At 72.3% G+C, this 55522-nt stretch carries 52 protein-coding genes and 1 pseudogene; 25 read left to right on the forward strand and 28 right to left on the reverse strand.

What is annotated here, in order from left to right; translation table 11 throughout:
- Both ACIRQ7_RS34785 and ACIRQ7_RS34790 read right to left on the reverse strand, forming a co-directional pair.
- Positions 1–552: pseudogene (locus tag ACIRQ7_RS34785) on the reverse strand (hypothetical protein); the annotation flags it as partial.
- A gap of 282 nt (positions 553–834) precedes the next feature.
- Positions 835–1746 carry a LysR family transcriptional regulator gene (locus ACIRQ7_RS34790; RefSeq protein WP_404266533.1) on the reverse strand — a complete coding sequence of 304 codons (912 nt, stop codon included), beginning with the start codon at positions 1744–1746 and terminating at the stop codon, positions 835–837.
- A gap of 84 nt (positions 1747–1830) precedes the next feature.
- On the opposite strand from ACIRQ7_RS34790, the gene ACIRQ7_RS34795 reads away from it, so the two are divergent.
- Positions 1831–2820, forward strand: a complete 990-nt coding sequence (locus ACIRQ7_RS34795) for an EamA family transporter (RefSeq protein ID WP_404266534.1) — start codon at positions 1831–1833, stop codon at positions 2818–2820.
- A gap of 7 nt (positions 2821–2827) precedes the next feature.
- Here the strand turns inward: ACIRQ7_RS34795 and ACIRQ7_RS34800 are convergent, their stop codons facing one another.
- Positions 2828–4462 carry a CocE/NonD family hydrolase gene (locus ACIRQ7_RS34800; RefSeq protein ID WP_404266604.1) on the reverse strand — a complete coding sequence of 545 codons (1635 nt, stop codon included), beginning with the start codon at positions 4460–4462 and terminating at the stop codon, positions 2828–2830.
- A gap of 229 nt (positions 4463–4691) precedes the next feature.
- Between ACIRQ7_RS34800 and ACIRQ7_RS34805 the strand changes: the two genes are divergently transcribed.
- From ACIRQ7_RS34805 to ACIRQ7_RS34815, 3 genes are all read left to right on the forward strand, one after another.
- Entirely contained in the window at positions 4692–5408 is a 717-nt protein-coding gene (locus ACIRQ7_RS34805; RefSeq protein ID WP_404266535.1) for a TetR/AcrR family transcriptional regulator C-terminal domain-containing protein, read from the forward strand.
- Positions 5409–5514: 106 nt separating this feature from the next.
- A complete protein-coding gene (locus ACIRQ7_RS34810) occupies positions 5515–5817 on the forward strand; it encodes a DUF6479 family protein (RefSeq protein WP_404266536.1) in 303 nt (100 codons plus the stop codon).
- Between the two features lie 180 nt (positions 5818–5997).
- Entirely contained in the window at positions 5998–6273 is a 276-nt protein-coding gene (locus ACIRQ7_RS34815; RefSeq protein WP_404266537.1) for an isoamylase early set domain-containing protein, read from the forward strand.
- 203 nt (positions 6274–6476) lie between these two features.
- On the opposite strand, the gene ACIRQ7_RS34820 is transcribed toward ACIRQ7_RS34815, so the two are convergent.
- Positions 6477–6689: a hypothetical protein gene (locus ACIRQ7_RS34820; RefSeq protein ID WP_404266538.1), complete on the reverse strand. Its 213-nt coding sequence runs from the start codon at positions 6687–6689 to the stop codon at positions 6477–6479.
- Between the two features lie 173 nt (positions 6690–6862).
- Between ACIRQ7_RS34820 and ACIRQ7_RS34825 the strand changes: the two genes are divergently transcribed.
- The 4 genes from ACIRQ7_RS34825 (at position 6863) to ACIRQ7_RS34840 (ending at position 9779) form a co-directional block, all read left to right on the forward strand.
- Positions 6863–7282 (forward strand): PPOX class F420-dependent oxidoreductase, encoded by a 420-nt coding sequence (locus ACIRQ7_RS34825; protein ID WP_401475595.1) that lies wholly within the window; start codon positions 6863–6865, stop codon positions 7280–7282.
- A 765-nt stretch (positions 7283–8047) separates the two neighbouring features.
- Positions 8048–8686, forward strand: a complete 639-nt coding sequence (locus ACIRQ7_RS34830) for a DNA polymerase ligase N-terminal domain-containing protein (protein WP_404266539.1) — start codon at positions 8048–8050, stop codon at positions 8684–8686.
- Positions 8687–9058: 372 nt separating this feature from the next.
- Positions 9059–9238, forward strand: coding sequence for a hypothetical protein (locus tag ACIRQ7_RS34835; protein WP_401475589.1), 180 nt, complete (start codon positions 9059–9061; stop codon positions 9236–9238).
- A gap of 328 nt (positions 9239–9566) precedes the next feature.
- Positions 9567–9779: a hypothetical protein gene (locus tag ACIRQ7_RS34840; RefSeq protein ID WP_401475586.1), complete on the forward strand. Its 213-nt coding sequence runs from the start codon at positions 9567–9569 to the stop codon at positions 9777–9779.
- Positions 9780–9872: 93 nt separating this feature from the next.
- On the opposite strand, the gene ACIRQ7_RS34845 is transcribed toward ACIRQ7_RS34840, so the two are convergent.
- From ACIRQ7_RS34845 to ACIRQ7_RS34875, 7 genes are all read right to left on the reverse strand, one after another.
- Positions 9873–11171, reverse strand: a complete 1299-nt coding sequence (locus ACIRQ7_RS34845) for an MFS transporter (protein WP_404266540.1) — start codon at positions 11169–11171, stop codon at positions 9873–9875.
- Positions 11168–12280, reverse strand: a complete 1113-nt coding sequence (locus ACIRQ7_RS34850; protein ID WP_404266541.1) for a PLP-dependent cysteine synthase family protein — start codon at positions 12278–12280, stop codon at positions 11168–11170. The genes ACIRQ7_RS34845 and ACIRQ7_RS34850 overlap by 4 nt, the downstream gene beginning before the upstream one ends.
- A 108-nt stretch (positions 12281–12388) precedes the next feature.
- A complete protein-coding gene (locus ACIRQ7_RS34855; protein WP_404266542.1) occupies positions 12389–12904 on the reverse strand; it encodes a hypothetical protein in 516 nt (171 codons plus the stop codon).
- Positions 12905–13121: 217 nt separating this feature from the next.
- Positions 13122–13589 carry a hypothetical protein gene (locus ACIRQ7_RS34860; RefSeq protein ID WP_404266543.1) on the reverse strand — a complete coding sequence of 156 codons (468 nt, stop codon included), beginning with the start codon at positions 13587–13589 and terminating at the stop codon, positions 13122–13124.
- 289 nt (positions 13590–13878) lie between these two features.
- Complete coding sequence (locus ACIRQ7_RS34865; RefSeq protein ID WP_401475571.1) at positions 13879–14127, reverse strand: DUF397 domain-containing protein; 249 nt, start codon at positions 14125–14127, stop codon at positions 13879–13881.
- A 312-nt stretch (positions 14128–14439) separates the two neighbouring features.
- On the reverse strand, positions 14440–15342 hold the full coding sequence (locus ACIRQ7_RS34870) for a virginiamycin B lyase (RefSeq protein ID WP_404266544.1): 903 nt from the start codon (positions 15340–15342) through the stop codon (positions 14440–14442).
- A 179-nt stretch (positions 15343–15521) separates the two neighbouring features.
- Complete coding sequence (locus tag ACIRQ7_RS34875) at positions 15522–16241, reverse strand: DUF6333 family protein (protein WP_404266545.1); 720 nt, start codon at positions 16239–16241, stop codon at positions 15522–15524.
- Positions 16242–16617: 376 nt separating this feature from the next.
- Between ACIRQ7_RS34875 and argG the strand changes: the two genes are divergently transcribed.
- The 5 genes from argG (at position 16618) to ACIRQ7_RS34900 (ending at position 24441) form a co-directional block, all read left to right on the forward strand.
- Positions 16618–18063, forward strand: a complete 1446-nt coding sequence (gene argG, locus ACIRQ7_RS34880; RefSeq protein WP_404266546.1) for an argininosuccinate synthase — start codon at positions 16618–16620, stop codon at positions 18061–18063.
- Between the two features lie 371 nt (positions 18064–18434).
- Positions 18435–21038 carry a SpoIIE family protein phosphatase gene (locus tag ACIRQ7_RS34885; RefSeq protein WP_404266547.1) on the forward strand — a complete coding sequence of 868 codons (2604 nt, stop codon included), beginning with the start codon at positions 18435–18437 and terminating at the stop codon, positions 21036–21038.
- A gap of 1224 nt (positions 21039–22262) precedes the next feature.
- On the forward strand, positions 22263–23255 hold the full coding sequence (dhaK, locus tag ACIRQ7_RS34890; RefSeq protein WP_403674512.1) for a dihydroxyacetone kinase subunit DhaK: 993 nt from the start codon (positions 22263–22265) through the stop codon (positions 23253–23255).
- A 167-nt stretch (positions 23256–23422) separates the two neighbouring features.
- Positions 23423–24019: a dihydroxyacetone kinase subunit DhaL gene (gene dhaL, locus ACIRQ7_RS34895; protein ID WP_401475659.1), complete on the forward strand. Its 597-nt coding sequence runs from the start codon at positions 23423–23425 to the stop codon at positions 24017–24019.
- Positions 24016–24441, forward strand: a complete 426-nt coding sequence (locus ACIRQ7_RS34900) for a PTS-dependent dihydroxyacetone kinase phosphotransferase subunit DhaM (protein ID WP_404266548.1) — start codon at positions 24016–24018, stop codon at positions 24439–24441. The genes dhaL and ACIRQ7_RS34900 overlap by 4 nt, the downstream gene beginning before the upstream one ends.
- A 106-nt stretch (positions 24442–24547) precedes the next feature.
- Here ACIRQ7_RS34900 and ACIRQ7_RS34905 read toward each other — a convergent pair whose 3' ends face one another.
- Positions 24548–25369 (reverse strand): SAM-dependent methyltransferase, encoded by an 822-nt coding sequence (locus tag ACIRQ7_RS34905; RefSeq protein WP_404266549.1) that lies wholly within the window; start codon positions 25367–25369, stop codon positions 24548–24550.
- Between the two features lie 461 nt (positions 25370–25830).
- Between ACIRQ7_RS34905 and ACIRQ7_RS34910 the strand changes: the two genes are divergently transcribed.
- Both ACIRQ7_RS34910 and ACIRQ7_RS34915 read left to right on the forward strand, forming a co-directional pair.
- Positions 25831–26469: an RNA polymerase sigma factor gene (locus ACIRQ7_RS34910; RefSeq protein ID WP_404266550.1), complete on the forward strand. Its 639-nt coding sequence runs from the start codon at positions 25831–25833 to the stop codon at positions 26467–26469.
- A 2-nt stretch (positions 26470–26471) separates the two neighbouring features.
- Positions 26472–27230, forward strand: a complete 759-nt coding sequence (locus tag ACIRQ7_RS34915; protein ID WP_404266551.1) for a hypothetical protein — start codon at positions 26472–26474, stop codon at positions 27228–27230.
- A gap of 93 nt (positions 27231–27323) precedes the next feature.
- Here the strand turns inward: ACIRQ7_RS34915 and ACIRQ7_RS34920 are convergent, their stop codons facing one another.
- Complete coding sequence (locus ACIRQ7_RS34920; RefSeq protein ID WP_401475544.1) at positions 27324–27731, reverse strand: STAS domain-containing protein; 408 nt, start codon at positions 27729–27731, stop codon at positions 27324–27326.
- 362 nt (positions 27732–28093) lie between these two features.
- Here ACIRQ7_RS34920 and ACIRQ7_RS34925 point away from each other — a divergent pair, with 362 nt between their 5' ends.
- The 5 genes from ACIRQ7_RS34925 to ACIRQ7_RS34945 all read left to right on the forward strand — a co-directional run bounded on the left by ACIRQ7_RS34925 (position 28094) and on the right by ACIRQ7_RS34945 (position 33212).
- The gene (locus ACIRQ7_RS34925; RefSeq protein WP_401475541.1) at positions 28094–28855 is read left to right on the forward strand and encodes a DeoR/GlpR family DNA-binding transcription regulator; all 762 of its coding nucleotides are present in this window, start codon (positions 28094–28096) and stop codon (positions 28853–28855) included.
- A gap of 182 nt (positions 28856–29037) precedes the next feature.
- Positions 29038–30417: an ABC transporter substrate-binding protein gene (locus ACIRQ7_RS34930; RefSeq protein WP_404266552.1), complete on the forward strand. Its 1380-nt coding sequence runs from the start codon at positions 29038–29040 to the stop codon at positions 30415–30417.
- Positions 30398–31378 carry a carbohydrate ABC transporter permease gene (locus ACIRQ7_RS34935; RefSeq protein WP_404266553.1) on the forward strand — a complete coding sequence of 327 codons (981 nt, stop codon included), beginning with the start codon at positions 30398–30400 and terminating at the stop codon, positions 31376–31378. The genes ACIRQ7_RS34930 and ACIRQ7_RS34935 overlap by 20 nt, the downstream gene beginning before the upstream one ends.
- Entirely contained in the window at positions 31375–32223 is an 849-nt protein-coding gene (locus tag ACIRQ7_RS34940) for a carbohydrate ABC transporter permease (RefSeq protein WP_404266554.1), read from the forward strand. Before ACIRQ7_RS34935 ends, ACIRQ7_RS34940 begins: the two co-directional genes overlap by 4 nt.
- Positions 32220–33212: a zinc-dependent alcohol dehydrogenase family protein gene (locus ACIRQ7_RS34945; protein WP_404266555.1), complete on the forward strand. Its 993-nt coding sequence runs from the start codon at positions 32220–32222 to the stop codon at positions 33210–33212. The genes ACIRQ7_RS34940 and ACIRQ7_RS34945 overlap by 4 nt, the downstream gene beginning before the upstream one ends.
- A gap of 36 nt (positions 33213–33248) precedes the next feature.
- On the opposite strand, the gene ACIRQ7_RS34950 is transcribed toward ACIRQ7_RS34945, so the two are convergent.
- Together ACIRQ7_RS34950 and ACIRQ7_RS34955 are read right to left on the reverse strand one after the other, a co-directional pair.
- The gene (locus ACIRQ7_RS34950; RefSeq protein WP_404266556.1) at positions 33249–33728 is read right to left on the reverse strand and encodes an NUDIX domain-containing protein; all 480 of its coding nucleotides are present in this window, start codon (positions 33726–33728) and stop codon (positions 33249–33251) included.
- 21 nt (positions 33729–33749) lie between these two features.
- Positions 33750–35318: an ATP-dependent DNA ligase gene (locus ACIRQ7_RS34955; RefSeq protein WP_404266557.1), complete on the reverse strand. Its 1569-nt coding sequence runs from the start codon at positions 35316–35318 to the stop codon at positions 33750–33752.
- Between the two features lie 265 nt (positions 35319–35583).
- Here ACIRQ7_RS34955 and ACIRQ7_RS34960 point away from each other — a divergent pair, with 265 nt between their 5' ends.
- Both ACIRQ7_RS34960 and ACIRQ7_RS34965 read left to right on the forward strand, forming a co-directional pair.
- Positions 35584–35787: a cold-shock protein gene (locus tag ACIRQ7_RS34960; RefSeq protein WP_037915390.1), complete on the forward strand. Its 204-nt coding sequence runs from the start codon at positions 35584–35586 to the stop codon at positions 35785–35787.
- A 360-nt stretch (positions 35788–36147) separates the two neighbouring features.
- Complete coding sequence (locus ACIRQ7_RS34965) at positions 36148–37716, forward strand: DEAD/DEAH box helicase (protein WP_404266558.1); 1569 nt, start codon at positions 36148–36150, stop codon at positions 37714–37716.
- 128 nt (positions 37717–37844) lie between these two features.
- Here ACIRQ7_RS34965 and ACIRQ7_RS34970 read toward each other — a convergent pair whose 3' ends face one another.
- Together ACIRQ7_RS34970 and ACIRQ7_RS34975 are read right to left on the reverse strand one after the other, a co-directional pair.
- Positions 37845–39530, reverse strand: coding sequence for an amidohydrolase (locus tag ACIRQ7_RS34970; RefSeq protein WP_404266559.1), 1686 nt, complete (start codon positions 39528–39530; stop codon positions 37845–37847).
- Between the two features lie 68 nt (positions 39531–39598).
- Positions 39599–41077 (reverse strand): purine-cytosine permease family protein, encoded by a 1479-nt coding sequence (locus ACIRQ7_RS34975; protein ID WP_404266560.1) that lies wholly within the window; start codon positions 41075–41077, stop codon positions 39599–39601.
- A gap of 156 nt (positions 41078–41233) precedes the next feature.
- Here ACIRQ7_RS34975 and ACIRQ7_RS34980 point away from each other — a divergent pair, with 156 nt between their 5' ends.
- Positions 41234–41845: a TetR family transcriptional regulator C-terminal domain-containing protein gene (locus ACIRQ7_RS34980; protein ID WP_404266561.1), complete on the forward strand. Its 612-nt coding sequence runs from the start codon at positions 41234–41236 to the stop codon at positions 41843–41845.
- 3 nt (positions 41846–41848) lie between these two features.
- On the opposite strand, the gene ACIRQ7_RS34985 is transcribed toward ACIRQ7_RS34980, so the two are convergent.
- The 5 genes from ACIRQ7_RS34985 to ACIRQ7_RS35005 form a co-directional block, all read right to left on the reverse strand.
- A complete protein-coding gene (locus tag ACIRQ7_RS34985; RefSeq protein ID WP_404266562.1) occupies positions 41849–42985 on the reverse strand; it encodes a hypothetical protein in 1137 nt (378 codons plus the stop codon).
- Between the two features lie 404 nt (positions 42986–43389).
- The gene (locus ACIRQ7_RS34990; protein WP_404266563.1) at positions 43390–43794 is read right to left on the reverse strand and encodes an STAS domain-containing protein; all 405 of its coding nucleotides are present in this window, start codon (positions 43792–43794) and stop codon (positions 43390–43392) included.
- A gap of 120 nt (positions 43795–43914) precedes the next feature.
- Positions 43915–44673: an IclR family transcriptional regulator gene (locus ACIRQ7_RS34995; RefSeq protein WP_404266564.1), complete on the reverse strand. Its 759-nt coding sequence runs from the start codon at positions 44671–44673 to the stop codon at positions 43915–43917.
- Between the two features lie 118 nt (positions 44674–44791).
- Entirely contained in the window at positions 44792–45961 is a 1170-nt protein-coding gene (locus ACIRQ7_RS35000) for an acyl-CoA dehydrogenase family protein (RefSeq protein WP_404266565.1), read from the reverse strand.
- A 39-nt stretch (positions 45962–46000) separates the two neighbouring features.
- Positions 46001–47185: a CaiB/BaiF CoA transferase family protein gene (locus ACIRQ7_RS35005; RefSeq protein WP_404266566.1), complete on the reverse strand. Its 1185-nt coding sequence runs from the start codon at positions 47183–47185 to the stop codon at positions 46001–46003.
- A 265-nt stretch (positions 47186–47450) separates the two neighbouring features.
- On the opposite strand from ACIRQ7_RS35005, the gene ACIRQ7_RS35010 reads away from it, so the two are divergent.
- On the forward strand, positions 47451–48896 hold the full coding sequence (locus ACIRQ7_RS35010) for an MFS transporter (RefSeq protein WP_404266567.1): 1446 nt from the start codon (positions 47451–47453) through the stop codon (positions 48894–48896).
- 152 nt (positions 48897–49048) lie between these two features.
- On the opposite strand, the gene ACIRQ7_RS35015 is transcribed toward ACIRQ7_RS35010, so the two are convergent.
- The 3 genes from ACIRQ7_RS35015 to ACIRQ7_RS35025 form a co-directional block, all read right to left on the reverse strand.
- Positions 49049–49255 carry a CsbD family protein gene (locus tag ACIRQ7_RS35015; protein WP_404266568.1) on the reverse strand — a complete coding sequence of 69 codons (207 nt, stop codon included), beginning with the start codon at positions 49253–49255 and terminating at the stop codon, positions 49049–49051.
- Positions 49256–49458: 203 nt separating this feature from the next.
- Positions 49459–51627 carry a helix-turn-helix domain-containing protein gene (locus tag ACIRQ7_RS35020; protein WP_404266569.1) on the reverse strand — a complete coding sequence of 723 codons (2169 nt, stop codon included), beginning with the start codon at positions 51625–51627 and terminating at the stop codon, positions 49459–49461.
- Between the two features lie 82 nt (positions 51628–51709).
- Complete coding sequence (locus tag ACIRQ7_RS35025; RefSeq protein ID WP_401475485.1) at positions 51710–52504, reverse strand: 3-hydroxybutyrate dehydrogenase; 795 nt, start codon at positions 52502–52504, stop codon at positions 51710–51712.
- Between the two features lie 254 nt (positions 52505–52758).
- Here ACIRQ7_RS35025 and ACIRQ7_RS35030 point away from each other — a divergent pair, with 254 nt between their 5' ends.
- Entirely contained in the window at positions 52759–53322 is a 564-nt protein-coding gene (locus tag ACIRQ7_RS35030) for a hypothetical protein (RefSeq protein WP_404266570.1), read from the forward strand.
- A gap of 7 nt (positions 53323–53329) precedes the next feature.
- On the opposite strand, the gene ACIRQ7_RS35035 is transcribed toward ACIRQ7_RS35030, so the two are convergent.
- The 3 genes from ACIRQ7_RS35035 to ACIRQ7_RS35045 all read right to left on the reverse strand — a co-directional run bounded on the left by ACIRQ7_RS35035 (position 53330) and on the right by ACIRQ7_RS35045 (position 55481).
- A complete protein-coding gene (locus ACIRQ7_RS35035; RefSeq protein WP_401475479.1) occupies positions 53330–53821 on the reverse strand; it encodes an NUDIX hydrolase in 492 nt (163 codons plus the stop codon).
- A gap of 100 nt (positions 53822–53921) precedes the next feature.
- Complete coding sequence (locus tag ACIRQ7_RS35040; RefSeq protein WP_401475476.1) at positions 53922–54539, reverse strand: hypothetical protein; 618 nt, start codon at positions 54537–54539, stop codon at positions 53922–53924.
- A 96-nt stretch (positions 54540–54635) separates the two neighbouring features.
- Positions 54636–55481: a glutamate racemase gene (locus ACIRQ7_RS35045; RefSeq protein ID WP_404266571.1), complete on the reverse strand. Its 846-nt coding sequence runs from the start codon at positions 55479–55481 to the stop codon at positions 54636–54638.
- Positions 55482–55522 lie beyond the last annotated feature (41 nt).

Consider the following 55522-nt stretch of genomic DNA (forward strand, 5'->3'; position numbering starts at 1 on the left):
GCCGATACCGCCCCAGTACGCGTCGGTGGTGATCGCGGTCAGCATCATGCCCACCGTGCTGGGCACCGCGAACCGCAACAGCCGCCGGCCCGTCTCCCGTGACAGGATCCGAGGCGGCGCATCCGACAGCCGCAACGCCGACGCATCGATGTTGCGCGTCACGAACGGCAGCGCCCGCGTCCTGCGCACCAGCACCGCCACCGCCTGGCACACGAAATGCGTGCCATAGAAGAGCAGCAAGGCGATCAGCAGCAATGCCTGGCCCGGGAGCAGGTCCAGGATCTCGGCGCGCAGCAGCCCGACCAACATCAGGATATCCCGCATGAACTGACGTGTCGTCACTTCTACGGTGACCTTCTCCGGTGAAGCGGAGGGACCGACGAGCAGACCGTGCCGGTACATATCGGTCCCCAGGCCCAGCACCGAGGCGGCGAACAGCAGCGGGAGGTGAGGAAGCAGCGCCGCGACGGCCTGGACGGCGAAGAGCGCCGGCATCACGAGGGACGCGAAGAGCTGCCTCGCCCGGTCAGGCGCTGTTCCGGTGACTGACACGCGGCGGACTCCAAGCGGGAGAGGTGAGGCTGGACGGACCCACGCGACGCCCGGGGCGGCAGGGACGTCCCGCGACGCCAACCGTTCAGGGCATCCTGAGTCAGCGCGATGATACTGACCTGGACTGTGGGCCGTCCCGCATCGTGCCTCAACTCCTTCCCGACCTCCACCGCGACCGAGCCTTCAGGGGTGCGCGCAGGGCAGAACTCCCGGTCGCCCGCCATCGCCTTCCGCACACGCGGCGGCCCTTCACGCAAGGACCCTGGGCCACGGCCACGGCCCTTACCTGTCCGCCCTCGGCAGGCCTCCCCCGGCCCGGCCGCTGAGGAGGTCGGTCACCAAAGCGAGCGGGGGCCAGTCGAGTCGGCCGTGGCGGGCGACGGCGTACGCCCGTAGCTCGACGTGCGGGGCGGTCAGCGGGACGATCCGCACGCCCTCGAACGTGGTGTGGCCGAGAGGCAGGAACCCCACACCGAGGCCCGCGACGATCATGCCCTGCACCAGGTCGAGGCTGTCGGCCTGGTGCGTGACGCGCGGGGTGAAGCCGGCCATCGAGGCAAGCGTGCGGATGACGGTCTCGTCAGCGGGGTTACGGGAGTTGACGATCCAGTCGTGCGCGCGGAAGCGGGCGAAGACGTCCAGCGTCGTCCCGGCGCCGGCATCGGCCCCCGCGGGGACTCCGAGGCCCCATTCCGCGGTCCACAGCGGGGTGGCCCGCACGGTGGGGTCGTCGTAGGCCGGTGCGAGCGTGTAGTCGTAGGTGAGCGCCAGGTCCGTCTCGTCCGCGGCCAGCAGGGTCAGCGCCTCAGCGGGTTCGTGTTCCCGGATCAGGACGTGGACCTGCGGGTGGCTCACGGCGAGTTCGGTGACGACGGGCAGCAGAACGGTGCGGATGGCGGTGGCGAAGCCGGCGACCCGCAGGGTGCCGTTGGGCTCCGTGCCGGGCCGCAGGTCGAGGTGCGCGGCCTCGACCGAGGCGAGGATCGTCCGGGAGTGTTCGACCAGCCGGCGGCCCGCGGGGGTGAGCCGCACCCGGCGGCCGGACGGCTCGATCAGCGCGGTGCCCATCTCGCGGGCCAGGACAGCGATCTGCTGCGACACGGTCGAGGTGGTGGCGCCCACCTGGTCCGCGACCGCGCGCATGGACCCCAGCCGGGACAACTCCACCAACAGCTGCAGCCGTCGTGTCTCCATCGGACCATTGTCCAGGATTCCCGAACGGTACGTCCATGATCGGCACGTGGACGTGAACGATGCCCAGGGCCTCTACTGAGGCCCATGAGCTCGTTGGAACCCCTGTCCCGCCCCCGCCCCGACCGCCTGCGCCTGCGCGGCGCCGAGGCCGGAGCGCTGATGACCCTCGCCTCCATGTCGGGTGTCCAGCTCGGGCTGGCCCTGGCCGTGCCGCTGTTCGACCGGCTCGGCGTGCTGGGTACGGCCGGGCTCCGGCTCGGGTGGGCGGGGGTGCTCCTGCTGGTCCTCATACGGCCCCGTCCCCGCGACTTCACCGGCCGGGATCTCCCGGTGTGCGTGCTGCTGGGCGCGGTGACCGCCGGCATGATGCTGTTCTTCACGCTCGCCGTCGCCCGCATTCCGCTGGGCACCGCGAGCGCGCTGGAATTCCTCGGCCCGCTGGGCGTCTCCCTGTGCGGCCGGGGCGGCGGGCGCAGGCGCTGGACGGCGCCCGCCGCCCTCGGGGTCGTGCTGCTGACCGAGCCCTGGCACGGCGGCGTCAACCCCGCGGGCCTGGGGTACGCGCTGGCCGCCGCGGCCTGCTGGGCGGCGTACATCCTGCTGACCCAACGCGTCGGCGACCAGGTCACCGGCCTGAAGGGGCTGGCCGTCTCGATGCCGGTGGCCGGTGTCCTCGGCATGCTCGTGGCCGGCCCGTCGGAACTGGGCCACGCGACCTGGCCGCTGCTGCTGGTCATGCTGGGGCTCGCCGCGCTGAGCCCCGTGGTGCCGTTCATCCTCGAATTCCGCGCCCTGCGCCACCTGACCACCTCCGCCTTCGGCACCCTGATGAGCCTGGAGCCCGCCATCGCGCTGCTCATGGGCCTGCTGGTGCTCGGCCAGATACCGGGTCCGGTGCCCGCGGCCGGCGTCGCCTTCGTCGTGATCGCGGGCATCGGCGCCCGCGCCACCACGGCGGAACCACCCGCACCGCACGACGACACCCCCCTCCCCGGCCCGGCCCCCTCCGACCAGGAGGCGCCGGGAGGCACCCGCGGCATCGGCGACGGGCAGTGCGCGCCGAGCAGGCGCTGAGAAACGGCTACCCGCGCGGCTCCTTCACCGCGTCGGACTGCGGGACGTCGGCGCTTCGGGGCAGCATCAGCGCCGAGTCCGCGTGGAGGGTGATGCGTACCGGCACGACGGCGGTGGCGTCGGCCGGCGGCTCCCCGGTGCCGGGGTGGTGTGCGTAGCGGGGGTGGGCGCCTCCGCTGATCTGCAGGCGGATGCGGTGACCGGCGGCGAAGCGGTACGCGGTGGAGCTCATCGGCACGGTGACCGCCGCGGACGCCTGCCCGGCGGTCCGCAGCCGCACCAGCCCGTCGCAGACGTTGGTGGAACGGCCCTGTGCGTCCACGTCGCACAGGCGGGCGAAGACATCCGCGTATCCGGTGTCCGTGGACACCCGCAGCCGCGCGCAGACCGCACCGAGGACGTCCACGGGCTCGGCCAGCGGCGGGCCGGTGAACGTCAGGACGTCCTGCCGGGCTTCGAGAGCGCGGTTGTCGCGGGGGCCGGCACCACGGGAGAGCAGCGGCCCGCCGACGGACGGCGTGGGGTCGGCCGGGTCGTGGCAAAAGGACGCCAGCGGTGCGGAGTCCGTGGGGGCCTGCCGGGTGAGATGTCCGTCCGGGGTGGGAAACCAGGGGGTCGCGGCCGGGGCGGGCGGCCAGTCGTCGAGGTCCCGCCAGACGTCTTCGCCCCCGACGTGCACCCGCACCGCGGTGGGGCGCAGACCGCCGGCGTCGGCACACAGGTGCGCACGCAGCCAGCCGAGGCTCTCCGCGAACACCTCGGGCCAGCCCTGTTGCAGTGCGGACGTATGCGTCCAGGGGCCGACCAACAGGGAGGTCTCGCAGTCGGCCCGGCGCAGCCGCGCGAACTGCTCAATGGTCTGGTCGGCCAGCGCGTCGTGCCATCCGGTCACCAAGGCGGTGGGCACGCGCAGCCGCTCCGCCGCCTCGCCCACCGAGGTGCCGAGCCAATACGGGTCGTCCGGCTCCGCCTGGGTGAGCGCGTCCTCCAGCCAGGGCACGTCTCCCAGCCCGGTGGTGTACGCCCCGTGCGGCGGCCGTTCCCGGACGATCGCCCGCAACCGGCGCTGCAGGCGCAGCAGCGCCCGCACGAAGGAGGCCACGCCGCGGTGCTGGTAGGTCATGCCGACGCCGGAGATGAGGGCGTTCTCCAGCTGGAGCACCCCGCCGGCGTGGAAATACGCGTGCGGATCGTGCAGTCCGACCTGGATCACCATGGCCCGCAGCTCCGGTGGCGGGTCGAGGGCGAGCGCCCACTGGACATAGCCCAGGTAGCTGGGGCCGATGGTGCCGAGGACTCCGGTGAACCAGGGCTGTTCCCGCAGCCAGGAGACCGCGGCCCGGCCGTCCGCCGCCTCGTGGCGCCAGAGGCCGAACTCCCCGCCGGAGCCCGCGGTGCCGCGGCAGCTCTGCAGGACCACGTGGAAGCCCTGTTCGGCGAAGAGGATGCCGTACAGGGGGGACCAGGGCACGCCCCTGCCGTAGGGCGAGCGGACGAGAAGGGTGGGGAAGTCGCCCTGGGCGCGGGGGAAGTAGTGGTCGGTGCGCAACGGGCTGCCGTCGGCGGCCGGCACCGTGAGCCCCGGCTCCCAACCGGCGTCGTACCGCTTGGGCGGGAGGTTGCGCCAGGTCGCCCGCATCATCCGTGCGGACAGCGGCGGCTTCCCGGAAGGCGGGGCCCAGCGGGACGCGGACGCGGTGTCCCGCCGGTGCGGGTTCGGGCGGGGCTGCGGGCGCGGGTGTGGTGTCATCGTTCCCCTCCAACATTCTCGTACGTAGTACGAGAATAAGCTACGGGGGATGATGGGCCACCCACCGCCCTACGCCGCCCGGTGCCGCCGAGGCGCCGAGGAAGGGAAAAGAGGAACGAACGTGACCAGCGACGACCGCTCCGGCACCGGAAGCGTCGACCCCGGGCAGCTGTGGCTGAGCCCCCGTCAGCCCCGCAGAGGCCGCAAACCCGCCTTCAGCCGGGAGGCGATCACGGCCGCCGCCATCGCCGTCGCGGACGCCGAAGGGCTGGAGGCGGTCACCATGCGGCGGGTCGCCGCCGAGGTCGGGGCCGGCGTCATGTCCCTCTACAGCTACGCCGCCGACAAGGAGACGCTGCTGGAGCTGATGGCCGACCAGGTCAGCGGCGAACTCCCGCTGCCGGACACCCGCACCGGCGACTGGCGCGGCGACCTCAAGACCATCGCCCACCTCCAACGCGCCCTGATGCTCCGCCACCCCTGGCTCCCCGCCGCGCTGTCCACCCGCCGTGTCCTCGGCCCCCGCACCCTGGCCTTCCTGGAACACGCGCTCGCCGCCCTGCGCCCCACCCGGCTGGACGGCGCCGCGAAGCTGGAGGTCTTCAGCCAGCTCACCGGCTTCGTCTCCGGCCATGTCGCGTACGAGATCACGCAGGCCGCTGCCGCGGACCGACCCGACCGCGCGGCGGCCGAGGCCCGCTACCTCACCGCCGTCGCCGCCGACGGCCACCATCCGGAGCTGGCCGAGGCCCTCGCCGCCCCCGCCAGGCCCCTCACGCCCGACGCCACGTTCGCCCGCTTCCTCGACCGGCTGATCGACGGGCTCGACACGGGCTGATCCCCTCACGCCGGTTCGGGAGTGGGGGCGCAGGCGTCACTCCGCCGCGAGCGTCCCGCCGCACGCGGCCATGCATGAGCGCGGAAGCGACGGGTACGCCCCCGGCATGGCTACCCCCAAGATCCAGCTTGCCGCGCCACACGACGTGGCCGTCGGCATCGGCCCGTTCGTGGTGGGCGTCGTCGTTGTACTGCTGCTGATCGGCGCAGTGTTGTACGGACGCAGGCGGCGCGCCCGCGCGCCGCGTCCGCCACGGCCGGAGGAGCAGCCGGTGCCACCGCAGAATCCGACGGAGTACGAAATCCAGACCCGTGAGGCCGACGAGGTTCCTCAGGACGGGCACCGCAGAAAGCCCTCCGAACTGCGGAGCACGGGCACCCGCCCGGACAAACGGAACGAGTCCGGCTGAGGGCGGTCAGCGCCGCGTCCGTGCGGGGGGGGGACGCTCACCGCGGTGACGGTCGTGACCGGAGTGGGCCTGTCGGGTGACGGGCCCGCTCCGTTGGCGTATCAGTGGGCGACGGCTCCCGGACGGGCCGGACAGGCTGGCTCCAGGCCAAGACCCCGCACCGAGGAGAAGTGATATCCGATGCTGGAGCGCTCCCCGAACAAGAAGCACACCAAGATCACTTTCGTCGTCGCCGCGGACCACCCCGCCCAACAGATCAGCGTGGTCGGCGACTTCAACAACTGGCAGCCCGGCGCGCACCCGCTGGTCGTACGGACCGACGGCGCCCGCGCCGTCACCCTGACCCTCCCCCGCGAGCAGCGCTATTCCTTCCGCTACCTCGCGCACGGTGACAACTGGTTCGACGACGACCACGCCGACGGTCACGACGGCCACAACAGCGTGCTGCACACCTGACCTGGACGGCTGACGTCCGGACGAGTCCGCCGCGCAGGTAGGGGCCCATGGATCGGCGGCCGGTGTTCCGCCCCTGTCCGACGCCGAGCCCTTCGGCAGAATCGCCGGCTCCCGTGCACGCGGCGGACCGCTCCGATGCATCGACGACGCATCGACGCCCCCGGCGCGAGCCGGGCGGCAGGGCATGCAGGTCAAGGACCGCCTCAGCCGCGCGGCCGCCTCGGTTTCGCTTCATCCGCCGTCGAAGCGGCGCCACCGGGCGGCGCGTTCTGCGCCTGCTCCCCGGCGGCGTCGCGGCCCGCGCGCCCCTGGGACGGTTCGGGGGCCGGCGCGGGCGGCCCGTCGTCGGCGCCGGGGACCGAGCGGCGCCGGCCCCCCAGCGTGATCAGCCTCTTGAGCGTGTCCAAGGTGTTCATACGCAGCCTCTTTGCGGAACGTCGTCGGGGCGGGTCGGCGGTTGACGTGAACGGACAGGGGAGAGCGGTTGATGGTGAGCGGTTAACGGTCGACGGCGGGGAGTTGGCGGTGCTGCCGGGTAAGGACGATCATTTTCTTGACCCGAATCCCCTTGTAGTGAGGTGTGTGCTCCATGTCGAAGCCGCCGCTTCCCGAATCGGCAGTCACCATGCTGGAAAAGGCCAATCCTGCCGTCATCACGACGCTGAGGTCGGATGGCCAGCCGGTGTCCACGGCCACCTGGTACCTCTGGGACAACGGCCGGGTGATGGTCAACATGGACGAAGGCCGGAAACGGCTGACGCATGTGCGCAATGACCCGCGAGTGACGCTCACCGTGCTCGACGACGGCAACTGGTACACGCATATCAGCATCATCGGCCGCGTCGTCGCGCTCCAGGAGGACCGCGAACTGGCGGACATCGACCGGCTGGCCCATCGCTACCTCGGCAAGCCGTACCCGCAGCGGGATCGCAGCCGGGTCACCGCCTGGATCGAGGTCGACCGCTGGCACGGCTGGGGGTCCCTCAAGGACAACGACCAGCCGGGGTGACCTCGTCCCTACGACGGTGACCTCGTCCCTGCGACGGTGGCCGCGCGCCTCCGAGCCGTTGAACAAACGCGGTCCCCGCGGGCCTGCACAGACCTGCGCGGGCCTGCACAGACCTACCGGAGCCTCGCCCCCGGCCCGGTGCCGCCGCCTCTACCGCGGTCCGGGCTGCGGTTCCGGCTCCGTGCCCGGGTCGGGAACAACCGGACCCGGATCGGGATGCATGGGGTCCTGGGGGCCGGGCGGCGGCTCCGGGGCGTCAGGATCCGGCTGCAGGGGCGGCCTTCCCGGTGTGGGCACCGGCGGCGGTGCCGGCTCGGCAGGAGCCGTGCCGACGGCGTTCACGTACGTGGCGACCTGCATGGGTTCCTCCAGAGTTGGTCCGCGGAATGGGATGCGGGACGCGATACGCCCCTCTCGGCGCATCTGGCAACCTTCCGCCCCGCGACGGCTCCCCGCCTCCCGGCCCGGAAGCCGAGGACTGCCTCAACACGGCCGTTCCCTGTGCACGTGCCCGACGACAAGATCCGGAAACTCACCCACCCGAGTTCCGGCTCCCCGCGGGCAGCCCTCCCGAGTCGGCCGTTTCTGAACAGCGGACGGGGGCCCGTCCCCCGTCGAAGGCTCTCGTGCGCGCGGCTCCCGCGTCCCCTCACGTACACGCATCTGCCCGTCCACGCACCTTGCGGCTCCGTCCGCGCACATGCGGCTCCGCCGGGCGCGCCTCACAGTGAAGGGTGCGGATTTCGAACGGAAAGGCAGCGGGGCATGGACGGAAGTATCGACAGGGGTAAGGACCTGGCGGCGTACCGCGGAAAACGTCACTTCGACCGGACGGGTGAGCCGAGCGGTGGCGAGCCGAACGGTGGCGAGGAGTCCGCCGGGGAGATGCCGCGATTCGTCGTGCAGATCCACGATGCGAGCACCCTGCACTTCGACTTCCGGCTGGAGGTCGACGGCGTACTGAAATCCTGGTCCGTCCCCAAGGGGCCGTCCGTTGACCCGCACGACAAACGGCTGGCCATGCCGACGGAGGACCACCCGCTGGAATACCGCACCTTTGAAGGCGTCATCGGAGAAGGCGAATACGGCGCGGGCGCGGTGATCGTCTGGGATCACGGCGGCTACCGTCCCTTGGCACGGAAGAAGAAGGGCCGTCCTCTCTCGTTCGGCCAGGCGCTGGAGAGGGGTCATGCCTCGTTCTGGCTGCACGGAAGCAAACTCCGGGGCGGCTATGCGCTCACCCGTTTCCGCTCCGGCGAGAGTGCAGGGGAACGGGAGGCCTGGCTGCTGGTCAAAGAGGACGATGACCGGGCCGGGCGACGCCCCGTTCCCGACCCCCGGCGAGCCCGGTCCGTACTCAGCGGGCGCACGCTGAAGCGGGTGGCCGCCGACGAGGAGCGGTGAGAGGAAGAAGATGCGCGCCTTTGCGGGCAGGGTGAAGGTGGAAAGGAGACCACCGCTCTGCACGGTGCGGCGGCGAGGGCCGAGAGGGAGGTTTCACCCCCGCTCGGCCGCCCGGTCGCCGCGATGAGGGTGGGGTAGGACGGCACGAAGGCGGAGGCGGTGAGTTCCATGGCCGAGAACGACAAAGGTTCACAGCCCAGGCATGGAGAGGGTCCGAGCCGACACAAGGGCACCCACCAGCACGGTTGGTCCCCCGACGTGGACGAGACCCGCCAGCAGGACAATCCGAGCGCGCATCGGTCCTTCCACCCGGAAAAGCACGCGCCCAAGCCGGGACCTCGTACACCCCGTTCCAAGGAAAGCGAGGAAGGGGTGACGGGAGACACCGTCAAGAGCCATTCCCGCCGGGGCGAGCAGCAAGGCGGGAAGTCCGGCGAAAAGGGGATGCACGACGAAGGACCTCGTGGGCCCGCCCGTCGTCCCAGCGGCAGCAAGGACGCCGACGCGCACACCGGTGTCGACCCTCAGGAGAAGCGCTCCGATTCCGACTGAGCCTGCGAGTTCAGGGCCCGCTCGGACCCGGATCCAGCTGCGCCGCCACTCGGACGGCGCAGCGGCAGCGTTCTTGGGTCATGACGCAACGGAACCCCGCGCATAACCGGCCGCACAGGCCGCACCCATATCCGGCCCCGCACATAACGAAGCCCCGCGGACGGGGGAGGCCGCAGGACTTCGCACCTTTACTTTACCTCGATACGGCGATTGTGCTCGCTCTGATCATGGTTATTCCGCTGTGGGACGCGGAGAACGCTCTTTGCTTCGCCATTTCGAAGGAGGAGAATGGGAAATGCGGTGAGGGATCCCCACACCGGAGGACCCGATGCCTTCGACGAAGGTGGTGTTCTCGATGACCGACAACGGCAACGACGACGACTTCTACTCCCGCGACCGGCCCGCTGACGCGACCATGCCGGAAGACCGCCCTCGGGGTGGGGGAACGGAAGACCCGGAGGGGGGCTTTCGCTTCCTGTGGGTGGTCATTCTCATCGTCTTCCTCATCGTCGCGATCCTGGGGTTCTTCATGCTCCCTTGAGGGGCGGAGCATGCCTTTCCGGCCGGCAGTCCCCCTCGGGGACTGCCGGCCGGACGTCGGCGGCGGCAAGCAGCCGCCCGGCGCCAACAGCCCTCAGGCCACGGCGGGTTCGGGATCGGGGGACGGTCGCGTCAGGCGGCCGGCGCGGTGCAGTCCGTACAGGGAACCGGAGCAGACGAGGCCGAGGAGCAGCAGCGCGAGCCACGGCACCGCGGACATCCCGGCCCTCCGGGCGGCGTCCAGGGTCGCGCCGGTGAGCAGGTTGCCCAGCGTGATGCCGATGCCGCAGATGGTGTTGTAGAGGCCGTAGTGCGTCGCGACGAGGCGGTCTCCGGAGAGCTGAACGATGGTCTCCATCTCGAAGGGGTACGCGATCATCGTGCCGAAGGCCAGGAACAGCGCGGCCAGTGTCGGCGGTACGGCGGCGAGCAGCCAGCGTCCGGGGCCGCCGCCGGGCACGGGGAGCGCCGCGGCGGCGAGCAGCGGCGCGAACGCCAAGCCCATGATCAGCAACCCGGCGGCGAGTGCCCGCCCCGGCGCCACCCGGTCCTTGCACCAGGCGGTCACCCGGGTCTGGCCCAGAATCGTGGCCAGCCCGGAGACGGCGAACAGCACCGCCACGGCGACCGTGCCGAACTCGCCCTCGCCGCCCAGTCGCCGGACCTCCAGCGGCAGCGCCAGATAGACCTGGAAGGTCAGGACATACGAGCCGATCATGGCCGTGGAGAAGAGCAGGAACGGCCGATTGGTCACGACGGACCGCCACTGGGACAGGACACTCCCCCGCTGTCCGGCATCGCGGCCGGGGCCGTCGTCCGCCGTCCGCGCCGGGAGGGCCCGGATCTGCACGATGCTCAACACGGCGAAGATTCCCGCCGACACGAGGCAGGTGGCCCTGAAGTCGAAGCCGGTCAGCAGCATTCCCACCAGCGGACCGAGCAGGATGCCCGCCTGATAGAAGACGTTGAAGAGCGCGAATGCCTCGACCCGGCGCTCGCCCGCGTCGGCCGCCAGGTAGGCGCGCACCGCCGGGTTGAAGAGCGCGCCGGCGAATCCGGTCGCCGCGGACGCCGCCAGCAGCGCGGGCACGGAGTCGACCAGACCGAGGGTGGCGAAGCCGACGGTGCGCAGTACGCAACCGGCGACGATCAGCGGCTTGTAGCCGAGCCGGTCGGCGAGGGTGCCGCCGATGAGGAACATGCCCTGCTGGCTGAAGTTCCGCACGCCCAGGACGAGCCCGACCAGCCAGCCGGCCAGTTGGAGGCTTCCGGACAGGTGCTGGGCCAGGTAGGGCATCAGCATGTAGAAGCCGAGGTTGATGGTGAACTGGTTGACCAGCAGCAGCTGGACACTGCGGTCGTAGGAGCGGACCTGCGCGAGCGTCGTCCTCATCGTGCCCCGCCTTCGGCGCCGGCCGTCTCCGCCATCAGCGCGAGCGGGTCGGTGATCTCGGTGCAGCGGGTCCAGCGGGTGACCTCCTTCTCGTCGGGGCGGTCCACCACGTCCGGTTCGGATGCCGGTTCCCCGCCCAGCAGTCCGTGTTCGGCGCAGTACCCGTCGTCGTAGACGGTCTCCAGGTAGCGCTGGGGTCCATCGGGGAAGACCGCGACGATGCGGGTCTCGGGCGGGAGGGTACGGGCCAGCCATCCCGCCGCCAGGGCGACGGCGCCGACGCTCCAGCCGCCCGTCGCGTAGTGGGAGGCGGCCAACTGCCGGCAGGCCCACACGGATTCACCGGGGGCCACCCAGTGCACCTCGCTGAAATGCCCGTAGGCGACATTGCGGGGGTAGATGCTGGAGCCGAGGCCGCGCATCAGGCGCGGCCATGCGGGCTGGCCGAAGATGGTCGAGCCGACGGTGTCCACGCCCACCAGCCGCAGCTCGGGGTAGAGCTGGCGCAGCACCCGCGAGATGCCCGCGGAGTGCCCGCCGGTCCCGACGCTGCAGACGAGTACGTCGATATGGCCCACCTGGGAGGCGAGTTCCAGGGCGAGCGGGGTGTAGGCGGCCACGTTGTCGGGGTTGCTGTACTGGTCGGGGCACCAGGATCCGGGGTACGCGGCGAGCAGTTCGGTGACGCGGTCGCGGCGGGCCTGCTGCCAGCCACCGACCGGGTGGGGCTCGGCCACCATGTCGACGGTCGCGCCGTAGGCGGCGAGCAGCCGGGTCATCGAGGCCTCCAGGCCCGGGTCGGTGACGAGGGTGACGGGGTGCCCGTGCACCATGCCGGCCAGCGCGAGGCCCAGGCCGAGTGTGCCGCTGGTCGACTCGACGATCGGGCGGCCGGGCAGCAACTCGCCGCGCGCGCGGGCGCGTTCGACCATGTGCAGACCCGGACGGTCCTTGATTCCGCCGGGGTTGAAGCCCTCCAGCTTGGCCCAGAATCCGCGGTCGGGCGAGGTGAAGGGGCGGGAGACCCGCAGCAGCGGGGTGTTGCCGACGAGTCCGGAAAGAGTCGAGCCGGCGGGGGTGAAGTCACTCGTGATCAGAGAGGGCATCATTTCGCTCTCGTTCGGTGAAGGCCAGGGAATCGGGCGCGTCTCGCGTGCGCGTGGCCCCGGGCGGGACCGGCCACGGGAGGCGTCGGCGGTGGCCGACGCGGGCGGCTCCTATATGCGCCACCGGCAGTTGGCGGTGAGCGCGGCACGGCCACCGCTCCGATTCCCGCTGCGTGCCGTACGGGTGCGGCCGGGTTCATCCGTGCCGTCCGGTGGCGCCGGCAGCGTTCCGGGGACGGCGGGTGAGGGGGCGCGGGCGGGCTGGTGCGGGGTGACGGCGAGCGGGTCACGAGCAGCCCCGTGACAGCGCTCCTGGTGCTCGGGGGACCCGGCGTCGTGCGGCCCGGCCAGGTCCCGCTGTCCGGCGTCGAGAAGGTGCCCGGAGGGGCGGGACTCCCTGGTGGGGAGGGAGTTCTCGACAAGGAGGGAGTTCCCGGCGGGGAGAAGGGTCGACACCGCCGCCGGGGCCCTGGGCGGCGGTTCTCCCGCACGCAGCAGGCAGTGGCAGGCGGAACAGCCCGGCAGCGCGAGGAGCAGGACGCTCAGCGCGGCCCAGACGCGCCGGCGCTTCCTGGGGAAGCGGGCGTCCCGGGGCGGGGCGAGAAGCATGACGGTGCGCGGCAGCACAGATCCTCCGTGCGGCTACTGACCTCACCGGAACGCACACGGCGAGGTCAGAGGGGGTGGGGGACGACGAGAGGACGTCGACCACCCGCGCCGCACGGGGAAACGGCAGGCGTGAGAGGTCGGACGCCGTGAACCGGTCGGGTACAGGACGGACGACCACGGCCGGGGGGCCGTGGCGGACCGCAGTGACACATCGACCGGTCGGACAGGCGCCGACCTACATGCGCAGGACTGTGGGTTGGGCCGCGTGCGGTATCGGAACGACGAAGTCCGCCGCCGGGGACGGCGCGGGGCGCGTCCAGACCGGCGTGAGGTCGTACCGCTCCGAGGTCGGCGAACAACCGCCGGGCGCTCCCCCGCCAGGACCTTGCGGAGGCTGCCCCAGCGCGCATTCGTCATGAGTGTGCTGCTGCCCGTGGTCACCGTGGTGGCCGCCGTCCGGCACCTCGGACAGGAATCGGCTGTGGGCGGCAGCGGCGGTCGTTGCGGGGTGGCCGGCAGGCTCAGGGTGAACGCCGGTCGTCGATACGCCACCGCCGGAGGAGAAGTGACGCAGCGTCGCATCGGGGCTCACGGCGTGCGAGTACAGCAGGCCGACGAGGAACAGGCCCAGCACCAGCGCCCGCAGCGGCGCCGCTGGTGAGCGAAGCCGCCGTACACCGGAAGGTAACCAGGCCGTGATCACGCGGTGATCCTAACCCGGCCCGACCGGCCGGGCACGCTCCGCCGGGAGAACACCGCGGGAACAAGCCAGGCCTGCCGAGCCCGCTCCTGGCGTCGCCTCCCCCGCGGGCACCGGCCACGCGGGCGCGGTGTGGCCCACACCGGCTTCCGAGGTCTCCGGCCGGACGCTCGGCGGCCCCGGCGAAGAGCTCGCACGGGGCCGCCGGTGACGCGGGGCCCGGCGCCGGGCAGAGGTCACCGGCCCGGTGGGCCGGGGATCGTCGTCCAGGCACGCAGGAATGCGGCGCCGGCTAGCAGAACTTGTCGAGTTGCCCTGCCTTCGCCGCCCGCACCATCGCGTGGATCTCGCTCCGGCTGTAGCGGAGCACGGGGGCCATCTCGTCCTTCGTGTGCGTCACGGCGATCAGGTCACCGTCGACGGCGAAGCCCACGCAGTCCTTGGAGTGGTCCAGGTCGCTGAAGGAGGACTTCTCGAAGGTCAGCTGGGGAGCGTGGGTGTTGGTGTAACTCGTGACGGCAACAGCCTGGGAGTGGTCCATGGGGGCTCCTTGCTCGGACGGTTCAGCTGCTCCGAAGTTACGACCCCAAGTCCCCGCCGCGATAGTGGTCTTGACTTCCGCGCGGCAGGTGCGGTAAATGCGCCCAGCGGTCGCGGCAGGGCGACGCGCAGCCCTCGCCGGTACCCGTCGTTCGGCCTCGGCCGAGGGGGGCAAGCGGCTGCCGGTACCGGTGACGCACTCACCGTGCGAGGGACGGACGGCGCCGCTACACCCGAAACCGCGCCGCGCCGCCGGGCTCCCGGGGGCCCGGCGGCGCGGCCGGCGATTCCTTCGGTGGGCCCAGGACAGGACTTAGGGCCGCGCCACCCGTACGACGTCTCCCGTCTCCAGGGCTGCCCAGACGGCTCCGTCCGGGCCCACGGTGATGCCGTGCGGCTCGGAGGAAGAGGAGGACGACGGCAGATCGTACGAAGTGATCTCGCCGGCCGCGGTGATGTGGCCGATGCGGTGGGCGCCCCATTCGGTGAACCAGCAGTCCCCGGGGCCGGCCGCGGCGATGGCGTGGGGTTTGGCCGTGCGGTCCGGCAGCGGGAACTCCTCGATCCGGCCGTCCATCGAGATCCTGCCGATCTGGCCGGCGGCGATCTCGACGAACCACACCGCGTCGCCGTCACTGGTGATGCCCACCGGTGCGGCGTCCGGGGTGGGCAGCGGGTGCAGCGCGATCTCGCCGTCGACGGTGATCCGGCCGAGCGCGTTGCCCTGGTTGAGGGTGAACCACAGGGCGCCGTCCGGGCCTGCGGTGATCGCGGCGGGGAACGCGCCCGCGACGGGCAGCACGAACTCGGTGAACTCGCCCTCCCCGGTGACCCGGCCGATCCGGTCGGTGTTCATCTGCGTGAACCACACCGCGCCGTCCGGACCGGCGGTGATGCCGTAGGGCCCGCTGCCGGGCGTCGGCACGGCGAAGTCCCGTAGGGCGCCGTCGACCGTGATGCGGCCGATCCGGTGGTCCTGGTAGCGGGTGAACCAGAGCGCCCCGTCGGGGCCCGGCGTGATGACGGTCGGGCGGCATTCGGCCGAGTCCAGCGGAAATTCCCTCAGGTCGCCCTCGGGGGAGAGCCGTGCGAGGCGACCGTTCCGGACGAAGGTGAGCCACAGGGCCCCGTCAGGGCCGGACGCGATGCCATAGGGCCCGGCTTCCTCGCCGGCCACCCGGATCTGCCTGATGTCCGGGACCTCGAAACGCTGCACGACCACTCCTCGCGAAGAAGGGAAACCGTCGGCCAACGGCCCCTGACCCATACCTGGCCCGCTCTCGTTCCAGGCCGACGATGATCGCATCCGGCCCGGCCGGCCGTTTCACGGGCACCCGTTCCCTGACGTCAGAGGCACCGGGCATCATGCGCCAACCGGCCCTCGGTTTGCGCTCGTTACTCCTCGTCGAGCCAGATCTCTTCCATGTTGCCGGTGGCGTCTTCGGTGTGCCGCACACGGAAGACGGACGCGGCACGGCCGGTGTAGTTGAGGCGTACGACTTTCCTGAGGGCGAGGTCGCACAGACTCCCCCAGGCGAAGGCGTTGACGGGGCGCTCCATGTCGACTCCCCCGTTGGACAGTTCCTGCGCGGTGAGACCGAAGGCCGCGGCCACGTCGGCGGGGGAACCGTCGAAGTCCCAGTCGTCCTCCCCGTGCCAGCCCGCGGCGAAGAGCCGCGCCCCGCCGGGGTGGATGATCTTCCAGGCGCCGTACGTCATGGGGTAGTCGATGATGCACGAGGCGAGGATCACGGCTTCGGGGAAGCGCGTGGCGAGGGCTTCCGCTTCGTCGTAGACCGGATAGATGCCGTTGCAGTGCACCAGGCCGGGGTCGTTGATCTCGGTGACGTTCCCCCAGCATCCGACCTGGATCAGCTCCAGGTCCGCGCGGGTGCCGGCGGCCACGCCCTCAGCCGCGGAGACGGTTCCCAGGTCTTCGAGGATCGTGTCGACGGTGCCGAAGGACTCGGCGAACCGGCGGGCCGCGGCCGGGTCATGAGCGGGCAGACCGGCCGCATCCGCGGGGGATCCGGGATGGACGAGGGTCAGCCTGTACTCGCCGTAGCGGGCGACTTCCGCGTCCGCGGGCGCGTACCAGAAAGCGGGTTCCGTCATGCCCGCCACAGTAACTTCCGCTCTCTCAGGTGGAGTTAGGGGCACGAAGTGAGGGGCTGCGGGCTGCGGGCTGCACGGAACGGGGCGCCGGGACGCTTCGTTCGGACCGCCGTGCGGGCCGAAGAGGGGGCGCCCGGGACGCACCTCCGGCAGGGGCACGCCCCCGCAGCCCGCGAGGAGGGAGCCATGGCGGGGAGCAGCCGATAATCAAGGACCGCGCCACCACGGCACCACGCCATCGGCCGCGCCGAGCGGGACGGCCGGCGCCCTTCCGGACCGAGCTCACCGGGGGACGGATCGCGGTCCGCGCGGGCCCGTGGAGCCCGATAGGACCACCCCCTTTGCATGATCATGCGCGATTATGCATAATCTTCCTATGTCTAAGGTCCTCACCTCCCTTCCCGCCGGCGAGCGCGTCGGCATCGCCTTCTCGGGCGGCCTCGACACCTCCGTCGCGGTCGCGTGGATGCGCGACAAGGGTGCCGTCCCGTGCACCTACACCGCCGACATCGGCCAGTACGACGAGCCCGACATCGCCTCGGTGCCCGGCCGTGCGAAGGCCTACGGTGCCGAGATCGCGCGTCTGGTCGACTGCCGTGCGGCGCTGGTCGAGGAGGGTCTGGCCGCGCTCACCTGCGGGGCGTTCCACATCCGCTCGGGCGGGCGTGCCTACTTCAACACCACACCGCTCGGCCGCGCCGTCACGGGCACCCTCCTGGTCCGGGCGATGCTCGAGGACAACGTCCAGATCTGGGGCGACGGCTCGACCTTCAAGGGCAACGACATCGAGCGGTTCTACCGCTACGGCCTGCTCGCCAACCCCCACCTGCGGATCTACAAGCCGTGGCTGGACGCGGACTTCGTGACCGAGCTGGGCGGCCGCAAGGAAATGTCGGAGTGGCTGCTCGCCCACGAGCTGCCCTACCGCGACAGCACGGAGAAGGCGTACTCCACCGACGCCAACATCTGGGGCGCCACCCACGAGGCCAAGACCCTGGAGCACCTCGACACCGGCGTGGAGACGGTGGAGCCGATCATGGGCGTGCGGTTCTGGGACCCCTCGGTCGAGATCGCCACCGAGGACGTGACGATCGGCTTCGACCAGGGCCGCCCCGTGACGATCAACGGCAAGGGCTTCGCCTCCCCCGTCGACCTGGTGATGGAGGCGAACGCCATCGGCGGCCGGCACGGCATGGGCATGTCGGACCAGATCGAGAACCGGATCATCGAGGCCAAGAGCCGCGGCATCTACGAGGCGCCCGGCATGGCCCTGCTGCACGCGGCGTACGAGCGCCTGGTCAACGCGATCCACAACGAGGACACCCTCGCCCAGTACCACAACGAGGGCCGGCGCCTGGGCCGCCTGATGTACGAGGGCCGCTGGCTGGACCCGCAGGCGCTGATGGTGCGCGAGTCGCTGCAGCGCTGGGTCGGCGCGGCCGTCACCGGCGAGGTGACGCTGCGGGTGCGGCGCGGTGAGGACTACTCGCTCCTCGACACCACGGGCCCGGCGTTCAGCTACCACCCGGACAAGCTGTCCATGGAGCGCACCGAGGACTCGGCGTTCGGCCCGGTCGACCGGATCGGTCAGCTCACCATGCGCAACCTCGACATCGCCGACTCGCGCGCCAAGCTGGAGCAGTACGCCGGGCTCGGCCTGATCGGCACCGCCGATCCCGCCATCGGTGCCGCCCAGGCAGCCGCAACCGGGCTGATCAGCAGCATGCCGGAGGGCGGCGCCGAGGCCATCGCCTCCCGCGGCGAGGTCTCCGGCGACGACGAGATGCTGGACCGCGCCGCCATGGAGTTCGGCACGGACTGACCAGCCCCGTCGAGCGGAAGCCCGACTCCCCCGAGGGGGATGCAATCCCGGAAAGGCCGGTCCGGCGCCCAGCGGCGCCGGGCCGGCCTTTTCGGTCACCCGGCGCCGGTGGTCAGGAGGAGTCTTCGACGGTGCGGTGCCCTTCGGGGAAACCGGGCCGTGTTACAAGTAGCGACATGTGGCGCACATACGGTCAGATCAGGACACAGCTCCGTCGATCGAGCGCCGCGCTGGTCCGACGCGTGACGCACCGGGATGCCGGGCCCCGCCGGAACGCCGCACCTTCCGGGCCGCGCGCCGGCGATCCCCGTCCTGCCGGCCAGGTCGGACCGCTCCGGGCGGGGCGTGGGCTGCGGAGCGTCGCCGGCCAGATGTTCGTGCTGCAGTCGCTGATCCTGGTGCTGCTGATCGCCGGCGCGGGAATCGGGAACGTGCTGCAGACGCGGCGCGACAGCGAGGAGAACGCTCGCGGCCGGTCGCTCGGCGTGGCAGCGGCGTTCGCCCATGCACCGGGCATCCCGGCGGCGTTGCGGGCGCCCCATCCCACTGCCGTGCTCCAGCCCCTGGCCGAGCAGACCCGCCGGGTGTCCGGGGTCGACTTCGTCTCCGTGCTGAACCGCTCCGGCGTGCGTTACACCGATCCCCTCCCGCGGCTCATCGGCCGTCCGGCCTCCGGCAACTGGGCGCGGGCGTTGACCGGCGCATCCTTCACGGAGAAGTTCACCGGAGCGCCCACCGAGGCGATCCGGGCGGCGGTCCCGGTCACCGATGCCCGCGGCGCCGTCGTGGGGGTGGTGACCGCCGGCGTGGAGATCACCACCGTGTCGGACGCGGTGGACCGTGAGGTGCCCCTGCTGCTGGCCGTGACGGCGGCGGCGCTCGCGCTGGCCGTGGGCGGCTCGGCCCTGGTGAGCCGGCGGCTGCGGCGGCAGACACACGGTCTGGGCCCGGCGGAAGTGACGCGGATGTACGAACACCACGACGCGGTGCTGCACGCCGTCCGGGAAGGAGTCCTCGTCACCGGGGGCGACGGGCGCCTGCTGCTCGCGAATGACGAGGCACGGCGGCTCCTGGAGCTGCCCGCGGATGCCGACCGGCGGGACGTCCATGACCTGGGCCTGGAGGACGACTTCACGGCGCTGCTCGCCTCGCACCGTACGGTCACCGACGAGGTGCACCGTTCCCATGACCGGCTGCTGGCGGTCAGTTGCCGGCCCACCGGCCGGTCCGGTGGACGGAGCGGAAGCGTCACCACCCTGCGCGACACCACGGAACTGAGCGCGCTCGCCGGACGCGCCGATGTCGCGCGCGAAAGGCTGCAACTGCTGCACGACGCCGGGCTGAGGATCGGTACCACGCTGGACGTGACCCGCACCGCCGAGGAGCTGGCGCAGGTGGCGGTCCCCCGGCTGGCCGACGCCGTGACCGTCGACCTTCTGGAGCCGGTTCTGCACGGCGAGGACCTGGGCGCACATCAGGAAGCCGGCTTGCGCCGGGCGGCCGGCGCCCAGACGTCCGCCCTTCCGCCCCTCCCCTGGGTCGAGGAGACGGGCGCCGCTCCGCCCGGCACGTCGCGGAGTCGAGCGATCGCGGGCGGCCGGGCCGAACTCGTCGCCGACCTGCTCGACGACGACGGATGGCGGCACTCTCCCCCGCAGGGCGCGCAGGCCGTGCTCGACCTCGGAATCCGGTCGCTGATGAGCGTCCCCGTCCTGGCAGGGGGTGTCGGACTGGGCGTGGCCCGCTTCTGGCGCACCGGCGAGCGAGCCCCCTTCGACCACGGCGACCTGTCCGCGGCGGAGGAGCTGGTCACCCGTACCGCGGTGTGTATCGACAATGCCCGCCGCTACACCCGCGAGCATGCCGTGGCCGAGGCGCTCCAGCGCAGCCTGCTCCCGAGCGGCCTGCCCGAGCAGAACGCCGTCCAGGCCGCCTATCGCTACCTGCCGGCCGAGCGGGGCGTGGGAGGAGACTGGTTCGACGTCATCCCGCTGCCCGGCGGACGCGTGGCGCTGGTCGTCGGTGACGTGGTGGGGCACGGCTTGCACGCCGCAGCCACCATGGGGCGCCTGCGCACCGCCATCCACAACTTCGCCACCCTGGATCTGCCGCCCGACGAGCTGCTCAGTCACCTCGACGAACTCATTGCCCGGATCGACCAGGACCAGCGGGCGGACAGTGAGGCCGCGACCGTCACCGGCGCCACCGTGCTGTACACGATCTACGACTCCGTCTCCGGGCGGTGCGTCATGGCCCGAGCCGGCCATCCGCCACCTGCCATCGTCCACCCCGACGGCACCGTGACGTTCCCGGACGTCCCTGCCGGACCACCGCTCGGCCTGGCCCAACTGCCCTTCGAGACAAGCGAACAACTGCTCCCGGAGGGCAGCCGGCTCGTCCTCTACACGAACGGCCTCGTGCACAGCCGCACCCGGCAGATCGACGACGGCATGAACCTGCTGCGCTCGGCGCTCTCCGGGGCCGACCGCACCCCCGAACAGACCTGCAGCGATGTCTGCGCGGCGATGCTGTCGCCCGAGCGGACGGACGACATCGCGCTGTTGGTCGCCCGCACCCACCGGCTCCGGGCCGACCGGGTCGCCGAGTGGGAGGTACCCGACGACCCCGCGGCGGTCGCCCCCGTCAGGGCGGCGGTCACCCGGCAGCTGGCCGACTGGGACCTGGAGGAGAGCGGCTTCACCACCGAGCTCATCCTCAGCGAACTGCTCACCAACGCCATCCGCTACGGCACACCGCCGATCGCCGTCCGGCTGCTGCTCGACCGCGTACTGACCTGCGAGGTGTCGGACGCCGGCAGCACGTCCCCGCATCTGCGGTACGCGGCCACCACCGACGAGGGCGGGCGCGGCCTCTACCTCGTCGCGCACCTCGCGGAACGCTGGGGCACCCGCTACACGCCGACCGGCAAGGTCATCTGGACCGAACAGCCGCTCCCCGTGCCCCCGCCGGCCTAGGGTCTGTCGTGTGGATCACGCCGGATCAGGGAGCGGGGTCCGGTGCGTGCAGCTGCAAGGCGGAGGATTGAGGCAACGCGGAGCGTTGCTGATTGACGACAACGCGGCAGATGCGCGTGCCGGACCCCGCGAGCCCGGCGTGATCCACACGACAGGCCCTGGGCCCCTCCGGGGCGAGTCCTCGCCACGCGCACACCGGACCGGTGGCCTTCTCGCCCACCGCGGACGCGCCTCCGTTGCGAGAACGCGTCGAGGGGCCCTGGCGCCGGAACGGCACCAGGGCCCCGAGGGATATGAACACCATCTGCCGGCTTACTGCGATGCCGGCCTGTCGTTTCCGCAGCGTCTCCCGGGAGCGGGGGATGCGTGCGGGGATCGCGTATGCGTGACCGTGTGACCACCTTCCGTTCCGGGGTCTGCGGTACCCGGGTCGGCTACGTCCTCGCCCCGGGCGATCCTGATGGCGTCTGCCTCCTTCGTTTCTTGCTGGTTCTTCCGCGTGTCACTGCGGTCCTGCGTACAGCCGACGGCCCCTGTGAGCCGCCCGGCCCGGCAACCAGCGAGGGGACCCCGAGAGCCTTTCCGGCCCCGCCGCTCCGCTGCCGTGCCCTACTGCGTCTGTCCTGCATACGCGGCAGTTCGTGTCTGCCGCGTCGTGCTGACTTCTGGCTACGGGAAAAACGTTAGCCCCCGTGATTGCGGATGTCTACCTCTGCCACGACAGATTTACTGCATGTCAGGGTGGCGGTGTTCTGTCGTACGCGCATGACGGAAGACGGCACCCGGACAGCGCGCGGTGGGGGCGGGCAAGCCGGGCGGGGAAGAGCAGCCGAGCGGGGGCGTCGGCGGCGGGCGCGCCGCGGGCCGCTCCGGCCCCGCGTTTCCCGCGGGGTCCGCGGCCGGACCTGCGACGGCGCCTGACCCGATCGCAGCAGCTCTCCGGGGTCCGCTCCCTCCGCGTCACGTGACCTTGAACGCCGGAGCGCAGATACTGCCCCCGGGGCGCCTTGGCGCCGTCCGGACCGAAGGCAGCCCCACGACGGGGTGACACTCCGTCACGAAAGCCGCGCCACACCACCATCCGCCCCTCCGGACACCGATCCCGACCGCCGAGAACAGCCGAGAACAGCCGAGAACAGCCAAGATCAAGCACTGCGCATTCGGGCTCCGCCCCGCAAGCACGCTGGCCGGAGGACCGGATGCCCATCTCGCCAGGAGGCACCCATGAAGATGTTGATCAATGTCGCCGAGACGGTTGTGGCGGACGCGCTGCGCGGGATGGCGGCGGCACACCCCGAGCTGGTGGTCGATGTCGACAACCGCGTGATCGTGCGGCGGGACGCGCCGGTGTCGGGCAAGGTCGCGCTGCTGTCCGGCGGTGGCAGCGGGCACGAGCCGCTGCACGGTGGGTTCGTCGGGCCCGGCATGCTGGACGCCGCCTGCCCCGGCGAGGTGTTCACGTCGCCCGTGCCCGATCAGATGGTGCGCGCCGCGGCGGCCGTGGACAGCGGCAGCGGCGTCCTGTTCATCGTGAAGAACTACACCGGCGACGTGCTCAATTTCCAGATGGCCGCGGAGCTGGCCGAGGACGAGGGGGTGCAGGTCGCCAGTGTGCTCGTCAATGACGATGTGGCGGTGACCGACTCGACGTTCACGGCCGGGCGGCGCGGCACCGGTGCGACCCTCTTCGTCGAGAAGATCGCCGGCGCCGCGGCCGAGGAGGGGGCGCCGCTGGAGCGGGTGGAGGCGCTGGCCCGGCAGGTCGTCGAGAACGCGCGGAGCTTCGGAGTGGCGCTCGGCGCCTGCACCACGCCCGCGAAGGGCAGCCCGACCTTCGACCTGCCCTCCGGCAAGCTGGAGTTGGGCATCGGTATCCACGGCGAGCCGGGACGCGAGCGCCGGCCGATGATGACCTCACGGGAGATCGCGGACTTCGCGGTGGACGCGGTCCTGGAGGACCTCCAGCCGCATCTGCCCGTCCTGGCGTTGGTCAACGGCATGGGCGCGACGCCGCTGCTGGAGCTGTACGGCTTCAACGCGGAGGTGCAGCGGGTGCTCGCCGAGCGCAAGGTGCCGGTGGCGCGTACGCTCGTCGGCAACTACGTGACGTCGCTGGACATGGCGGGCTGTTCGGTGACGCTCTGCCAGGTCGACGGGGAGATGCTGAGGTTGTGGGACGCGCCGGTGGAGACGGCGGGGCTGCGTTGGGGCCGCTGACTTCCGGCCACCCACCCCGCCCCCGTCCCGGGTCCCCCTCCGGCCCGGGTCCCGCGTCCCGATTCCGGGCGCCGCCCCGTGCCCCGCCCGCGCCCGGCGCCCCGTCCCACCCACACACGTAAAGCGCACTCAGTGCATGAGCAGAGGAGTTGTCCGTGACCGAAACGGTGCTGGACGCCGCGTTCTTCGTCCGCTGGATGATGGCGCTCGCCGCCTCCGTCGAGCAGGAGGCCGACCGGCTCACCGAGCTGGATTCGGCCATCGGGGACGCCGACCACGGCAGTAACATGCAGCGCGGTTTCGCCGCCGTCGTCACGTCGTTGGAGGCCGAGCCCCCGGCCACACCCGGTGCGGTGCTGATCGCCGCGGGCCGGCAGTTGATCTCGACGGTGGGCGGTGCGTCCGGCCCGCTCTACGGGACGTTGCTGCGGCGTACCGGCAAGACGCTCGGCGAGGAGCCGCAGGTGACAGCCGCGGAGCTGCAGACCGCGCTGGCCTCCGGGGTGGACGGGGTGACACAGCTCGGGGGCGCGGCGCCGGGCGACAAGACGATGCTCGACGCCCTCGTGCCGGCCGTCGAGGCGCTCTCGACCTCCTTCGACGCGGCGGCCGAGGCCGCCGCGCAGGGTGCCCTGGCGACCGTTCCGCTGCAGGCCCGCAGGGGCCGGGCCAGCTATCTGGGCGAGCGCAGCATCGGGCACCAGGATCCGGGAGCGACGTCGTCGGCGCTCGTCTTCGCGGCGCTCGCGGAGGTCGCGAAGTGAGCGAGGCGGCCGAGGAGAAGCCGGCGCTGGTCGGGGTCGTTCTGGTGTCGCACAGCGGGGCGGTCGCCGAATCCGTGGCGGCGATGGCCATCGGGCTGGCCGGGGGCAGCGAGAAGGCGCCCGTCGCGGCTGCGGGCGGGACCCCGGACGGAGGGCTCGGTACGAGCTCCGAGCTGATCTCCGAGGCGGCCCGGAAGGTGGATCGCGGCGCGGGGGTCGCGCTCCTCGTCGACCTCGGCAGCGCCGTGCTCACCGTCAAGACCCTGGTCGCCGAGGGGGACGAACTCCCCGAGGGCGCACGGCTGGTGGACGCGCCGTTCGTGGAGGGTGCGGTGGCCGCGGTGGTCACCGCGTCGGCCGGCGGGGATCTGGACGCGGTCGCCGTCGCGGCCGGCGAGGCGTACGGCTACCGCAAGGAGTGAGGGACCGAACGCCGGGCCGCCGCACCGTGGAGGCCGTCACCGTACGGGTCGTCACTTCACGGGCGGCGGCCCGGCGGCGGCCCTTCCGGTCAGCGGCGGCCCGGTGTCACGGCTTGCGGGCCATCGCGGCGTAGCAGGCGGCCTCGGCGTCGGTGACGTGGGTGGCGTCCTCGGGGCGGTCGGGGCGCCACTGGTGGGAGAGGGTGACGCCCGGCTCCAGCAGCTCCCAGCCGTCGAAGAAGCGGGCGAAGTCCGGGCGGGAGCGGAACTGGAGCGCCGTCCCCGCGTCGCCGTAGATCTTTATGATCTTGCCCATCGACTCGGCGTCGAAGTCCGATGTGGCATGGGTCATCGCCAGGGTGCTGCCGCTGGGGAGAGCGTCCTTCAGGGATTCGACGATGGCGTGGGCGCGGTCGGTTCCGTCGTCGGTGACGAAGTGCATCAGCGCGTTCAGGCTGAGCGCGACCGGGCGGCTCAGATCGAGGGTGTCGAGGAGCTGCGGTGCGGTGAAGATGCCCGCGGGGTCGGTGACATCGGCCTGTACGTAGGCGGTGCGGCCCTCCGCGGTACTCAGCAGCAGGGCCGCGGCATGGGCGAGCACGATCGGGTCGTTGTCGGTGTAGACCACGCGGGCGTCCGGTGCCGCGTCCTGCGCGATGTCGTGGAGATTGGGCGGGGTGGGGATGCCGGTGCCGATGTCGAGGAACTGCCGCATCCCCGATCGCGCGAGGAAGGCCGTGGCGCGCTGCATGAACTCGCGGTTGATCCGGGCGGCGACCAGCGCCGCGGGGAAGACGCCCAGCACGCTGCCTGCGGCCATCCGGTCGGCCAGGAAGTTGGTCTTGCCACCGAGGAAGTAGTCGTAGATGCGGGACGAGTGGGCCCGGTCCAGCTGCAGGTCCACCACGGAATGGTCGCGGTCGCTCATCGTGCGCTGCCTCCCCTGTACGGCGCCCCCGGCGCGGTCGGACGGGCGAGCCGGGGCGCCGCCGCGCTCCGCGCGCTCCGGCGGCGCGTCATGTCCCGCCGCCCACCCGGCTGTTGGAGCACTGCCCCGCCCGCCCCGGATCATGCCGCGATGCGCCCCGATGCGCTCTGGCGCGCACCCGGCGGCGGGCAAGACAGCTGATGCGCCCCTGGCACAGGGCCGGACGGGTGCCGCACGCATGGCGCACAAGGCCTGTGGCGGTGCGGCCGCGCGTGACGACCGAACATGCCCCGGTCACGCGTAGTCATATGAATACGCTGAGGAAGATTTCTTGCGCCCCCGTGCCACAAATCGGCTCGGTTTCCGGTTCATTGGAGGGGAGGGCAATCCGTCCTCCCGCTGCCGCCGCCGACTTCGGCGCCCCCGGCAGCGGTGCACGGCGAACGGAACGAGGACGGCTCGTGAGCGCAGACCGGGACCGACTTCTACCGGCGTGCGCGCAGGCGCACATCAGCACAGTGGCCCCGGCCCGTCGGCGGCCGCAAGGGGCGGGCCTGCTGAGCTCCTCGGACCACCAGCTCTCGCTCACCTTCAAGGCGTTCCTGGCGACGCACGCCCGGAAGTGGCTGACCTACGCCTATCTGCACACCGGCAGTCAGCCGGCGGCCCGCGAGGTGACCCGGGCCGCCTACCGCCGGCTGGGCGACCTGTGGCCGCACGCCCTGCGGCAGGCGTCGGTGGAGGCGTTCGCGTGGTCGGTCCTCAAGGAGCGGGTCGTCGAATGGCTCTACGACCACCAGCAGCCCACCGCTCTCACCGAAACCGCGGCCTTCGCCGTCGTCACCCAGGCCCTGCTGCGTGAGTGCCAACAGCAATTCGCGTTACTGGAGAGCCAGTTAGGCCTGTACGCGGCCATCGCGCGGCTGCCGGAGCGGCAGTGCGATGTGATCGTGCTGCGCCATGTCATCGGGTACGACGACGGGCAGATCGCCGCGCTGCTCGGCGTCGACGAAGTCACCGTCCGGTCCCATGCCAGCCGAGGCAAGCGCAAGCTCGCCGCAGCGCTCGGCATCGCCCAAGGAAGCACCAGGGGGAACTGACCATGTCGCCCACCGATCAAGCCGGCCGCCGGGACACCGTGGAGACGCTGCTCAGTGCCGCGGCCGATGTGGCCGGAATCGACGGCCTCGCCGGCTTCTGCGACCTCGACGACGCGGGCGCGCTCGACGGCCTCGGCTGCCTCGACGACTCCCCCGGGCCCGGAGCGGCGGGCGGCGCACCCCGGGCGAGGCAGGTGCCCGTCCGTGCCGACCTCGGCGCGCCCAGCGCCTACCCCAGCGCCCGGGACGAGGCCACCCACGAACTCGAACTCGCCTGTGCGCTGGTGGTCAACGCCGCGGCGGCCGCCGCCAGCCTGGAGCGGCTGGTCGACGACCACCGCATCGACCCCGAGGGCGCCCTGGTCTTCGCCTGTCTGCTGCACATCACCCAGCGGACCGACGCGGCGCACTTCTGGTGGCACTTCAGCGCCGGCGCCGGCAGCCGTACCGCCGCCTACTGCCTCTACCTCTCGCACCGCCGCAGCGGCGAGTTCCGGGACGCCGCCTACTGGCGCGAGCAGGCATCGCACGCACCTGACGAGGAGCGCCGCGCGGTGGCCGCCTTCGACGAGAAGCAGCTGCTGCCGGACTCCGCCCGGCACAACCTTCTCGTCCAATGGCACAGCGGGCTCGCGCCGACCCTGCCCGCCGCCTTGGAGAGCGTGATCAACCGCCTGGTGGTGGACAGCGACGACGAGGACTTCGGGGAGATCCCCCGCCCCTCCCCCACCCTCGTACGGGATCTCGGACGCGCCCGCTGACCGCGGACCGGCCGGCGAACCGGCCCGTCCGCCCGACCGCCCCTCCGGCTGACCGCCAGGAGCGGCGGCCTGTCACACGAACGGGCGCTGTCGTCACACGGACGGGTCATCCACCTTCGGCGGCCATGCCGGACGGTTGGCGTCCGGGACGGCGGCCAGCGCATGGCCGACCGTCGGGAAGCAGGAGAAGACGTCCACGGACTGGGTGCCGATCAGCAGCCGCAGCATCCGTACGCCGAGGGACGCCAGCAGCAGTCGGCCCTCCAGGCGCCGGCACAGCCACTCCAGGGCGAGCAGGCAGCTCAGGCCCCGGGAGTCGCAGAACCGCAGCGCGGTCAGGTCGAGCACGAGGAAGCGGTGACCGGCCGAGACGACCGACCGTGCCTCGGCGAGGAATGCCTGCTCGGTGCGGAGGTCCAGCTCTCCGCTGACCCGCAGGACCGCACACTCTTCCGCCTGCACGATCGGGGTGACCGCCAGCGACCGCATCTCCGAGCTCATGCCGTCCAGACTAAGCGCCGTTTTCTCCCGCATCGCCGCCTCGGACCACCGGCGTACGCGGGCAGGCCCCCGGCAGCGCTCTCGGCACTGCCTCGCGCCCTGCGCGGACGGAACCGTCCTGGCGGCCGTGTGCGCAGGTCACGGGGTGGTGCGGGCAGCCCGGCGGGCGGGTCTGCACGCCCGTACGGGCGCTTGGGCGGGCCCTCCGCCAACTGGGCACCCACGGAAATCGGGCAGAAACGGTCTGGTTTTCCTCCGTTACGGGCAACGACCCACCCTTCTACGGTTGCTATAAACCTCATGCGGGCAGAAACGGGCAGGCCCGTGACCGAACGGTATCCACACAAGGCAGGAGTGATCCGATGCGAGCCGAGGAACGCCAGCACCGCCTCCTCGCGCTCGCCCGGCAGTCCGGCCGGGTCGAGGTCGCCGACGCGGCGTCGGAGTTCGGCGTCGCCCGCGAGACCGTACGGCGCGATCTGAGCGAACTGGAGCGCCGGGGGCTGATCCGGCGTACGCACGGCGCGGCCTACCCGGTCGAGAGCGCCGGTTTCGAGACCTCGCTGGCCCGGCGGGAGACCCAGCAGGTGGCGGAGAAACGGAGGATCGCCGCGGCCGCCGCACAGCTGGTCGGCGAGGCCGAGACGGTGTTCGTGGACGAGGGCTACACCCCCGAGCTGGTCGCCATGCTGCTGCCCACCGACCGTCCGCTGACCGTGATCACCGCTTCGCTGCGGACCGCTTCGCTGGTCTCGGCGTCCGATTCCACCACCGTGCTGCTGGCCGGCGGCCGGGTCCGCTCCCGCACACAGGCGACCGTGGGGTCCTGGGCGCGGGACATGCTCGCGCGGTTCGTGATCGACCTGGCGTTCCTGGGCGCGAACGGTGTCTCCCGGGAGCACGGGCTGACCACCCCCGATCCGGCGGTGGCCGATGTGAAGGCGCAGGCCGTCCGCTCGTCGCGGCGGCGGGTGCTGGTCGGGGTGCACAGCAAGTTCGGCGCCAGCAGCTTCTGCCGGTTCGCCGAGGTCGGCGATTTCGACGCCATCGTCACCGACGCCGGGCTGTCGGCTCCGGAGGCCCACCGCTACTCCCTCCTGGGGCCGCAGGTGCTCCGGGTCTGACCGGGCCGGGGCCGCCCGGACGACCGGCCCCCGTACGCAGCGACCACGCACCGCCGAAGGCCCCCGCCGTCGGACGGTCCCCCCGGCGTGCCCGCGGACCGCGGCACGACTCCCACCGAGCCCCGCACGATCCCGCACCACCAGGACAGGCACCCGCCAACCGTCCGAGAAAGGTACGAGCCGTGAGAGCACGACCCCCAGGACGCCGCCGCCGAGGCCGCGTCACCGGGCTGACCGCCGTCGCCCTGACGCTGTCGTTGGCCACCGCCGGCTGCTACCGCGGCGCCGGTGACGTCGGCAACAGCGGTGCGCACACGATCAATGTGCTGATGGTGAACAACCCGCAGATGGTGGATCTGCAGCGGCTGACCGCCGAGCACTTCACCAAGGAGACCGGCATCAAGGTGCACTACACCGTGCTGCCCGAGGACGATCTGCGCGACAAGATGAGCCAGGACTTCTCCAGCCAGGCCGGGCAGTACGACGTGGCCAGTGTCAGCAACTACGAGACGCCCATCTACGCCCGCAACGGCTGGCTGACGCCGCTGGGCGAACGGGCCGCCAAGGATCCGGAGTTCGACCAGGGCGACATCCTCGACCCGGTCCGCAAGTCGCTGACCGCCGCCGACGGGAAGGTCTACGCGGAGCCCTTCTACGGCGAATCGTCGTTCCTGATGTACCGCAAGGACCTCTTCCAGGCCGCCGGGCTGCGCATGCCCGCACACCCCACCTGGCACCAGGTCGCCGATCTGGCGGCGAAGTCGGAGGCACACGGCTCGGGCACCAAGGGCATCTGTCTGCGCGGTCAGCCCGGCTGGGGCCAGCTGGCCGCCCCGCTGAGCACCGTCGTCAACACCTTCGGCGGCACCTGGTTCACCAAGGACTGGCAGCAGAAGATCGACAGCCCGCAGTTCACCCGGGCCACGCAGTTCTACGTCGACCTGGTGCGCAAGCACGGTCAGGCGGGCGCGCCGCAGTCCGGCTACACCGAGTGCCTCAACGACATGCAGCAGGGCAAGGTCGCCATGTGGTACGACGCGACGGCCGGCGCCGGATCGCTGGAGAGCGCCGATTCCAAGGTCGCCGGCAAGGTCGGCTACGCGCCCGCCCCGGTGGAGAGGACGGCGAGTTCGGGATGGCTCTACACCTGGGCGTGGGGCGTCCAGAAGGCGAGTACGCATCAGGACGACGCGTGGAAGTTCATCCGCTGGGCGTCGGGCAAGAAGTACGAGCGGCTGGTGGGTGAGCAACTGGGCTGGTCGAAGGTGCCGGCGGGCAAGCGGGCATCCCTCTACCGGAACCGGGACTACCTCAAGTCGGCGAGCGCGTTCGCCACCCCCACGAAGAACGCCATCAGCTCGGCCCGTCCGGACGACCCGGGAGTGCAGCCGCGGCCCGCACCCGGCATCCAGTTCGTGGACATCCCGGAATTCTCCGACCTGGGCACCAAGGTCTCCCAGGAGGTCAGTTCGGCGATCGCCGGCAAGCAGAGCGTGGCCGAGGCCCTGAAGAAGAGCCGCCGACTGGCGCAGGAGGTGTCCGATGCGTACAGCGACCACTGAAGCGACCCGGCCGGCGGCGGCCGCTGCCGCGCCGCGCCGCGGCAGCCCGCAGGCAGGTTCCCGCAGCAGGCGGGCCAAGGACTGGGCGCGCCGTGCGCCACTGCTGCCGGCGCTGGTCTTCCTGATCATCGTGACCCAACTGCCCTTCCTGGCAACCCTGGTGATCTCCTTCACCCGGTGGAACGCGCTGGCCCCCGACAACCGCGGCTTCGCGGCGTTCGACAACTACACGGCCGTCTTCACCGACCCCGCGATGCGCGCCTCGGTGGGCACGACGGTGCTGCTGACGGTGACCGTGGTGCTGGTCAGCCTGCTGCTGGGGCTGGGGCTCGCCCTGCTGCTGGACCGCAGCTTCCGCGGCCGCGGCATCGTGCGGACCCTGCTGATCACGCCGTTCCTGGTGGTGCCGGTCGCCTCCGCGCTGCTGTGGAAGCACGCCCTCTACAACGCCTCCTACGGGCTGCTCAACGGCGTACTGACCTGGATATGGGGGCTGTTCGGCAGTGACAGCCCGCCCCAGCCGGACTGGATGACCGACTCCCCGCTGGCCGCGGTGGAGGTGTCGCTGATCTGGCAGTGGACGCCGTTCATGATGCTGATCCTGCTGGCGGGCCTGCAGAGCCGGCCGACGGACGCCGTGGAGGCCGCCCGGGTGGACGGGGCCTCCACCTTCGACGTCTTCCGCTACCTCACCCTGCCGCACCTGCGCCGCTACCTCGAACTGGCCGCCCTGCTGGGCACCGTCTACGTCGTGCAGAACTTCGACGCGGTGTTCACCATCACCTCGGGCGGGCTGGGCACCGCCAACCTGCCGTACACCATCTACCAGACCTTCTACCAGGCCCATGACTACGGACGGGCGTCCGCACAGGGCGTCGTCGTCGTGCTGTGTTCGCTGCTGGTGGCGACCTTCGCGCTGCGCGCCGTCTCGTCCCTGCTGCGCGAGGAGGTCACCCGATGAGCACCGTCCCCCTGCCCCTGCGCCGGCGGCGCACCGGAAGTGTGCTGGGCCTGGTGGCCTGGCTGTGCGGGATCGCCTTCTTCCTGCCCGTCGCGTGGATGGTGCTGACGTCCTTCCACAGCGAGCAGGACGCGGCGACCAACCCGCCGAGCCTCGGCGCCGGCCTCAGCCTGCACGGCTACCGCGAGTTCTTCGGCGCGGGCAGCGGGGTCAGCCCCTGGCCACCGCTGATCAACTCGCTGACCGCGTCGGTGGTTTCCACGCTGCTGGTGCTGGTGCTGGCCGTGCCGGCGGCGTACGCGCTGTCGATCAAGCCGGTGCGCAAGTGGAGCGATGTGATGTTCTTCTTCCTCTCCACGAAGATGCTGCCGGTGGTGGCCGGGCTGCTGCCGATCTATCTCGTCGCGCAGAACACCCGGATGCTGGACAGCATCTGGCTGCTGGTCCTCCTCTACACCTCGATGAATCTGCCGATCGCGGTGTGGATGATGCGCTCCTTCCTGGCCGAGGTGCCGGTCGAGATGCTGGAGGCCGCCCAGATCGACGGGGCGGGGCTGACCACCACGCTGACCCGGATCATCGCGCCGGTCGCCATGCCCGGCATCGCCGCGACCGCCCTGATCTCGTTCATCTTCAGCTGGAACGAGCTGCTGTTCGCCCGGGTGCTGACCGGCGTCGTGGCCGGTACCTCGCCGGTCTTCCTGACCGGATTCGTCACCAGCCAGGGCCTGTTCCTGGCGAAGGTGTGCGCCGCCGCCACCGTCATCTCCCTCCCCGTCCTCATCGCCGGATTCGCCGCCCAGGACAAGCTCGTCCAGGGCCTCTCGCTTGGAGCCGTGAAATGAAAGCCGCAGTGATCACCACACCCGGCAAGGCCGAGATCGCCACTGTCGACGACCCCACGCCCGGCCCCCGGGACGTCGTGGTCGCGGTCGCCGCCTGCGGGCTGTGCGGCACCGATCTGCACATCCTGCAGGGCGAGTTCGCGCCCACCCTGCCGGTCGTCCCCGGGCACGAATTCGCCGGTACGGTCGTGGCGCGTGGCAGCGAGGTGACCGCCCTCGCCGAAGGCGACCGGGTCGCGGTGGACCCGTCGCTGTACTGCCACGAGTGCCACTACTGCCGCATCGGCCGCAACAACCTCTGTGAGCGCTGGGCGGCGATCGGGGTGACCACCTCCGGAGGCGCCGCCGAATTCGCCGTGGCGCCCGCCGCGAACTGCGTCAAGCTGCCCGATCACATCCGTACCGAGGACGCCGCGCTGATCGAACCGCTCTCCTGCGCGGTACGCGGCTACGACATCCTGCGCTCGCAGCAGCTGGGCAGCCAGGTCCTCATCTACGGCTCCGGCACCATGGGCCTGATGATGCTGGAACTGGCCAAGCGGACCGGCGCGGCGGGCGTCGATGTCGTCGACATCAACGCGGAGCGGCTGGCGACCGCCCGCACCCTGGGGTGCAGCAACGCCGCCGGATCCGCCGACGAGCTCGACCGGCCGCGCGGCTGGGACGTCGTCATCGACGCCACCGGCAACGAACGCGCCATCCAGGACGCGCTGGGCCGGGTCGGCAAGGGCGGCACCTTCCTCCAGTTCGGGGTCGCCGACTACGCCGCCCGCGCCGTCATCGAGCCGTACCGCATCTACAACCAGGAGATCACCATCACCGGTTCGATGGCGGTGCTGCACAGCTACGAACGGGCCGCGGCGCTCTTCGCGGCCGGAGCGCTGGACCCGGAGGTCTTCATCAGCGACCGGCTGCCACTGGACCGGTACACGGAGGCGCTCGACCGTTTCAAGGCCGGCCAGGGGAGGAAGATCCAGGTCCGGCCGTAGGGATCGCGGACACCGGCTGACGGGGGGCGGCCCCGGTCAGCCGGGGCCGGGGTGGTCGACGGCGTCGGCCAGCCGCTCCAGGAACACCCGCTGGCCCGCCACCAGCCGCTCCCGGGCCTGCTCCGGCGGGAACCACGCCACCCGGTCGATCTCGGGGAAGCTGCGGGTCACACCGGATCCCCGGGGCCACTCCATGCGGAAGGTGCCGGGGACGACCGCCGCCGGATCGAGACCGGCCCGCACGGCCCAGACGGTGACGATCTTGCCGCCGGCCTGGCGGGTCTCCCCCAGCGGGATCCACCGGCCGTCCGGGGCCGGGAGCCCGAGCTCCTCCTCGAACTCCCGCCGGGCGGCGTCCTGCGGCTCCTCCGGCGGGACGTACTCGCCCTTGGGGACCGACCACGCCGCCGCGTCCCGGCGGGCCCACAGCGGCCCGCCCATGTGCCCGAGCAGCACCTCGTGGCCGCTCCCGGCGCGGCGGAACAGCAACAGCCCGGCACTGCGCCTGCCCGCCATCGCCGTCTCCTCTCTCCCGTCCTACCGCTCGTCCGGCCGCTCGTCGGGCCCGTCGCCGGAGCCGGCGGCGAGGACGGTCGCCACCGTGTCCGCCTCGGCCGCCGTCTTGTCCTCGCGGTAGCGCACCACCCTGGCGAAGCGCAGGGTCACACCGGCCGGATAGCGCGAGGAGGTCTGGAGCCCGTCGTAGGCGATCTCCACGACGAGTTCCGGCCGTACGGTGACGACGTGGTCGGTCTCCGTCACGGCGAGGGCGCGCAGCCGCTCCGTCTGCCAGGTGAGGGTGGCGTCGGTGAGCCCCTTGAAGGTCTTGCCCAGCATCACGAAGCCGCCGTCCGGGCCGCGCGCGCCCAGGTGGAGGTTGGACAGCTTGCCGGTGCGCCGGCCGTGTCCCCACTCCGCCGCCAGCACCACCAGGTCCAGGGTGTGCACCGGTTTCACCTTCAGCCACGCGGCGCCCCGGCGGCCGGCGCCGTACGGCGCGTCCAGCGCCTTGACCACGACACCTTCGTGGCCCGCCCGCAGGGTCGCGGACCAGAAGTCCTCGGCGGCGGCGCGGGCCGTGGGGTCCGCCGGGTCGGTGACCACCCGGCGGGCCACCCGCAGCGGCTCGGGGACCAGGCGGGCCAGCTCGGTGTGCCGCTCCTGGCAGGGCAGCTCCAGCAGGTCGCGGCCGTCGACGGACAGCACGTCGAAGAAGACCGGGGACAGCGGCAGCGCGGCCTGGGCGGCGCCGACGTCCACCCGCGAGCCGAAGCGGCCCGCGACCCGCTGGAACGGCACCGGCCGGCCGTCGTCGCCCAGGGCGATCACCTCGCCGTCGAGGATGAAGCGGTCCGCCGGAAGGCCGCGGGCGGCCGCGGTGACCTCGGGCAGCCGGTCGGTGACCTCGTCCAGGGTGCGGGTGTAGATCCGTACGTCGGGCCCGTCGCGGTGGACCTGGACCCGGATGCCGTCGAGCTTCTGCTCCACGGCGCACGGTCCCAGCTTGTCGATGGCCTCGCCCACGGACTTGGCGCTGTGCGCGAGCATCGGCCCGACGGGCCGGCCGACGGTGAGCCGGAAGCCCGCCAGGGCGGCCGGGCCCTCGCTCAGCAGCGCCGTGGCCACGTCCTGCAGACCGCCGGCCAGCATCACGGCCCGCCGTACGTCCGGCGCGGGTGCTCCGGTCGCCGCAGCCAGTCCCTCGACGGCGAGGGCGTCGAGCGCGCCCTGGCGCACCTCACCGGTCAGCAGGCCGGCCAGGAACCGCTGCTCGTCCGCGGTCGCCGCGGCCAGCAGCTCGCGCACCAGCCGCCGGCGCTCGCCCTGCGCCCCCGTGCCGGAGACCTGGGCGAGCGCGGTCAGCGCCGCGTCGGCGTCACGCACCGTGAGCGTGGCCTGACGGGCCGCCGGGACCGGTTCGCGCAGTACGCTCCAGCCGACGCCGATGCGGCCCTGCGGCAGCCGCCCGGCGAGGTAGGGGATGACGACCGGTACGTCCTCGGGCGCCGCGGCCGAGAAGAGCCCGGCCAGCAGCGCGGTCTTCCGCGACCGCGCGGCGGTCGTCGCGACCTCCCCCGACACCCGTGCCAGCTCGGCGAGCAACATGCAGCCCATCCTCCCCGCGAGGCGCCGCCCGCGCCCCTTTGGAGGCCGGAAATGAGCGCTCCGTCGGGCGGGCACCCCCCACTGCGGCAAGATCCGTGCTACGTTCATATCAGTTGCAGTTTTGGTACCCATGACTTTGTGTGCGCCTGACGGGCAGTGACCCGCAGGCGCATTTTTGTTTGCCGGTCATCTCCGGATGGGCTCATCAGCGACGCAGGGTCCGCACAACGCGGACCCTGGCACCTCCCTATCGAAAGAGATTCACATGGCGACTGGCACCGTGAAGTGGTTCAACGCGGAAAAGGGCTTCGGCTTCATCGAGCAGGACGGTGGCGGCGCTGACGTCTTCGCCCACTACTCGAACATCGCCACGCAGGGCTTCCGCGAGCTTCAGGAAGGCCAGAAGGTCAGCTTCGACGTCACCCAGGGCCAGAAGGGCCCCCAGGCGGAGAACATCGTCCCGGCCTGATCCGGGACCGCAGTACGACGGGTCCCGCGCCTCACGGTGCGGGGCCCGCCCGTCGGTCGGACGGCACCGCGGGGTCCCCAGGACCCCCGCGCCCCGCACGACGGGCCCCACGCCTCATCCGGCAGCGGCCAATGATGTCCCGCTGCCCCGCCGGCAGCGCGGCTCCACAGCGCTCCGGCTGCCACGGTCCGGCTTTTCCACCGCTTTTTCCCGGTTGGCGCCGACTGTTTTCGAGGCTCCGTGGGCAACGGATTTTCCGCTCTGCCCGGTCTCCATTTATCCGGCTCGTTCTTGCGATTCACCGTGCGGCTCAGGTCGCCGGGTCTCCCTCGATACGCGCCGCATCGAGGAAGGTTCCGCATGAACCGCACCACTCGTTCCAATGACCGCTTCTCCCGCACCGGTGGCTCCGGCAGCCGTTCCGGTGGTTCCGGCTCCGGCTCCGGTTCGCGTTCCGGTGGCGGTGGCTACGCCGGCCGCTCCGGCGGTGGCTCCGGCTCCGGTGGCTCCGGTGGCCGTTTCCGTTCGCAGGGTGGCGGCGGCGGCTCGCGCCGTCCCAAGGCCGCCCCGCAGGGCGAGTTCGCGCTGCCGGTGAGCATCACCCCGGCGCTGCCCTCCGCGGAGACGTTCGCCGAACTGGACATGCCCGCGCCCCTGTTGACGACGCTCGCCCGCCTCGGCGTGACCGAGCCGTTCCCGATCCAGGCCGCGACGCTGCCGAACTCCCTCGCGGGCCGCGACGTCCTGGGCCGCGGCCGCACCGGCTCCGGCAAGACCCTCGCCTTCGGCCTGGCGATGCTGGCCCGTACGGCCGGACAGCGTGCCGAGCCGCGCCAGCCGCTCGCCCTGGTCCTGGTCCCCACCCGCGAGCTGGCCCAGCAGGTCACCGACGCGCTCACCCCCTACGCCCAGGCCCTGCACCTGCGGATGGCCACCGTCGTCGGCGGTATGTCGATCGGCCGGCAGGCCAGTGCGCTGCGCGGCGGTGTCGAGGTCGTCGTCGCCACGCCGGGCCGGCTCAAGGACCTCATCGAGCGCCGTGACTGCCGCCTGGACGAGGTGCGCATCACGGTCCTGGACGAGGCCGACCAGATGGCCGACATGGGCTTCATGCCGCAGGTCACCGAGCTGCTGAACCAGGTGCGCGAGGACGGCCAGCGGATGCTGTTCTCGGCCACCCTGGACCGTAACGTCGACAAGCTGGTCCGGCGCTTCCTGAACGACCCGGTCGTGCACTCCGTCGACCCCTCGCAGGGCGCGGTCACGACGATGGAGCACCACATCCTGCACGTCCAGGGTACGGACAAGCACGCGACGACGGTCGAGATCGCGGCGCGTGACGGCCGGGTGATCATGTTCCTGGACACCAAGCACGCCGTGGACCGGCTGACCAAGGACCTGCTCGCCAGCGGTGTCCGCGCCTCCGCCCTGCACGGTGGCAAGTCGCAGCCGCAGCGCAACCGCACCCTGACGCAGTTCAAGTCGGGCCACGTCAACGTGCTGGTGGCCACCAACGTCGCCGCGCGTGGCATCCACGTCGACAACCTCGACCTGGTCGTCAACGTCGACCCGCCGACCGACCACAAGGACTACCTGCACCGTGGCGGCCGTACCGCGCGCGCCGGTGAGTCCGGCAGCGTGGTGACCCTGGTGCTGCCCAACCAGCGCCGCGAGATGACCCGGCTGATGACCACCGCAGGCATCACCCCGCAGACCACCCAGGTCCGCTCGGGCGACGCCGAACTGACCCGCATCACGGGTGCCCAGGCCCCGTCCGGCGTCCCGGTGGTCATCGCCGCGCCGGTCACCGAGCGCCCCAAGCGCAGCGCGTCCTCGACCCGTGGCCGGCGCAGCCGCCCGGCGCAGGCCCGCCGCTCCTCGGGCGGCGGCGACCGTTCCGGGCCGCGTCGCAACGCCGCCACGTCCTGACGACGCGGGGACGTCACTCATGACGGCGTCATGAGCTGACCCTCCCGGTTTCACGGCAGCCCCCGGGTGCCGAGCGGATTCTTTCCGCCGGCCCCGGGGGCTGCTGTCGTCGGTGGGCCCGGGGACGGTCAGCCGGTGTGGACGATCTCGCCGCCCACGACGACGGTGTCCGCGACGGTTCGGGGGATGTCCTCGGGGGCGGCGCGCAGGATGTCCCGGGAGAGCACGACGAAGTCGGCGAGCTTGCCGACGGTCAGCGAACCGCGTTCCCCCTCAAGGAAGTTGGCGTAGGCGGAGCCCATGGTGTACGCGTGCACGGCGGTCGCCACGTCCACCGTCTCGGCCGGCTGCCAGGGTGCGCCGCCGCCCAGGGGCCGCCGGGTGACGGCGGTGTAGATGCCGATCATCGGGTCCATCTCGGCGACGTTCCAGTCGCTGGAGAAGGCGAGGACCGCCCCGGCGTCGTGCAGGCTGCGCATCGGCCAGGCCTTGTGCCACCGGTCGGCCCCGACGTTCTCGGCCCAGTCCTGGCCCGGTCCCGCGATCTCCGGGGCGCAGTGCCGGGGCTGCATGCAGGCGACCACCCCCAGCTCGGCGAAGCGCGGGGTGTCCTGCGGATCCAGGCATTCGACGTGCACCACCTGATGGCGGGCGTCGCGCGGCCCGTTGACCGTACGGGCGTGCTCGACGGCCTCCAGGACGGTGCGGATGCCCCGGTCTCCGGTGGCGTGCACGAAGCACTGGAAGCCGCGGCCGTCGAGCTCGGCGAGCAGATCGCCGAACTCCTCGGCGGGGTAGAAGGTGTCGCCCCGGTGGTGCCGGCAGCCGGTGTACGGCTCCAGCAGAGCCGCCGTGCGCGGCTCGACGACGTCGTCGATGTAGAGCTTGAGGGGACCGACCCGGAGCCGGTCGCCGGTGTAGCGCCGCGCGGCGGCCGCGAAGTCGTCGAGGTCGGCGTCGGTGGTGCCGCGCGGGTGGAAGAGCGCGGCGACGATCCGGGACCTGAGGCGGCCCTCGGCGCGGGCGCGCTCGAAGAGGGCGAGATCGTCGAGGGAGTTCTGCGGTTCGACGACGGTGGTGATGCCGAAGCGGATCGCGTCGTCGAGGCTCTTGGCCAGGCGGCCGTACTGGCGGTCGGTCGAGGCCCAGGGCACGCCGAGGGTCCGCAGCGCGCGATGGCCGTCCCGGGAGAGGCCCTTGACGGCGAAGTCCTTGACGAATCCGGTGGGTTCGCCGGTTTCCGGGTCGGTCTCGGCCTCGCCGAAGGGCAGGCTCGTGTGGTCGCGGTCGATGCCGAGACGGCGCAGCGCGGCGGTGTTCAGCCACGCGGTGTGCACGTCGTAGCTGAGGACGAAGGCCGGGGTGTCGCCGGTGGCCGGGTCGAGGTCGGCGGCGCGCGGCATCCGGCCGTCCGGGATCGCCGAGTAGTCGAAGGCCTCGGCCTCGATCCAGGCCGCGTCGGGGTGTGCGGTGTGCCAGGCGCGGATGCGTGCGTGGATGTCCGGGAGGCTGCGGGCCCCGGCGAGCTGGACGCAGGCGTCGTCGGAGCCCAGCCGGACGTGGTTGTGGGCGTCGATGAAGCCGGGCAGCACCAGCCGGCCGCGCCCTTCGATCACGTCGGTCTCCGGGCCCGTCCAGCACGCGGCCCCGGCGTCCGCACCCAGCCAGACGATCCGCCCGTCGCGTACGGCGAGCGCCTGCGCCTCGGGGAGGTCCGGGTCGACGGTGTGGATGCGGGCGCCGGTGAGGACCAGGTCGGCGGGCCTCTCGGGGGCGGCGGTGTGCGGGGCGGCAGGGGTGGTGGCGCGGGACATGAGGGGTGAACTCCTGGGGTGGTACGGGTGGTACGGGTGGTACGCAGGTGACGGCGAGGGGGCGGGGCTCAGGGAGTGGCGGCGGGATCCGTGCGGCGGGCGAGTGCCCAGTGGACGAGGCCGGCGACGAGCGAGCCCGCAAGGGTGAGGTCGGCGCCGCCCAGGGGCGCCACCAGCGGCCCGGTCCACACCTCGGAGTCGCAGGTCAGGGCGGCGAACGTCATCCCGGCGAGCAGCGCGGCCACGCCGGCGGGGCGGTAGCCGGAGCGGTACCAGTAGGCGCCGCCCCGCCCGGCGTGCAGGGCCGCCGTGTCGTAGCGGCAGCGGCGCAGCAGCATGTCGGCCAGGAAAACGCCGCCCCAGGGGGCGAAGACGATGATCAGGAGGGAGAGGAAGGAGAGCAGTGAGTCGGTGAAGTCGGTGAGGAAGAGCGCGCCGAGCGAGCCGAGGGCGGTGACGGCCGCGCTGATGACGATGGCCTTGGAACGGTTCCAGGGGATGCCGAGGACCTGGAGGTTCAGGCTCGACGAGTAGAGCGTGATGATCGAGTTGGTGACCGAGCCGCCGAGGACCAGGGCGAGGAAGACGGGCTGGAACCAGCCGGGCAGCAGCCGCTCGGTGCCGGCCACGGCGTCGGTCATGTCCGTACGGGTCGCGGCCGCCACGCCGATGACGCCGAGCCCGACGGAGGACAGGAAGCCGCCGAGGGCGCCGCTCCAGGTGATGGCGCGCAGCGAGGTCGTCCGGGGCAGGTAACGGGTGTAGTCGGCGGGCATCGGCAGGTACGAGAAGGGTCCCGCCAGCATCACGACGAAGGCCAGGCTCCAGCCGGCGGCGCCGGGGCCGGAGGCGGGCGCGAGGGTGTCCGTGCCGGGGACGACCAGGACCAGCAGCGCGGCGAAGCCGACGGCCAGGATGTAGGCCATCCAGCGCTCGGCGAACTGGACCGTGGCGTGGCCCCACATCGCCACGGCGAAGGTGAGGGCGAGGGTGACCAGCAGCGCGAGGGCACGGGTGAGGTCGCCGCCGTGCCAGCCGAGGTCGGCGAAGAACGCTTCGAGGGCGAGGGTGCCGACCACCGTGTTCACGATGGTGTAGCCGATGCTGACGACCCAGTTGAGCACTCCGGCGGGCCAGTTGCCGCGGACGCCGAAGGCGGCGCGGGAGATCACCAGGGTGGCGGTGCCGGTGCGGATGCCGCTCAGGCCGGCGGCGCTGATCGCGAAGAAGGCCAGGCCGCCGAGGACGACGACGGCGGTGGCCTGCCAGAAGGACAGGCCGAAGGAGACGGCGAGGGCGCCGTTGATGACGTAGGTGAAGGTGAGGTTGGAGCCGAACCAGAGCCAGAAGAGATCCTTGGCGCTGCCGTGCCGCTCGTCGTCGGGGATCGGATCGATGCCGTGTGTCTCGACCCGGAAGACCTCGTCGCCGGGCGCCGGGGCGCCGGGCGCCGGGGCGCCGGATCCCGCCGTGGCCGCGCCGAGGGGGCCGGTCGTCTCCGTGGCCGTGTCCCCGGCTCTGTCCGTGTCCGGCTGCCGCTGTGCCATCACACCCCGCCCTTCGCCATCCATGACTTGAATGCCGTTCTAACTCTTAGAACGGCATTCAAGATGTGCGACGACTCCCCCACCCGTCAAGACCCCTGCCGGAATCCGCGGATAGGGTCGGGGGCCGGAGCACGGACAACGGCGGAGGCGACACGGGTGGCAGGGGCTGCACGACGGCGCGACGGGCACATCGCCCAGGAACGGATGCTGGAGGAGGCGATGGCGGCCATCGCCGAGCGGGGCCTGGCCGCGCTCACCATGTCCGCCCTCGCCGAGCGGCTGGGCACCAGCGGCGGCCACATCCTGTACTACTTCGGGAGCAAGGACCTGCTGCTCCTGGAGGCCCTGCGGTGGAGCGAGGCCGCGCTCGCCGAGGAACGGCGCGCACTGCTGCGCCGCCGGCTGTCGGCCGAGCGGGCACTCGACCTCTTCCTGGAGCTCTACCTGCCGCACGGCCCCCGGGACGCCCGCTGGATGCTGTGGATCGAGCTCTGGGCCCGTACGCCGTCGAACGCGTCCCTGCAGCGCGCCCAGGAGGAGATGGACCAGGGCTGGCAGGACGACCTTGAGGCGCTGCTCACCAGGGGCGTGGACCGCGGCCGGTTCGCGCCCCTGGACGCCCCGGCGGCCGCCTCCCAACTCCTGGCGCTGCTGGACGGGCTGAGCACCCGTGTGGTGCTCGGGCAGCGCGGCACCGACCGCCGGCGGGCGCTGGCCGCCGCCCGCTCGGCGGCACAGCGGCTGGTCATCAGGGCCGCCGGGGACTGACCGTCACTCGTACATCACGTACTCCGGCTGCGGCCGCAGCGCCAGTACCTCCTTCGGCGTCATCAGCCGGCTGCTTTCGGCGTCCTCCTCGTAGAAGAGCTTGAAGCCCGTGTGGAGGCCGTCCGGCAGCTTCCTGACCAGCTGCTTCCAGGTGCCGCGCTTCAGACCCGGCGAGCCGATGCCGTCGGCGCTCTTGATCAGCGCCACGCCGGGCTGCGGCCGCAGCGCGGACTCATCCCGCACCACGGAGCCGGCGACCTGATGGAAGACCACCGGCTTCTGCGGCAGGTCGTGCACGTCGACCAACTCCGCGACGTAGCGGGCGACATCGGTCAGCTCCTGGCCGCTGGTGTGGCCGTAGGAGTCGCCCGGCACCTCGCCGGGGCCCATCTCCCACTCCGGGTCGAGCGCGAGCCCCACATCGGGGTGGACCAGCCAGTCACGCAGCGCCTTGACCTCGTCGAGCACCTTGGCCCGGCCCGGCTGGATGTTCAGGAGCAGCAGCGCACGGTGCTTGCGTGCCATGTCGTGGTGGCGGCGGATGATGTCGTCCGGCGTCCGCGAGCGGTAGGTGCCGTCCGGGCCCGCCGAGGCGTTCGCGACCACGGCGAGGAGTTCGAGCACGGGCAGCGGCTCGCGTCCGGCCGCGTACGCGCGTGCCACCTTCTCGATGTCACCGGCACGCTTGCCGAGGTCCCCGGTGCCGAGCCGGCCGAGCGCCACGGCGCCGGGCAGCCCGCAGAACCCGACGAGGCGGTAGCGGGGGAACAACTCCCGTCCGCCGCGCGGTAGTTCGGGGCGTCGCTTGGGCGGTTTCGAGGACGGCTCACCCGGCGCGGCGGGCGAGCCCGAAGCGCCGCCGCTCGGGTGCGCGGTGCCGGAGGGCCGTGCGCTGCCGGACGGCTTCGTGCTGCCGGACGGTGATCCGGATGCGCCGCCGGGTGGCGTGGCACCGGGGGCGGGATCGGCGCGCGCGGAGGACCTGCCGCACGCGGCGAGCAGGCCGATGCCCGCCGCCGCCGTGGCCGCGAGCACCGCGCGGCGGCCCGCTCCCGAGGGCGGTCCGGACCGTGCGGCCCGTGCGTGGGGTATTCCCAGGTGCCCTGCCGTCTCGTCGGACCCGTCGGCCTTGTCCGTCACTGCGCCTCCGTCCGTCGGCGCCCGGCCACGCGACCGGACACCGGCTGTCCATCCCGCCGGTTTTCCCTGTCCAGTGCGCTTCTCCAGGTCATCCGCCGCAAAACCCGGTGACACCCCGCACGGCAACGATCAAGCCAGCACCCGGACACCGGACGGACTGTGACAGCGGCTCCGGGAGTGCCACCCGGCTTTCGCGGTCACCGCGTGGCCTTCATCGCCGGCTTCGCCCCGGCGCATGGCACCTCATGGCACGTCAGGGAACTGCCCGCCAGTCATGCGCCCCGTAGCCCGCAGCCCGCAGCGACGTCAGCGCCCCCGGCGGCAGCTCGGCCGAGCCGCCGCCGGGGGCGCCCCCCTGGCTCCGCGGCCTCGCTCCGCGCAGTCGGTCCGCCCTGCCGGGAACCTCAGTCGTGGGAGTGGGGCCAGCGCTCCAGGCTGTTGGGGCGAGGGGCCTCGCGGGCGGCCTCGTCGGCCGAGTCGTGGAAGGCGTAGGGCTTGCGGAGGCCGCCGAGTGTGAAGATCTTGAGGAGCCGCTGATCGGCACAGGCGATACGCAGCGATCCCTCATGGGCCTGGAGGCGTTTGGTGACGGCGACGATCATGCCGAGCCCCATGGAGTCCAGGAACGTCGTGGCGCTCAGATCCAGGACGAAGTGGCGGTGACCCTCTTCGAGAAGCGAGATGATCTCGGCGCCGATGGTGGGGGCGGTGGAGATGTCGATCTCACCGGTGGTCTCGACGACGGTCCAGCCGTTCGCCACGTGCCAGCCGATGGACACCCGGCGTTTTGTGTCGATCTTCGTACGCACCCTCTGCTCCTCCTGTGCACGGCCCTCTGCGAAACGCCTGACCGCGCCGCACCGAATGCCCGGAATGCCTGCCGTATTCAGATAACCGGCTCGGGGGCCTGCCTCACAAGACTGGCGTTTTCAGATAGTGAGCGAGAGTCCCCTGGTCACCCGCTCCGCGGTGGCCACCAGCCGGGTCACGGCGTCCTCGATACGGAAGGGGCGGTCGGCACGGAGGGAGACGCCCAGGGAACCGAGGGTGTTCCCGCGGTAGACCGGAACCGCGACGCAGACCGTGCCGAGGGAGTACTCCTCCAGGTCGGTGACGGCCGGGACGTCGGGGGCGGCGTCGAGCCGTCGCAGCAGCTCGGAGGGGTGCGTGACGGTGCGGGGGGTGAGGTCGGACAGATGGTGACGGGAGAGGTATTCGGCGCGCCCGCTGTCGTCGAGTTCGCGCAGCACACACTTGCCCAGCGCCGTCGCGTGCCCGGCGTCCTCGAAGCCCACCCAGAGATCGACCCGGGGCGCCCGGGGCCCGTCCAGGATCTCCGCGACGCGAATCTCGCCGTCCTCGTAGAACGTGAGATACGCGGCGGCCGACAGATCGTCCCGCAGGGCGGCCAGCGTCGGACGGACCCGGTTGAGCCGCGCCTGATCGCGGCTGCCGCCGTGCAACGTGCCCAGCTTCTCGCCGAGGACGTAGGAGCCGTCGTCGAGCTTGCGGACGTAGCCGTCGTACGTCATGGTCCGCAGCAGGTGGTAGGTCGTGGCCAACGCAAACCCGGTCTCGCGTGCCAGCTGCTTGGCCGTCGCACCGCCCTCATGAGCCCCGACGCTCTCCATCAACCGGAATGCTTTCTGCACTGAGGCGATGAGCGTGGGGCCGTCTTGAGCGCCCATACCACCAGCGTGCCTCCGTCGCACGGGCACGGCAAGCGGCGGCGGCGCGGCACCGTCGAGCGGGGTCACCGACCGCGGCCGGCAGATGACAGCGCGCCAAGGACGACCGCCGTCCTCCTCAGTCGATTCCGCCCCGCTCCACCAGCTGGCCGGCGATCACGTTCCGCTGGATCTCGTTGGTGCCCTCGCCGACGATCATCAGCGGGGCATCACGGAAGTAGCGCTCCACATCGAACTCGGTCGAATAGCCGTAACCGCCATGGACGCGGACGGCGGTGAGGGCGATCTGCATGGCCGTCTCGGAGGCGAACAGCTTGGCCATGCCCGCCTCCATGTCGACCCGCCGTCCGGCCTGCGCCTCACGGGCCGCGTACAGGGTGAGCTGCCGGGCCGCGGTCAGGGAGGTGGCCATGTCGGCGAGGTAGTTGCCGATCGACTGGTGTTTCCAGATCGGCTTGCCGAACGCCTCGCGCGCCTGGGCGTACGCCAGGGAGTCCTCCAGAGCGGCACGGCCCACCCCCAGCGCCCGGGAGGCGACCTGGAGCCGACCCGTCTCCAGGCCCTTCATCATCTGCGCGAAGCCCTTGCCCGCCACACCACCGAGCACGGCGTCGGCCGGCGCGCGGTAGTCGTCGAAGGACAGCTCGCAGCTCTCCACGCCCTTGTAGCCGAGCTTCGGCAGATCGCGGGAGACGGTCAGGCCCGTGCCGTGCCCGACCAGCAGGATCGAGATGCCCTTGTGGGCGGGGACGACGTCCGGGTCCGTCTTGCACAACAGGGCGATCAGCTGCGAACGGCGGGAATTGGTGATCCAGGTCTTCGCCCCGTTGACCACATAGCCCCCGCCGTCGGTGTCCCGGCGGGCCACCGTGCGCATGGCCTGAAGGTCGGAGCCGCCCCCGGGCTCGGTCAGTGCCATGGTCGCCCGGACCTCTCCGGTGGCCATCTTCGGCAGATAGCCGCGCTTCTGCTCCTCGGTACCGAAGTCCTGCAGCAGTTTGGCGACCACGGTGTGCCCGCCCATCGCCCCGGCCAGGCTCATCCAGCCGCGGGCCAGCTCCTCGGTCACCAGCACGTAGCAGGGCACGGAGACCGGGGTGCCGCCGTACTCCTCCGGCACGGCCAGGCCGAAGACGCCGAGCTCCTTCATCTGCTCGATCAGCGCTTCGGGATAGGTGTTCGTGTGCTCCAGTTCCCGCACCACGGGCCGGACGTCCCTGTCGACGAAGTCGCGGACCGTCCCGACGATGGACCGCTCGTCCTCGGACAGGATGTCGAGAGTGCTCACAGCTGGGGCTCCTTGGACAGAAGGGGACGCGGGAAGGGGTCAGATGACGCCGTCGGCCCTGAGGGCTTCGATCTCGGAGGGCGTACGTCCCAAGTCGGCGAGGATGCGCTCGGTGTGTTCGCCGACCGCCGGCACGGGGTCCATGCGCGGGGTGACGCCGCCGAGGTCGGCGGGCGGCAGCAGCGCCGGGACCGGGCCGCCGGGGGTACCGACCTCGCGCCAGCGGTCGCGGCCTTCCAGCACCGGATGGTCGAGGAACTCCTGGACGTCGTTGACCCCGACGTTGGCGATGTTCGCGGCGTCCAGCAGCCGCGCCAGCTCCGCGCTGCTGTGACCCCCGCACCACGCGGCCACCACCTCGTTCACCTCCTCGCGATGCGCCACCCGCGCCGAACTCGTGGCGAACCGCGGGTCGTCCACCAACTCGGGCCGCTGAAAGGCCACTTCACACAGTGCGGCCCACTCGCGCTCGTTCTGGACGGAGAAGAGCACCTGCTTGCCGTCGGCCGCGGCGAAGGCGCCGTAGGGGGCGATCGTGGCGTGCTGGGTGCCGAGGCGCTGCGGCTGGGCCCCGCTGTAACGGGTGTAGTAGGCAGGCTGGTTCATCCACTCGGCCAGCGCCTCGAAGAGCGACACCTCCACGGGCCGTACCGCCCCCGTGGTGGCGCGCGTGTACAACGCGGTGAGGATCCCGGTGTACGCGTACATCCCGGCGGCGATGTCCGCGACCGACACCCCGACGCGGGCGCCCGCCTCCGGCGTGCCCGTCAGGGATACCAGGCCGGTCTGGCACTGCACCAGCAGGTCGTACGCCTTGCGGTCCGCCCACGGCCCCGTCGATCCGAAGCCGGTGATCGAGCACGGGACCAGCGACGGGAAGCGCGTGGCCAGCTCCCCGGGCGCGAGCCCGAGCCGGGCCGCGGCGCCGGGCGCGAGATTCTGCACGAACACGTCGGCGCCACTGAGGAGTTGTTCCAGCACCTCACGGCCCCGCGCCGACTTGAGGTCCAGGGTCAGGGACTCCTTGGAGCGGTTGAGCCACACGAAGTAGCTGGACTCGCCGAGGACGGCGGTGTCGTAGCGGCGGGCGAAGTCCCCTCCCCCGGGGCGCTCCACCTTGATGACCCGGGCGCCGAGGTCTGCCAGTTGGCGGGTGGCGAAGGGCGCCGCGACCGCCTGCTCGACACTGACGACGGTGATACCTGCGAGCGGCAGCTCGGACATGCGACGAAGCCTCCATACGGACACCTGGCAGGAACGGCTCGGAGCCCGCGCGGGCAGGGCGCGGACGGGCGCGGCCCGCGTGCTCCGCGCATCCAGCCATCATGGGTCCTCATGAGGACCGCGCGCCCCCAGGACGCACCCGTCATGGTGCCCGCGGGCATGGTCGGGCGCGGAAGTGTGGTGTCCCGCCACATGTGCGCCTGACCTGGGGGTTTCTACGGTGTGGCAACACGTCAACCGTCCCGCCCGTCCGGAAGTGGTGACCATGGCCGCCCCCGCAACCTCCCCGCCCGCGCCCGCGAGCCTGAAGCGCATCGTCGCCGCCAGTCTCATCGGCACCACCGTGGAATGGTACGACTTCTTCCTTTACGGATCCGCCGCCGCGCTCGTCTTCAACAAGCTGTTCTTCCCCGGATCCGACCCGCTCGTGGGCACCCTGCTGGCCTTCCTGACGTACGCCGTCGGCTTCGCCGCCCGCCCCATCGGCGCGCTGGTCTTCGGGCATTACGGGGACCGGCTGGGCCGCAAGAAGCTCCTCGTCCTGAGCCTGCTGATGATGGGCACCGCCACCTTCGCGATCGGGCTGCTGCCCACCCACGCGACGGTCGGCACGGCGGCGCCGGTGCTGCTGACGCTGCTGCGGCTGGTGCAGGGGTTCGCGCTGGGCGGTGAGTGGGGCGGCGCGGTCCTGCTGGTGTCGGAGCACGGTGACCCCCGGCGGCGCGGATTCTGGGCGTCGTGGCCGCAGACCGGCGCTCCGGCGGGGCAGTTGCTCGCCACCGGGGTGCTGTCGGCGCTGACCGCGCTGCTGTCCGACGCGGCGTTCGTCTCGTGGGGCTGGCGGGTGCCGTTCCTGCTCTCCGGTGTCCTGGTGGTCGTCGGCCTGTGGATCCGGCTGTCGGTGGACGAGTCACCGGTGTTCAAGGCCGCGCTGGCCCGCGCCGCGGCGCGGCGGGCACAGGGCGCGACGGTGGAGAAGATGCCGCTGGTCGCCGTCCTGAAGCACCACTGGCGGGACGTACTGATCGCGATGGGCGCCCGGATGGCCGAGAACATCTCGTACTACGTCATCACGGCCTTCGTCCTCGTCTACGCCACCTCGCACACCGGCCTCTCCCAACAGACCGCCCTCAACGCGGTGCTGATCGCCTCCGCCCTGCACTTCGCGGTCATTCCCGCCTGGGGCGCGCTCTCGGACCGGGTCGGGCGGCGGCCGGTGTATCTGCTGGGCGCGGTCGGGGTGGGCGCCTGGGCGTTCCCGTTCTTCGCGCTGGTGGACTCCACGGACTTCGGCCTGCTGCTGCTCGCGGTGAGCGTGGGGCTGATCTTCCACGGCGCGATGTACGCGCCGCAGGCGGCGTTCTTCGCCGAGATGTTCGCGACCCGGATGCGGTACTCGGGTGCTTCGATCGGCGCCCAGTTCGCCTCGGTCGCGGCCGGCGCGCCCGCCCCGCTGATCGCGACGGCCCTGCTCGCCGATTTCGACAGCCCGGCCCCGATCGCCCTGTACGTCATCGTCGCCGCGGTGCTCACCCTGATCGCGGTGGGGGTGGCGAAGGAGACCCGCAGCCGGGATCTCGGCACGATCGGCGTGGAGGGCCGGGCGGAAGCCGAGCTGATGGCGCCGGTCGACGGGCTCGCTCCGGCGGACGGCGGCGCGGTCGGGAAGAGCGGCGAGGGGCCGGCCGGCCGCGGGCCCCGTACGGCCTGAGCGGTCGGGGCGGCCCGGACGGACATGGCGTGTGCCCCGGCGGGCCCCTGAGGGGAGCCGGGGTACACGCCACGGTGCCATGGCGGGGGTGCCGCGGCCCCGGGACGCTCCGGGAGACGGACATCAGGCGCCGGGCCGGGCACCCCCGGAGGTCAGGAGTTGCCCCTGCCCTTCATGGATCCCTTCGCGGAGTCCTTCATGCCGGCGGCCTTGTCCTTGGCGTCGCCCATCGCTTCCTTGGCCTTGCCCTTGGCCTGGTCCGTACGGCCCTCGCTCTGCATCCGCTCGTTGCCGGTGACCTTGCCGGCCGCCTCCTTGGCCTTGCCCTTCATCTTCTTCATGCCGCTGCTGTCAGCCATGTCGAACTCCTCTGTCCGTGGGGGGTGGAAGGTTCGGCACCACGCTGCCGCAGGTCGGCGGGGACCGCACCCGGAGGCGGCCATCGGTACGCGGCCACCGCCACGGCGGGACTCACGGCGGCGGACGGGCGGCATCTGCCGTCACGCGTGCGGCGCCTTCGTCCCCTGCCGCACGCCGGCGGCACCCCTCCTGCATCCGTACCTCACGCCTCCTCCGGCGGGCGCGCCACGGCCGACGACAGCTGGTGCAGCCGCAGCGCCAGCTGGATCTCCAGGGCGCGGGCGGGCGACTGCCAGTCGGGCCCCAGCAGGCGCCCGACCCGCTCGAGCCGCTGGGCGACGGTGTTCACATGGACGTGCAGGGTGTCCTTCGTACGGGCCGGGCTCATCCCGCCGGCGAAGTAGGCGCTCAGGGTGCGCAGCAGCTCGGTGCCGCGGCGGGCGTCGTAGTCGGCGACCGCGCCGAGCGTGCGGTGGACGAAGCCGTCCACATCGCGGGTGTCGGCGAGCAGCAGCCCCAGGAAGCCGAAGTCCGCCGCGGCGGCGCCCTGGCCGTCCCGCCCCAGGACCCGTAGCGCCTCCCGGCAGCGCCGGGCCTCCGCGTAGCCGTCCGCGACGGCGGCGGGCCGGGCGGCCGGGGCCGTGACGGGTGCCGAGGCGCCGACCGTGACCGGCACATGGAGGGCGGCGCCCAGGCGTCCGGCGACCTCGCGGGCCGCCTGCGCCGGGTCGCCGCCGGGCCCCAGCGGCAGCAGCAGGACCGCGCCGCCGTCCCGTACGGCCGCCAGTCCGTGGCGGGTCGCGGCGAGGTGCGAGGCCGCCGACCAGAGGCGCTGCCGGTCGGCGCCGGCGGCGTGGGCGGTCATCCGGGCAGTCGGGTGGGCGGTGCCGCGGTCCCCGGGGGCGTACGCGGGAGGTACCGGCGCTGCCGGGGCAGTGGCGGAGGGGGCGCCGGGCGGTCCGCCGCCGGGAGGAGCCTCGGGGGCGGGGTCGGCGGGGCCCGCGGGCGCATCGTCCGGCGCCGGTATGCCCTCCGGCGGCGGTATCGCGTCCGCCGCCGGTCCGTGCGGCCGTGCCGCATCCGGTGGTCCGTCGATGCGGGCGGCGAGGACGACATGGGGCGCGTCCAGATTCGCGCCGACCCGGGACGCGCGCTCCCGCAGCAGCCGTGGATCACGGTCGGCGGCATCCAGCAGGTCGTCCAGCAGCTCGCCCCGCACCCGCTGTTCGGCCTCGCCCTCGGTTCTGCGGGCGAGCAGCAGCAGGGAGGTGACCATCGCGGCGCGCTCCAGGGTCCGCTGGTCGACGGGGTCCAGCGCCGGGTGGCCCCGCAGCACCAGGGCGCCCAGCACCTCGCCGCCCGCCCACACCGCCGCGACCCAGTCGCCGCCGTCCCGTACGGCGTGCCCGTCGGCGCGGGAGCGGTCCAGCGCGTCGGCCGGCGCCCGCTCGGGTTCCGTGAACTCGACGTCGCCGCGCAGGACTTCGGCCACCGCGTCCGCGACGTCCTGCACCCCGCCGCCGCGCAGCACCAGCTCGGTCAGCCGGTCGTGGATGTCCGAGGCCCGCTCCATGACCGAACTGCGGTCGCGGATGATCTCGTTCGCCGCCTCCAGCTCGGTGAGGGTCTTACGCGTCTCGGCCAGCAGGTTGGCGGTGTCGATGGCGACCGCCGCGTGCGCCGCGTGGGCGGCGAGCAGCGCGATCTGGCCGCGCTCGAAGACCCGCTCGCGGCGGTCGGCGGCGAACAGTACGCCGATGACACCGCTGCCCAGCAGCAGCGGCACGCCGAGGATCGCCACCAGGCCCTCGTCGAGGACCCCGGTGTCGATGGTGCGGGTGTGCCGGAACCGCTCGTCGTGGAAGTAGCTGTCGGTCACGTAGGGGCGGGCGGTCTGCGCGACGAGCCCGCCCAGCCCCTCCCCCATACCGAGCCGCAACTGCTGGAACCGCGCGGACACCGACCCGTCGGTGACCCGCATATAGGTGTCACCGGCAGCGGGGTCGTTGAGGGTCAGATAGGCGACCTCGGTGCCGAGCAGGGAGCGGGCGCGGCGCACGATCGCGCGCAGTACGGCGTCGAGGTCGCGCAGCCCGGCCAGGTCGTGGACGGTCGCGTAGAGCGCGGACAGCTCGGCCTCGCGCCGCCGCCGGCCCTCCAGCTCGGTGCGCACCCGCAGCGCGAGGAGCTTGGCCCGCTCCAGCGCGGCGAGCCGGGCGGCGGCCGCGCCCTCGGCACGGGCGCGCAGCACGGCCCGTTCGTACTCCTCGGCGGAGGCGCCGGTGGCCAGCAGGTCGAGGAACGGGGTCTCGGCCGGGTCGTCGTCCGGCGAGCGGCGTGCGGGCTCGGGTTCCGGCTGTTCGGTGGGCATGGTCACAGGGATACCTCCGGCCCCTCCTGGCGCGCCAGCCTCGGGCGGGTCCGCGCGGTCGCTCCCGTTGGCCGGTCCGGGCTCAGTGCGCCGTCCAGCCCCCGTCGAGAGCCAGCGAGGTGCCGGTGACGAACGAGGCCTGCGGGGTGCAGAGGTAGGCGACGGCCTCGGCCACCTCCTCCGGTTCGATCAGCCGCTTGACCGCGGAGTCCGCGAGCAGCAGGTCGGCCAGCACCCGGTCCTCCGGGATGCCGTGCGCGGCGGCCTGGTCGGCGATCTGCCGCTCGACCAGCGGCGTGCGGACATAGCCGGGGTTGACGCAGTTGGACGTCACGCCGTGCGGGGCGCCCTCCAGCGCGGCCGTCTTCGACAGGCCCTCCAGGCCGTGCTTGGCGGCGACGTAGGCGGACTTGAAGGGGGACGCCCGCAGTCCGTGCACCGAGGAGATGTTGACGATCCGGCCCCAGCCGCGCGCGTACATGTGCGGCAGCGCGCCGCGCAGCAGCCGGAACGGTGCCTCCAGCATCACGGTCAGCACCTCGTGGAACACCTCCGGCGGGAACTCCTCGATGGGCCGGACCAGTTGGATGCCCGCGTTGTTGACCAGCAGGTCGCTGCCCGCGGCGGCGCGCTCCGCCGCGTCCAGATCGGCGAGGTCCAGCGGATACGGCTCGATGGCGCCGGGCGCGTCCGCCGCGTGCGCGTCGGCGAGATAGGTGAGGCCGGCCGCGTCCCGGTCGACGGCGCGCACCGTGGCGCCGGCCGCGGCCAGCCGCAGGGCGCAGGCGCGTCCGATGCCGCTCGCGGCGCCGGTGACGAGGGCGGTGCGGCCGTCGAGGTCGAGGGATACCTGGCCTGGGGTGCCGATCACGGTCATGACCGCACCCTAGGCAGCGGCCGCACCGGCACCGATGTGCCCCGGCACCACACTTCGCGTGTCGGGTGTGGCGGCCCCGCACGCCTGCGCCGGTGTCCGTCCGCGGGCGCGGCCGGCCCGCCGGACACCCGCCTCCTCCGCCGCCGCCCGCTTCACCCGAACGGCCGCCCCGGATCGCCGCACCACCGCCCGGCTTCTAGCGTCCAGACGACGCAGCGTGCCGCCTGCGCACCGCCGCTCAAGGGAGTCCGATCATGCGGAGGCTCATCGCCATGCCGACCGTGCTGCTGGCCCTCGCCGCCGCGGGGTGCTCGGGTGGACCGGCCGGCGCGGACCTCACGACGGCCGCCTCGTCGCCCGGCGGCGCCCCCGACCCGGCGTCGCCCCCGCCCGGCGGGTCGAGCTCACCGGGCTCCTCGCCGGGCGTCCCCGGACAGCCGGTGGCCTGCGGCGAGATCCCCGACGCACTGGGCGACTCCCGGAGCGTCGCGCTGTTCGCCGACCCGGGGTCGGGCGGCACGGTCGGCTGCGAAGAGGCCCACGACGTGATGTCGGAGTTCTTCCTGCGGGCGCCGCAGCAGAGCGGTGAGACCGAGGGGACACTGGCCGTACGGGGCTGGTTCTGCCAGTACGAGAGCGGCCCCACCGGCACCTGGATCACCACCTGCCGCAAGGACACCCTGGAGATGCACACCGAGGAACCCCCGGGCTCCGTGCCGCCGTCCGAAGAACCGGGCGCCCCGGACGAGTCCGAGCTCCCCAGCATCCCCGACGAGCCCACGGACCCCTTGGAGGAACCGTCGACGGAGGAGCTGTAGCGGCCGCTCAGCTCTCCTGGGGGTCCACTCCCTGGCCCTGGAACCAGGCCGGCCCGGACTCCAGGGCCCGCTTGATGCGGCTGAGGGCGTAATCGTCCAGCTGCGGCAAGGCGTCCACGGCGAACCAGGCCACCGCCAGCGACTCGTCGTCATTCACCTGGGCCGCCCCGCCGACCGCCCGGCAGCGCAGCGTCACATCCATGAACTGGCACACATCGCCGTTGGGGTAACGGGTCGGCGGCATGGTCTCGACGAGCACCACGCTCTCGGGCACGACCCGCACGGCGGTCTCCTCGTAGACCTCGCGCACCGCGGTCTCGGCCGGCTGCTCGCCGGGCTCGGGGATGCCGCCGATCACCGACCAGCCGCCGGTGTCCGCCCGCTTGCCCAGCAGGACCCGGCCCTGGTCGTCGAAGACCACCGCGCTCACGCCCGGCAGCCACAGCAGCTCGTGGCCGATGGAGGTCCGGAGGTCACGGATGAAGTCGGGGGTAGCCATGCAGTGAAGCGTAAAGGACCGTCCTGGCCGCCCCCGGCATGCGGGCACCCGGCCCACCGGACGGCGGACCGGGCGTACGGAGCCGGGTGTCCCGGGGCGCTCACGCGCCGGCCGGACTCCCCTTGCGCAGTCCCAGCCGGCCGCGGATGCAGCGGACCGCGCCCTCGGCGTCGTCGACGGTGACGGTGAAGGTGCGCCCGTCGCCCAGTCGGAGCACCAGCGCCTCGCCGCGGCGTACGACGACGGCGGTGCCCTGTTCGGGGCGCCAGCGGTAGCCCCAGCCGCCCCAGTGGCGCGGGGTGACCTGGGGCGCGAAATCGGCGCCGATGACCTCGTCGAGGGGGATGCGGCGGCGCGGCACCCCTATATGGCCGCACCGCACTTCGAGGCAGTCCTTGTCGACGCGTACCGCGACATGGACGAAGGCGAGCGTGCCGAACAGCACCAGCAGTCCGGCCGCGACACAGCCGACCACCGCCATCACCAGGGGCGCGAGACCCGATGTCCAGGCGCTGTCGACGGCGAGCTCGACGCCGAGTGCCAGGCAGGCCGCGCCGATGGCGGCCAGCAGCCACTGGACGCGGTTGGTGGCGCTGCCGTGCCAGACCTCGGGAATCTCCGCATGGGCACCGCTGACGGGCAGCTCTGCGGGATCGACGCGACGGGAGCGGTCGGGGTCTCCGGGGGCGGCTGCCCCCTCGTGGGGGTGGTCCCTCATGAGACGCAGCGTACGCGTCTTTGCACGCTGTGGCAGCGCACCGGACGAGGCCTGCGTCACCGGCCGAGCACCCGGCCCGACGTCATGTGGGAGGTCTCAGCGGGGCAGCACGGAGGCGGGCTCCTGGGACGCGTGTCCGGCGACCGGAACATCGGCGCCGGCGCGCTCCGCCGCTTTCTGCAGGCGGCTGCCCTCCGCGTACGCCAGGGCGGCGGGCGGGAGCGCCGAGGGGAGGCCACTGAGAAGGACGCTCAGGCTGCCGGTCGGGGCGGCGGCGGGGGCCGGCTCGGCTCCGATGCGGCGCAGCGCCTGGGCGGCGACCGCCTCGGCGGAGCCGTGCAGGACGAGGGCCGGGGCGCCGGGCTGCTGCAGGGCGGCCCGGATGCGTTCGCCGACCAGTTCGTAGTGGGTGCAGCCCAGGACGACGGTCCGGACATCCCGCGGGGTGAGGTGCGCGGCCGCCGCGATGGCCGCGTCGATCGCGGTCACGTCGGCCTCCTGCACGGCGTCGGCGAGCCCGGGGCACGGCACGCCGGTGACGTCCACACCGTGGCCGAAGCGTTCGATCAGGTCCCGCTGATAGGGGCTGCCGGTGGTGGCCGGGGTCGCCCAGATGGCGACCGGGCCGCCGCCGGCCGTCGCAGGCTTGATGGCCGGGACCGTGCCGATCACCGGGACGGCGGGCTCCAGCTCGGCGCGGAGCGCGGTCAGCGCGTGCACCGACGCGGTGTTGCAGGCGACGATCAGCGCCTCGGGGTTGTGGGCCATCGCGGCGCGGGCGACCGCGAGCGAGCGCGCGGTGATGTCCTGTGCCGTACGCGGGCCCCAGGGCAGATTGTCCGGGTCGGAGGAGAGCACCAGATCGGCGTCCGGCCGCAGTCGTCGCACGGCGTCGGCTGCCGCGAGCAGCCCGATCCCTGAGTCCATCAGCGCGATCTTCACCCGGACACCTTACTCAGCGGCGCGCCCGACTTGTCATACCG

Origin of the sequence: Streptomyces sp. NPDC101393 (genome assembly GCF_044767385.1) — a bacterium.
Taxonomy (GTDB): Bacteria; Actinomycetota; Actinomycetes; order Streptomycetales; family Streptomycetaceae; genus Streptomyces.

Excerpts from the sequence above, each read along its gene's own strand:
- dhaK (WP_403674512.1), top strand. The coding sequence starts at position 22,263 with ATGAAGATGTTGATCAATGTCGCCGAGACGGTTGTGGCGGACGCGCTG.
- ACIRQ7_RS35040 (WP_401475476.1), bottom strand. The coding sequence starts at position 54,539 with ATGAGGGACCACCCCCACGAGGGGGCAGCCGCCCCCGGAGACCCCGAC.
- ACIRQ7_RS34965 (WP_404266558.1), top strand. The coding sequence starts at position 36,148 with ATGAACCGCACCACTCGTTCCAATGACCGCTTCTCCCGCACCGGTGGC.
- ACIRQ7_RS34995 (WP_404266564.1), bottom strand. The coding sequence starts at position 44,673 with ATGGGCGCTCAAGACGGCCCCACGCTCATCGCCTCAGTGCAGAAAGCA.
- ACIRQ7_RS35015 (WP_404266568.1), bottom strand. The coding sequence starts at position 49,255 with ATGGCTGACAGCAGCGGCATGAAGAAGATGAAGGGCAAGGCCAAGGAG.
- ACIRQ7_RS34830 (WP_404266539.1), top strand. The coding sequence starts at position 8,048 with ATGGACGGAAGTATCGACAGGGGTAAGGACCTGGCGGCGTACCGCGGA.
- ACIRQ7_RS34875 (WP_404266545.1), bottom strand. The coding sequence starts at position 16,241 with ATGACGGAACCCGCTTTCTGGTACGCGCCCGCGGACGCGGAAGTCGCC.
- ACIRQ7_RS34960 (WP_037915390.1), top strand. The coding sequence starts at position 35,584 with ATGGCGACTGGCACCGTGAAGTGGTTCAACGCGGAAAAGGGCTTCGGC.
- ACIRQ7_RS34950 (WP_404266556.1), bottom strand. The coding sequence starts at position 33,728 with ATGGCGGGCAGGCGCAGTGCCGGGCTGTTGCTGTTCCGCCGCGCCGGG.
- ACIRQ7_RS34790 (WP_404266533.1), bottom strand. The coding sequence starts at position 1,746 with ATGGAGACACGACGGCTGCAGCTGTTGGTGGAGTTGTCCCGGCTGGGG.
- ACIRQ7_RS34795 (WP_404266534.1), top strand. The coding sequence starts at position 1,831 with ATGAGCTCGTTGGAACCCCTGTCCCGCCCCCGCCCCGACCGCCTGCGC.
- argG (WP_404266546.1), top strand. The coding sequence starts at position 16,618 with ATGTCTAAGGTCCTCACCTCCCTTCCCGCCGGCGAGCGCGTCGGCATC.
- ACIRQ7_RS34955 (WP_404266557.1), bottom strand. The coding sequence starts at position 35,318 with ATGTTGCTCGCCGAGCTGGCACGGGTGTCGGGGGAGGTCGCGACGACC.
- ACIRQ7_RS34800 (WP_404266604.1), bottom strand. The coding sequence starts at position 4,462 with ATGATGCGGGCGACCTGGCGCAACCTCCCGCCCAAGCGGTACGACGCC.
- ACIRQ7_RS35035 (WP_401475479.1), bottom strand. The coding sequence starts at position 53,821 with ATGGCTACCCCCGACTTCATCCGTGACCTCCGGACCTCCATCGGCCAC.
- ACIRQ7_RS34945 (WP_404266555.1), top strand. The coding sequence starts at position 32,220 with ATGAAAGCCGCAGTGATCACCACACCCGGCAAGGCCGAGATCGCCACT.
- ACIRQ7_RS34885 (WP_404266547.1), top strand. The coding sequence starts at position 18,435 with ATGTTCGTGCTGCAGTCGCTGATCCTGGTGCTGCTGATCGCCGGCGCG.
- ACIRQ7_RS34970 (WP_404266559.1), bottom strand. The coding sequence starts at position 39,530 with ATGTCCCGCGCCACCACCCCTGCCGCCCCGCACACCGCCGCCCCCGAG.
- ACIRQ7_RS34920 (WP_401475544.1), bottom strand. The coding sequence starts at position 27,731 with ATGAGCTCGGAGATGCGGTCGCTGGCGGTCACCCCGATCGTGCAGGCG.
- ACIRQ7_RS35010 (WP_404266567.1), top strand. The coding sequence starts at position 47,451 with ATGGCCGCCCCCGCAACCTCCCCGCCCGCGCCCGCGAGCCTGAAGCGC.
- ACIRQ7_RS35020 (WP_404266569.1), bottom strand. The coding sequence starts at position 51,627 with ATGCCCACCGAACAGCCGGAACCCGAGCCCGCACGCCGCTCGCCGGAC.
- ACIRQ7_RS34905 (WP_404266549.1), bottom strand. The coding sequence starts at position 25,369 with ATGAGCGACCGCGACCATTCCGTGGTGGACCTGCAGCTGGACCGGGCC.
- ACIRQ7_RS35005 (WP_404266566.1), bottom strand. The coding sequence starts at position 47,185 with ATGTCCGAGCTGCCGCTCGCAGGTATCACCGTCGTCAGTGTCGAGCAG.
- ACIRQ7_RS34825 (WP_401475595.1), top strand. The coding sequence starts at position 6,863 with ATGTCGAAGCCGCCGCTTCCCGAATCGGCAGTCACCATGCTGGAAAAG.
- ACIRQ7_RS34940 (WP_404266554.1), top strand. The coding sequence starts at position 31,375 with ATGAGCACCGTCCCCCTGCCCCTGCGCCGGCGGCGCACCGGAAGTGTG.
- ACIRQ7_RS34850 (WP_404266541.1), bottom strand. The coding sequence starts at position 12,280 with ATGATGCCCTCTCTGATCACGAGTGACTTCACCCCCGCCGGCTCGACT.
- ACIRQ7_RS34815 (WP_404266537.1), top strand. The coding sequence starts at position 5,998 with ATGCTGGAGCGCTCCCCGAACAAGAAGCACACCAAGATCACTTTCGTC.
- ACIRQ7_RS35030 (WP_404266570.1), top strand. The coding sequence starts at position 52,759 with ATGCGGAGGCTCATCGCCATGCCGACCGTGCTGCTGGCCCTCGCCGCC.
- ACIRQ7_RS34840 (WP_401475586.1), top strand. The coding sequence starts at position 9,567 with ATGCCTTCGACGAAGGTGGTGTTCTCGATGACCGACAACGGCAACGAC.
- ACIRQ7_RS34935 (WP_404266553.1), top strand. The coding sequence starts at position 30,398 with ATGCGTACAGCGACCACTGAAGCGACCCGGCCGGCGGCGGCCGCTGCC.
- ACIRQ7_RS34915 (WP_404266551.1), top strand. The coding sequence starts at position 26,472 with ATGTCGCCCACCGATCAAGCCGGCCGCCGGGACACCGTGGAGACGCTG.
- ACIRQ7_RS34865 (WP_401475571.1), bottom strand. The coding sequence starts at position 14,127 with ATGGACCACTCCCAGGCTGTTGCCGTCACGAGTTACACCAACACCCAC.
- ACIRQ7_RS35025 (WP_401475485.1), bottom strand. The coding sequence starts at position 52,504 with ATGACCGTGATCGGCACCCCAGGCCAGGTATCCCTCGACCTCGACGGC.
- ACIRQ7_RS34810 (WP_404266536.1), top strand. The coding sequence starts at position 5,515 with ATGGCTACCCCCAAGATCCAGCTTGCCGCGCCACACGACGTGGCCGTC.
- ACIRQ7_RS34975 (WP_404266560.1), bottom strand. The coding sequence starts at position 41,077 with ATGGCACAGCGGCAGCCGGACACGGACAGAGCCGGGGACACGGCCACG.
- ACIRQ7_RS34925 (WP_401475541.1), top strand. The coding sequence starts at position 28,094 with ATGCGAGCCGAGGAACGCCAGCACCGCCTCCTCGCGCTCGCCCGGCAG.
- ACIRQ7_RS34845 (WP_404266540.1), bottom strand. The coding sequence starts at position 11,171 with ATGAGGACGACGCTCGCGCAGGTCCGCTCCTACGACCGCAGTGTCCAG.
- ACIRQ7_RS34820 (WP_404266538.1), bottom strand. The coding sequence starts at position 6,689 with ATGAACACCTTGGACACGCTCAAGAGGCTGATCACGCTGGGGGGCCGG.